At 69.7% G+C, this 57671-nt stretch carries 52 protein-coding genes and 1 tRNA gene (2 of these 53 running past the window's edge); 20 read left to right on the forward strand and 33 right to left on the reverse strand.

What is annotated here, in order from left to right; translation table 11 throughout:
• From IPL89_08055 to IPL89_08065, 3 genes are all read right to left on the reverse strand, one after another.
• Window positions 1-605 carry the 5' portion of a tetratricopeptide repeat protein gene (locus tag IPL89_08055; GenBank protein MBK9063133.1) on the reverse strand. 118 nt of this gene lie to the left of the window's left edge, so the window shows 605 of its 723 coding nt (coding positions 1-605); the start codon lies at window positions 603-605; its stop codon lies off the left edge, out of view.
• Window positions 602-1357 (reverse strand): hypothetical protein, encoded by a 756-nt coding sequence (locus IPL89_08060; protein ID MBK9063134.1) that lies wholly within the window; start codon window positions 1355-1357, stop codon window positions 602-604. The genes IPL89_08055 and IPL89_08060 overlap by 4 nt, the downstream gene beginning before the upstream one ends.
• A 70-nt stretch (window positions 1358-1427) precedes the next feature.
• On the reverse strand, window positions 1428-1952 hold the full coding sequence (locus IPL89_08065; protein MBK9063135.1) for a CarD family transcriptional regulator: 525 nt from the start codon (window positions 1950-1952) through the stop codon (window positions 1428-1430).
• 178 nt (window positions 1953-2130) lie between these two features.
• On the opposite strand from IPL89_08065, the gene IPL89_08070 reads away from it, so the two are divergent.
• A complete protein-coding gene (locus IPL89_08070) occupies window positions 2131-2697 on the forward strand; it encodes a dTDP-4-dehydrorhamnose 3,5-epimerase family protein (GenBank protein MBK9063136.1) in 567 nt (188 codons plus the stop codon).
• A gap of 146 nt (window positions 2698-2843) precedes the next feature.
• Here the strand turns inward: IPL89_08070 and IPL89_08075 are convergent, their stop codons facing one another.
• Window positions 2844-3830 carry a glycosyltransferase gene (locus IPL89_08075; protein ID MBK9063137.1) on the reverse strand — a complete coding sequence of 329 codons (987 nt, stop codon included), beginning with the start codon at window positions 3828-3830 and terminating at the stop codon, window positions 2844-2846.
• Between the two features lie 202 nt (window positions 3831-4032).
• Between IPL89_08075 and IPL89_08080 the strand changes: the two genes are divergently transcribed.
• Window positions 4033-4440: a hypothetical protein gene (locus IPL89_08080; protein ID MBK9063138.1), complete on the forward strand. Its 408-nt coding sequence runs from the start codon at window positions 4033-4035 to the stop codon at window positions 4438-4440.
• Window positions 4441-4569: 129 nt separating this feature from the next.
• On the opposite strand, the gene IPL89_08085 is transcribed toward IPL89_08080, so the two are convergent.
• The 3 genes from IPL89_08085 to IPL89_08095 form a co-directional block, all read right to left on the reverse strand.
• A tRNA-Leu gene (locus tag IPL89_08085) sits at window positions 4570-4656 on the reverse strand.
• A 31-nt stretch (window positions 4657-4687) separates the two neighbouring features.
• The gene (locus IPL89_08090; protein ID MBK9063139.1) at window positions 4688-5152 is read right to left on the reverse strand and encodes a VanZ family protein; all 465 of its coding nucleotides are present in this window, start codon (window positions 5150-5152) and stop codon (window positions 4688-4690) included.
• 1 nt (window position 5153) lies between these two features.
• Complete coding sequence (locus tag IPL89_08095; protein MBK9063140.1) at window positions 5154-6218, reverse strand: asparaginase; 1065 nt, start codon at window positions 6216-6218, stop codon at window positions 5154-5156.
• Window positions 6219-6278: 60 nt separating this feature from the next.
• Here IPL89_08095 and IPL89_08100 point away from each other — a divergent pair, with 60 nt between their 5' ends.
• The 3 genes from IPL89_08100 (at window position 6279) to IPL89_08110 (ending at window position 9621) form a co-directional block, all read left to right on the forward strand.
• Window positions 6279-7586, forward strand: a complete 1308-nt coding sequence (locus IPL89_08100; GenBank protein ID MBK9063141.1) for a magnesium transporter — start codon at window positions 6279-6281, stop codon at window positions 7584-7586.
• Window positions 7586-8869 carry an Nramp family divalent metal transporter gene (locus IPL89_08105; GenBank protein MBK9063142.1) on the forward strand — a complete coding sequence of 428 codons (1284 nt, stop codon included), beginning with the start codon at window positions 7586-7588 and terminating at the stop codon, window positions 8867-8869. Before IPL89_08100 ends, IPL89_08105 begins: the two co-directional genes overlap by 1 nt.
• A 116-nt stretch (window positions 8870-8985) precedes the next feature.
• Window positions 8986-9621, forward strand: coding sequence for an outer membrane beta-barrel protein (locus IPL89_08110; protein ID MBK9063143.1), 636 nt, complete (start codon window positions 8986-8988; stop codon window positions 9619-9621).
• On the opposite strand, the gene tsaE is transcribed toward IPL89_08110, so the two are convergent.
• From tsaE to IPL89_08130, 4 genes are read right to left on the reverse strand one after another with little or no spacing between them, the layout of a single operon-like run.
• Window positions 9618-10052 (reverse strand): tRNA (adenosine(37)-N6)-threonylcarbamoyltransferase complex ATPase subunit type 1 TsaE, encoded by a 435-nt coding sequence (gene tsaE / locus IPL89_08115; GenBank protein ID MBK9063144.1) that lies wholly within the window; start codon window positions 10050-10052, stop codon window positions 9618-9620. The genes IPL89_08110 and tsaE overlap by 4 nt on opposite strands.
• Window positions 10049-11551, reverse strand: coding sequence for an NAD(P)H-hydrate dehydratase (locus IPL89_08120; protein ID MBK9063145.1), 1503 nt, complete (start codon window positions 11549-11551; stop codon window positions 10049-10051). The genes tsaE and IPL89_08120 overlap by 4 nt, the downstream gene beginning before the upstream one ends.
• On the reverse strand, window positions 11548-12237 hold the full coding sequence (locus tag IPL89_08125; GenBank protein ID MBK9063146.1) for a TIGR04282 family arsenosugar biosynthesis glycosyltransferase: 690 nt from the start codon (window positions 12235-12237) through the stop codon (window positions 11548-11550). The genes IPL89_08120 and IPL89_08125 overlap by 4 nt, the downstream gene beginning before the upstream one ends.
• A gap of 4 nt (window positions 12238-12241) precedes the next feature.
• Window positions 12242-13957, reverse strand: coding sequence for a VWA domain-containing protein (locus IPL89_08130; protein ID MBK9063147.1), 1716 nt, complete (start codon window positions 13955-13957; stop codon window positions 12242-12244).
• 38 nt (window positions 13958-13995) lie between these two features.
• Here IPL89_08130 and IPL89_08135 point away from each other — a divergent pair, with 38 nt between their 5' ends.
• The 8 genes from IPL89_08135 to IPL89_08170 all read left to right on the forward strand — a co-directional run bounded on the left by IPL89_08135 (window position 13996) and on the right by IPL89_08170 (window position 22010).
• Window positions 13996-14574: a DUF502 domain-containing protein gene (locus IPL89_08135; protein ID MBK9063148.1), complete on the forward strand. Its 579-nt coding sequence runs from the start codon at window positions 13996-13998 to the stop codon at window positions 14572-14574.
• 71 nt (window positions 14575-14645) lie between these two features.
• Complete coding sequence (locus tag IPL89_08140) at window positions 14646-15539, forward strand: tetratricopeptide repeat protein (GenBank protein MBK9063149.1); 894 nt, start codon at window positions 14646-14648, stop codon at window positions 15537-15539.
• 16 nt (window positions 15540-15555) lie between these two features.
• Complete coding sequence (locus IPL89_08145; GenBank protein MBK9063150.1) at window positions 15556-16290, forward strand: energy transducer TonB; 735 nt, start codon at window positions 15556-15558, stop codon at window positions 16288-16290.
• A gap of 103 nt (window positions 16291-16393) precedes the next feature.
• Window positions 16394-17041, forward strand: a complete 648-nt coding sequence (locus IPL89_08150; GenBank protein MBK9063151.1) for a MotA/TolQ/ExbB proton channel family protein — start codon at window positions 16394-16396, stop codon at window positions 17039-17041.
• A 42-nt stretch (window positions 17042-17083) separates the two neighbouring features.
• On the forward strand, window positions 17084-17503 hold the full coding sequence (locus IPL89_08155) for a biopolymer transporter ExbD (protein ID MBK9063152.1): 420 nt from the start codon (window positions 17084-17086) through the stop codon (window positions 17501-17503).
• Between the two features lie 11 nt (window positions 17504-17514).
• Window positions 17515-17964, forward strand: coding sequence for a biopolymer transporter ExbD (locus tag IPL89_08160; protein MBK9063153.1), 450 nt, complete (start codon window positions 17515-17517; stop codon window positions 17962-17964).
• 95 nt (window positions 17965-18059) lie between these two features.
• Window positions 18060-20495 carry a sodium-translocating pyrophosphatase gene (locus IPL89_08165; protein ID MBK9063154.1) on the forward strand — a complete coding sequence of 812 codons (2436 nt, stop codon included), beginning with the start codon at window positions 18060-18062 and terminating at the stop codon, window positions 20493-20495.
• Window positions 20496-20597: 102 nt separating this feature from the next.
• Window positions 20598-22010, forward strand: coding sequence for an amino acid permease (locus IPL89_08170; GenBank protein ID MBK9063155.1), 1413 nt, complete (start codon window positions 20598-20600; stop codon window positions 22008-22010).
• Here the strand turns inward: IPL89_08170 and hemW are convergent.
• The 13 genes from hemW to IPL89_08235 all read right to left on the reverse strand — a co-directional run bounded on the left by hemW (window position 22007) and on the right by IPL89_08235 (window position 37040).
• Complete coding sequence (gene hemW, locus IPL89_08175; GenBank protein ID MBK9063156.1) at window positions 22007-23185, reverse strand: radical SAM family heme chaperone HemW; 1179 nt, start codon at window positions 23183-23185, stop codon at window positions 22007-22009. The two genes, IPL89_08170 and hemW, sit on opposite strands and share 4 nt — an antisense overlap.
• The gene (locus IPL89_08180) at window positions 23182-23838 is read right to left on the reverse strand and encodes a riboflavin synthase (protein ID MBK9063157.1); all 657 of its coding nucleotides are present in this window, start codon (window positions 23836-23838) and stop codon (window positions 23182-23184) included. The genes hemW and IPL89_08180 overlap by 4 nt, the downstream gene beginning before the upstream one ends.
• 9 nt (window positions 23839-23847) lie before the next feature.
• On the reverse strand, window positions 23848-24981 hold the full coding sequence (ribD, locus tag IPL89_08185; GenBank protein ID MBK9063158.1) for a bifunctional diaminohydroxyphosphoribosylaminopyrimidine deaminase/5-amino-6-(5-phosphoribosylamino)uracil reductase RibD: 1134 nt from the start codon (window positions 24979-24981) through the stop codon (window positions 23848-23850).
• Entirely contained in the window at window positions 24974-25915 is a 942-nt protein-coding gene (gene ftsY, locus IPL89_08190; protein MBK9063159.1) for a signal recognition particle-docking protein FtsY, read from the reverse strand. Before ftsY ends, ribD begins: the two co-directional genes overlap by 8 nt.
• Window positions 25916-25944: 29 nt before the next feature.
• Window positions 25945-26295: a roadblock/LC7 domain-containing protein gene (locus IPL89_08195; GenBank protein MBK9063160.1), complete on the reverse strand. Its 351-nt coding sequence runs from the start codon at window positions 26293-26295 to the stop codon at window positions 25945-25947.
• Entirely contained in the window at window positions 26292-27101 is an 810-nt protein-coding gene (locus IPL89_08200) for a tetratricopeptide repeat protein (protein ID MBK9063161.1), read from the reverse strand. The genes IPL89_08195 and IPL89_08200 overlap by 4 nt, the downstream gene beginning before the upstream one ends.
• Complete coding sequence (locus IPL89_08205; protein MBK9063162.1) at window positions 27098-28819, reverse strand: HD domain-containing protein; 1722 nt, start codon at window positions 28817-28819, stop codon at window positions 27098-27100. The genes IPL89_08200 and IPL89_08205 overlap by 4 nt, the downstream gene beginning before the upstream one ends.
• Before the next feature lie 6 nt (window positions 28820-28825).
• Window positions 28826-29914: a 3-dehydroquinate synthase gene (locus tag IPL89_08210; GenBank protein ID MBK9063163.1), complete on the reverse strand. Its 1089-nt coding sequence runs from the start codon at window positions 29912-29914 to the stop codon at window positions 28826-28828.
• A gap of 33 nt (window positions 29915-29947) precedes the next feature.
• A complete protein-coding gene (gene aspS / locus IPL89_08215) occupies window positions 29948-31711 on the reverse strand; it encodes an aspartate--tRNA ligase (GenBank protein ID MBK9063164.1) in 1764 nt (587 codons plus the stop codon).
• A 10-nt stretch (window positions 31712-31721) separates the two neighbouring features.
• The gene (locus IPL89_08220; protein MBK9063165.1) at window positions 31722-33041 is read right to left on the reverse strand and encodes a histidine--tRNA ligase; all 1320 of its coding nucleotides are present in this window, start codon (window positions 33039-33041) and stop codon (window positions 31722-31724) included.
• Window positions 32996-33505, reverse strand: a complete 510-nt coding sequence (locus IPL89_08225; protein ID MBK9063166.1) for a gamma carbonic anhydrase family protein — start codon at window positions 33503-33505, stop codon at window positions 32996-32998. Before IPL89_08225 ends, IPL89_08220 begins: the two co-directional genes overlap by 46 nt.
• A 244-nt stretch (window positions 33506-33749) precedes the next feature.
• A complete protein-coding gene (gene recN / locus IPL89_08230) occupies window positions 33750-35528 on the reverse strand; it encodes a DNA repair protein RecN (protein ID MBK9063167.1) in 1779 nt (592 codons plus the stop codon).
• Between the two features lie 3 nt (window positions 35529-35531).
• The gene (locus tag IPL89_08235; GenBank protein MBK9063168.1) at window positions 35532-37040 is read right to left on the reverse strand and encodes a leucyl aminopeptidase; all 1509 of its coding nucleotides are present in this window, start codon (window positions 37038-37040) and stop codon (window positions 35532-35534) included.
• 72 nt (window positions 37041-37112) lie between these two features.
• On the opposite strand from IPL89_08235, the gene IPL89_08240 reads away from it, so the two are divergent.
• Entirely contained in the window at window positions 37113-38009 is an 897-nt protein-coding gene (locus IPL89_08240) for a phosphoribosylaminoimidazolesuccinocarboxamide synthase (protein ID MBK9063169.1), read from the forward strand.
• Window positions 38010-38024: 15 nt separating this feature from the next.
• Here the strand turns inward: IPL89_08240 and IPL89_08245 are convergent, their stop codons facing one another.
• Complete coding sequence (locus tag IPL89_08245) at window positions 38025-38546, reverse strand: ferritin family protein (protein ID MBK9063170.1); 522 nt, start codon at window positions 38544-38546, stop codon at window positions 38025-38027.
• Window positions 38547-38658: 112 nt separating this feature from the next.
• Here IPL89_08245 and IPL89_08250 point away from each other — a divergent pair, with 112 nt between their 5' ends.
• Complete coding sequence (locus tag IPL89_08250; GenBank protein ID MBK9063171.1) at window positions 38659-38856, forward strand: hypothetical protein; 198 nt, start codon at window positions 38659-38661, stop codon at window positions 38854-38856.
• A 4-nt stretch (window positions 38857-38860) separates the two neighbouring features.
• Here the strand turns inward: IPL89_08250 and radA are convergent, their stop codons facing one another.
• The gene (radA, locus tag IPL89_08255) at window positions 38861-40213 is read right to left on the reverse strand and encodes a DNA repair protein RadA (protein MBK9063172.1); all 1353 of its coding nucleotides are present in this window, start codon (window positions 40211-40213) and stop codon (window positions 38861-38863) included.
• A gap of 103 nt (window positions 40214-40316) precedes the next feature.
• On the opposite strand from radA, the gene IPL89_08260 reads away from it, so the two are divergent.
• Window positions 40317-45974: a VCBS repeat-containing protein gene (locus IPL89_08260; protein ID MBK9063173.1), complete on the forward strand. Its 5658-nt coding sequence runs from the start codon at window positions 40317-40319 to the stop codon at window positions 45972-45974.
• Entirely contained in the window at window positions 45878-47047 is a 1170-nt protein-coding gene (locus IPL89_08265; protein ID MBK9063174.1) for a hypothetical protein, read from the forward strand. Before IPL89_08260 ends, IPL89_08265 begins: the two co-directional genes overlap by 97 nt.
• A gap of 18 nt (window positions 47048-47065) precedes the next feature.
• Here IPL89_08265 and IPL89_08270 read toward each other — a convergent pair whose 3' ends face one another.
• The 6 genes from IPL89_08270 to IPL89_08295 are packed head-to-tail and all read right to left on the reverse strand — an operon-like array spanning window position 47066 to window position 53618.
• Window positions 47066-48505, reverse strand: coding sequence for an MCE family protein (locus tag IPL89_08270; GenBank protein ID MBK9063175.1), 1440 nt, complete (start codon window positions 48503-48505; stop codon window positions 47066-47068).
• Between the two features lie 10 nt (window positions 48506-48515).
• The gene (locus tag IPL89_08275) at window positions 48516-49340 is read right to left on the reverse strand and encodes an ABC transporter ATP-binding protein (GenBank protein MBK9063176.1); all 825 of its coding nucleotides are present in this window, start codon (window positions 49338-49340) and stop codon (window positions 48516-48518) included.
• Window positions 49340-50110, reverse strand: coding sequence for an ABC transporter permease (locus IPL89_08280; protein MBK9063177.1), 771 nt, complete (start codon window positions 50108-50110; stop codon window positions 49340-49342). Before IPL89_08280 ends, IPL89_08275 begins: the two co-directional genes overlap by 1 nt.
• A complete protein-coding gene (gene alr, locus IPL89_08285) occupies window positions 50107-51345 on the reverse strand; it encodes an alanine racemase (GenBank protein MBK9063178.1) in 1239 nt (412 codons plus the stop codon). The genes IPL89_08280 and alr overlap by 4 nt, the downstream gene beginning before the upstream one ends.
• Window positions 51342-52697 (reverse strand): replicative DNA helicase, encoded by a 1356-nt coding sequence (gene dnaB / locus IPL89_08290; GenBank protein ID MBK9063179.1) that lies wholly within the window; start codon window positions 52695-52697, stop codon window positions 51342-51344. The genes alr and dnaB overlap by 4 nt, the downstream gene beginning before the upstream one ends.
• A gap of 48 nt (window positions 52698-52745) precedes the next feature.
• Complete coding sequence (locus IPL89_08295; GenBank protein ID MBK9063180.1) at window positions 52746-53618, reverse strand: PHP domain-containing protein; 873 nt, start codon at window positions 53616-53618, stop codon at window positions 52746-52748.
• A 115-nt stretch (window positions 53619-53733) separates the two neighbouring features.
• Between IPL89_08295 and IPL89_08300 the strand changes: the two genes are divergently transcribed.
• Window positions 53734-55356 carry an alkaline phosphatase family protein gene (locus IPL89_08300; protein MBK9063181.1) on the forward strand — a complete coding sequence of 541 codons (1623 nt, stop codon included), beginning with the start codon at window positions 53734-53736 and terminating at the stop codon, window positions 55354-55356.
• Here the strand turns inward: IPL89_08300 and pyk are convergent.
• A complete protein-coding gene (pyk, locus tag IPL89_08305) occupies window positions 55266-56804 on the reverse strand; it encodes a pyruvate kinase (protein MBK9063182.1) in 1539 nt (512 codons plus the stop codon). The two genes, IPL89_08300 and pyk, sit on opposite strands and share 91 nt — an antisense overlap.
• A 33-nt stretch (window positions 56805-56837) precedes the next feature.
• Between pyk and folE the strand changes: the two genes are divergently transcribed.
• Window positions 56838-57443: a GTP cyclohydrolase I FolE gene (gene folE / locus IPL89_08310; GenBank protein ID MBK9063183.1), complete on the forward strand. Its 606-nt coding sequence runs from the start codon at window positions 56838-56840 to the stop codon at window positions 57441-57443.
• A gap of 48 nt (window positions 57444-57491) precedes the next feature.
• On the forward strand, window positions 57492-57671 hold the 5' end (the start) of the coding sequence (locus tag IPL89_08315) for a DUF4097 family beta strand repeat protein (GenBank protein ID MBK9063184.1). It continues 720 nt past the right edge of the window; 180 of the gene's 900 nt are visible here — the first part of the coding sequence; its start codon is at window positions 57492-57494; its stop codon lies off the right edge, out of view.

The raw sequence follows: 57671 nt of genomic DNA on the forward strand, positions 1-57671 counted from the left end.
TAGACGATCGCCTGGTTGAACGCGGCGGGCCAGTGCGCCGGATCTTTCGCGAGGGCCTTGCCGAAGTATTCCAGCGCTTTCGTGCCGTTTCCGGTGTTCCGGTACGCGACGCCGAGGTCCGTCATGACGTTCGGGTCGCCGCCCTGGATCTTGAGCGCAGCCTCGTAAGCGTCCACGGCCTTCTGCCAGCTCTCGAGGTCGTACGCCGTGTTGCCGAGCTGGACGAGGAGGGCGTAGTTGCGCGGCTCCTTCGCCGCGGCGGACTCGAGGTCCGCGAGCTTGCGCTGGGCGACGGGGTCGGCCGCGAGCGAGGGCTGCCCGCCGCCGCTGCCGGGAAGGTCGCGCGTCGCGCCGGGGCCGACGCCGGGGACGCCCGCGTGCGGGTCGGCGGCCGCCGTCGTGTTGAGGGCGGGCGGGATCCGGTCGATGTAGAGATACGCCAGGGTGAACCCGGCCAGGAGGCCGATCGCGGAGAAGAGCAGCCGGTCGGCCCACGGCCCGAGGGCGCGGGGCTGAGCCGCCGCCGGAGCGGGCGCCGCCGCGCGCTTGCCCTTCTCGCGGGCGGGCGCGGGCGGCGGAAGGTGGTCGTCGTGTTCGGTCGTCATCGGGGTTCTCCTTCGTCCTCGCGTGCCGGCTGGGCGCTCCAGGTGCCGCCCGAGGGACCCGGCGCGGGAGCGATGACCGTTCCCTCCCAGGTTCCGCCGATGCGGCGCGCCGCGCCGACCGTCACGCGGCCATAGAACTTCGCGTCGAATCCGCGCTCGGCGTCGATCCGGTCGAGCGTGAGCTTGTCGGCCACGAACGTGCCCCGGACGGAGCCGCGGAAGCTGCCGTCGAGCACGTAGTCGCCCGAGACGATGGTCCCGTCGAGGGCGAGCCGCAGGGTTCCGCGGCGGTTGCCGGGGTTGATCGTGACGTCCCACCGCCCCGTCACCGGATCGGACGGCGCGCGCACGCCCTCGCGCCGCTTCGCGATCTCCTCGCGCAGGAACGCGGCCCGGCGGCCGTGGGACCCGAGGGAGTCGGCGATCACCCGGCGGCGTTCCTGCTGGACGAGCGCCCGCACGCGGGCATCCTCGATCGCGTCCGCCGCGGCCTCGAGCACCGCGCGGTCCGGGTTGCCGTCGCGCAGAAGGCGGGAGAGGCGCCCGACGGCGGTCGTGACGTCCGATTCGGCCCGGACGAGGCGCTCCGTCGCGCGCTCGAACTCCTCGGCGTCCTCAGCCGCGCCCTTCCTCTCCGCCTCGAGGGAGAGGAGAAGGAAGTCGAGGAGGACGTCGCCCGTGCGCGACGGGGGCGCGGGAGCCGCGGACGCGAGCATCGCGAACGACATCGCGGCAACCAGGGCTCGGCGCAATCCCCTCCCGACCATCCTGCCGACTATACGGAATTCCGACCCCCCGCATCGCGAATGCAGGGGAATCCGGTCAGTGGTCTCGTCCGGTCCCGCCGATGCGGCGCTTGACCATGGCCCGATCCAGGGCCTTTTCGACCTCGGTCGCGACCTCGCCTTCGGGCAGGCCGTTGATCTGGGCGATCTCCGAGACGATCAGGTAGCGCGCGCGCTCGTACATCTTCTTCTCGCGGAACGAGAGCGCCTTCTGCTTCTGGACCCAGCTGAGGTTCTTGAGCACGTCGGCGATGTCCGTGAGCGCTCCCGAGCGCATCTTGTCGAGGTTCTGCTTGTAACGGCCCTTCCAGTCGCCCGTCGGCGGCAGGATGCCGTTCTCGAGGACCCGGAAGACCCCGCCGACGTCCTTGCGGCGCGTGAGCGGGCGCAGGCCGATCCGGTCGGAGTTCCCGACGGGAACCATGACGCGCGAGTTGTTGCCCAGCAGGCGGAGCTGGTAGCAAGGCGCGGGCGAACCTTCCATGAGCGATTCCTGGATGGTCTCCACCACGCCGACACCGTGGTTCGGGTAGACGAGCTTATCGCCGATCTTGAACGCCACGGTGAACTCCTCCTTGGAAAGGGGAAAGAGAGACTACTCTCCCCCCCACCAGCAGGTCAACGAGTATGACAGGCATTCGCACTTCTGGCGTGTGTTGAACGATTTAGGAGCGCCACCGCGCCTGCGTCGCGCTCGCAGGGGCGCGTCGACGCGCCAAACCGCGCGATAGACTCCCTCCATGCCAGATCAACCGGTCGTTCCGTCGCCCGTGGCCGAGGTCCGCGTCGCTCTCGCCGGCACTCCGGATGCCAGCCGCACGGTCGAGCCCGACGAGGTGATGGCCCGAAACATCGCCGGAGTCCGGGTCGAGCGGCTGGCCGGCTATCACGACAACCGCGGCTCGCTCGTCCCCTTCATGGACTTCTCGAAGCCGTTCTGGAGCGAGCCGATCGTCCACGCGTACGAGTTCACGCTCCGCCCCGGACGCATCAAGGGCTGGGGCATGCACCGCCGCCAGGCTGACCGCTACTTCGTCCAGACGGGAGACCTGCGCATCGTCCTGTACGACGGGCGGGAGGGGTCCGCGACGCAGGGGAACTTCTGCCAGTTCTGGTTCGCCGGGAACGGCTGGCTGCTCCTCTACATCCCGCAGGGCGTGTGGCACGCGACCCAGAACTGGGGCACGACGCTCGGCCGCATCGTGAATTTCGGCACCGCACGATTCGACACTGCCGACCCGGACAAGGCCCGGATCGACCCCCACTCGTCCGTCATTCCGTTCGACTGGGCGCTGCGCGACGGCTGAAAACGGACGCGAGGGCGCGAAGAGGCCTCAGAACAGGCAGGAGACGCAGGTAGAGGCGCCACCAGAGGAGTCCTTCGGATCGCGCCCCGCGCCGCCGCGCGTCCTCGGCCGAAGGGCGGCCACGGCCGCTTCGGCCCGTCGGCCCTCTAGCGTCTCCCGGCACGCGTCACGCGCGGCCAGGACGCGGCCCACTCCCTTGACCGCGGGTCCTGCCGAGGGGCGCCGCTCCTCGCCGCCACTCCCTCTTCCTCCTTCAGGAGATCTCCTCCCGCGCCTAGGCAAGGCCACGCTCGCGGCGGGCCGTTCCTCCGCGCCCGCCGCGCCCGGTCGATGGACTCCGGCGATCCCCTTCCCAGGGCTCGTACCTCGAGAGCGTCTCCTTCCATTTCTCGACGAAACGCCGAACGGTTCCGGCCCGAGACCCACTCCCGGAAGTCGCGGCGCGAGCTCGCGCCGCGGCGATGGCGGTTTCGCGCCAGGGCGCGAAAAGGACGGACCATCCGGCCGCCGCAGGGACATCGCGAAGTCCGCGTCGACGAAATACGCAGGAAAATAACGCGGGTCGAGTCCCCCCGCCCCGTCCCACGCGGCCGCCCGGACGAGGAGCGCGTTCGAGGCGCAGAAGTCCGCGGGACGCGCGCCCCCGAACGCCTCCCGGCGGGAGGAGGCCCGGCCCACGGAGGGCGCGCGCCGCCCGGAACAGGGACGACGCCCGCGGACTGGGGCGTGCCGTCCGGGAACAGGACGAGGCCGCCGAACGCCCCGGCCTCGGGATGGGCCTCGGCCGCCGCGACGAGCGCCTCGAGCCAGCCCGCGTCGATCTCGGAGTCGTCGTGCAGGAGCGCAAGGAACTCGCCGCGCGCACGCCGCCGTCCGCGGTTCGCGGCGCGCGCGAGCCCGAGCCGGACGGACGACGACACGACGAGCGCCCCCGGCGCGGACCTCTCGATGCGCGCGGCCGCGCCCTCCGGCGCGCCGTCGAGGACGACGATCGTCTCCGTCGGAATCGAGGCGGGCAGGTGCCGCTCGAGCGAGCGCAGGCACGCGACGAGAAGCTCCGGCTTCGCGGCCGACGGGATCACGATCGACACGCGCGGCGCGTCGGAACGCGGGATGCGGATGACGTCTGGCACGGGCGGCCACGATGAGGGGGGGGGGCGGGGGGGGGGGGGAGGGGGGGGGGGGGGGGGGGGAGGGGGGGGGGGGGGGGGTGGGGGCGGGGGGGGGGGGGGGGCCCCGGGGGGGGGGGGGGGGGGCGGGGGGGGGGCGGCGCGGCGGTCGGGGGCGGGGCGGGCCTTCCGCCGCTGCGCTTGATATCGTTGGGCGCCATACACCATGGGGAAAGTGTCGTTCGAACGCGTCGTCTTTGGTCCGCTCGATCGCCTCGCGGACGCGCTTCATCCGTATCGCTGGCACTTTGTCCTCGTCGCGCTGTCCGCTACCGCCGCCTTCCTCGCGCTCGCGTATGCGGCGGAGGAGTACGGGCCCGAGCAATCGTCGCGCGTCCTGAAGTACGCGGCTCCGATCCTGGCGCACCTCGTGGCCTGGGGATGGGGAGCTCGCTTCCTCGTCGCGTGGTATGGGACGCGCCCGCGCGGGCCACGATTCCTGCGTCGCATCCCGCCGGAGCTTCTCGATCCCTTCGCTCCCGTCAAGCGCGTCTGGCACCTCTTCGTTCTCCTGACCTTCCTGCTTGTCCCGGTCCTCGTCTGGTTCGCGTGGTACGTGGTTTATGTGCGCTAGTCACCGCGCTGCGCCGCGCCGGACAGGTTCGAAACCTATCCCTTATGAAATAAGGCAGAATGCTCTCCTGTCCTTATTTTATTCGGAATCAGTGACTTAGGGGCACCGCCTCATATCGGAATCTTCAGGTGGTGCCGGAGGAGGGATTCGAACCCTCACGGCCTTGTGGGCCGGGGGATTTTGAGTCCCCTGCGTCTGCCATTCCGCCACTCCGGCAGGCCTTCGCAAACCCGATTCTACGGTCCCGTCACTCCCACTCGAAGCGCACGTTGCGATTGAGGTGCGCGAAGGCGCTCCCCGCGATCGTGCCGAGCACGTTCCAGAACACGTCGTTGATGTCCGCGGCGCGCGTCGGGAGGAAGAGCTGGACGCTCTCGATGCCGAGCGAGAAAAGGACGCCCACGAGGATGACGTCCACGTGGTTGCGCGCCGGCGTGCGGCCCGGTCCGTCGAGGAACTTCCAGAGCAGGAACGCCCAGAGCGCGAACATCGCGAGGTTTCCGACGATTCCGACGACGGCGTAGACGAACGCGTTCGAGAAGGCCCCGCCGTGGCCGGCGCGCACGAGGATGCGCGCGATGTCCTCGAACGGCGCGAGGTTCGTCCTCACGCCGCTCCCGCCCTTCAGGAGCAGCGTGACCGCGAGGAGCACGGCGGAATAGACGACGAGGAAGAGCCCTTCGGTCTTCTTTCCGATCCTCACGACGCGCACGTCAGGCGCTCCCGAGCCGGAACAGGGTGCGGAGGTCGCCCACGACGTCCCCGCGCACGTTGAGAACCGGCTTGAACGCGAGCCTCCTGAGGCGCGCGAGGCGCGCTCCCTTCGCGATCCCCAGCGCGGCGAGGACCTCGACGGTGACGGCGTCGCGCCCCCGCTCGGCGCCGTCCGCGATCTTCACGGCGATCCCGACGGCCTTCCCGCCACGCCGCGCGAGGGCCGCGGGCACGCCGACGGCGTAGACGCCTTCGGCGCCCTCCTTCGCGACGAGAGCGCCGCCGAACTCGCGCATGAGATCCGTCGTGAAGCGGCCGGTTCCGGCCACCATCCCGGGCGCCGCCGCCATCGCTCCCGCGATCCGGCGGCGCGCCGACGCTTGCGCCGGGCTCTCGCCGCGCGGCCCGTCTCCGACGAGGCGGGCGTAGGCGCGCGCGAGCGAGGCGAGCGGCACCCGGAAGACGGGCACCGAGCAGCCGTCGACGGCGCGCGCGATCCGCGCGGCGGGAACGCCCGTCATGCGGGCGACCGAGGCGAGGATCCGTCTCTGAAGCGGGTGCCCCTTCCTCCAGTACGCGGCGGAATCGAGGCCCATCAGGCGGCACGCGAGGAGCATGGCGGCGTGCTTGCCCGAGCAGTTGTTGTGGAGGGGCGTCGGGCTCTCTCCGGCCGCCCACACGGCGCGGGCCGACGGCTCGTGCATGGGCGGATGCGCGCCGCAATGCAGGTCGCTCTCCGTAAAGCCGCCCTTCGCGAGCATTGCGGCGGCGAGGCGCGTGTGGGCGGGCTCCCCGGAGTGCGACGCGGCTGCGAGCGCGATCTCTTCGGTCGAGAGGGCGAAGCGCTCTTCCCCGCCCGCGGCGAGGAACGGGGCGAGCTGAAACGGCTTGGCCGAGGAGCGCAGCCACACGGCCTGGCGCGGGTCGCCGAGAGAGGCGAGGAGCGTTCCGTCCTCCGAAACGACGGCGATGGAGCCGCGGTGCACGGATTCGACGCGTCCGCCGCGCGTCACGGCGACGGCCGGCACGCTTCGAGGGACGCCGCGCGCTCCGCGTTCCGCCATTTGGCGCGCGAGATTACCCGAATTCGTTGACGCGACGCGCGGCAGCCAAGACAATGTGTCGTGCCGCTCCCCGCGCCGCCTCCGACCCGCTCGACCGCCGTTCCGGCGCACGAAGGGTTCTTCGTGTCCGAGTTCCTCGGCGAGACCGTGCGCGACGTGGCGCGCCAGCCCGTCGGCAAGATCCGCGACCTCGCGGTCTCGACCGGCGTCCGGTCGCCGTTCCCGAAGATCACGGGCCTCCTCCTCCGCGACCGTTTCGACACGTTCGTCCTCCCGTGGGAGGACGTCGCGATCTTCCAGCGCGGGACCGTGCGCACGCGGCTCATGAAGGACGACCTTCTGCACCGGCCGCCCAGCGAGGACGAGATCTTTCTCGCCCGCCACCTCCTCGACAAGCAGATCGTCGACATCAACGGCGTGAAGGTCGTGCGGGTGAACGACCTCAAGCTCGACGTCGTGTCCGGCGACCTCGTCCTCACGGCGGCCGACGTCGGCGTGCGCGGCCTCGTGCGGCGCGTCTTCGGCGCGGGCATCACGCCGCGCGGCGGACGGCTCTCGGATCGCTCCCTCCCTTCGCGCCTCATCCCGTGGGACTCGATCCAGCCGCTCCATCCCCAGCTCGACCGCCTCGAGACGACGCTTCCCCAGGAGAGGCTCCAGCGCCTTCACCCGGCGGACATCGCCGACATCCTCAGCCAGGTCTCGGGGACGGAGCGCACCGGGATCTTCCGCAGGCTCGACGTCGAGACCGCCGCCGAGACGCTGCACGAGCTGGAGCCCGAGATGCAGGCCGAGATCCTCGAGGACCTGCCCGAGGAGCACGCCTCGGAGATCCTCGAGCAGATGCCCGCGGACGAGGCGGCCGACGTCCTCGGCGAGATCGAGGGCGAGCACGCGCGCGGCCTCGTCCAGCTGATGGAGAAGGAGGCCGCCGACGAGGTCACGGAGCTCCTCGTTCACGACGAGAACACGGCCGGCGGCCTCATGGGAACCGACTTCGTGACGTTTCCGCCGCATCTCAGCGTCAGGGAGACGCTCCTCAGGCTGCGCCCCATCGCACGCGACGCCGAGGTCCTGTTCTACTTCTACGTCGTCGACGAGCGCGAGATCCTCCTCGGCGCGCTTTCGGTCCGCGAGCTCCTCGCCGCGGACGACGACGTCACGCTCGAGAAGGTGATGACGACGCCCGTGAGGAGCGTGACGCCCGACGTCTCGGCCGACGACGTGGCCGAGACGATGTCGAAGTACGACCTTCTCGCGCTGCCCGTCACGGACCCCGAGGGCGTCCTGATGGGGATCATCACGATCGACGACGTGGTCGACCGCCTCCACGACATGCCGCGGCGCCACCGCCGGAGGCTGCGGTGATCGCCCCGGCCGCGGAATCGGCGCCGCGCCCGGAGGTCCGGAGCTGGCGCCGCCGCCTCACCGTCTTCCTCGCGATCCTCGGCCCCGGGTTCATCACCGCGAACGTCGACAACGACGCCGGCGGCATCGCGACATACTCGATCGCCGGCGCCCACTTCGGGTATTCGCTCCTCTGGACGCTCCTTCCGATCACGGTCGCCCTCATCGTCGTCCAGGAAATGTCCGCAAGGCTCGGCGCGATCACGGGCAAGGGCCTCGGCGAGCTCATCCGCGAGAACTACGGCCTGCGCACGACCTTCTACCTGATGGTCGCCCTCCTCGTCACGGACATCGGGAACACCGTCGCGGAGTTCGCGGGCTGGGCCGCGGCGCTCGAGATCTTCGGGATCCCGCGCTGGGTCTCCGTCCCGATCGGGGCCTTCGTCGTCTGGTGGCTCGTCGTGAAGGGCAATTACAAGACGGTCGAGAAGATCTTCCTGATCGCGTGCACCGTCTACCTCACGTACGTCGCCTCCGCGCTCTTTGCGAAGCCCGTCTGGACCGACGTTCTCAAGCAGACGTTCGAGCCGAAGATCGAGTCGAGCGCCGCATGGATCCTCATGATCATCGGCATCGTCGGGACGACGATCGCGCCCTGGATGCAGTTCTACCTGCAGTCCTCCATCGTCGAGAAGCGCATCGGGCCCGAGGAGTACCGGTACTCGCGCTGGGACGTCATCGTGGGCTGCGTCGTCGCGGCCGGCGTTGCGTTCTTCATCATCGTCGCCTGCGGCGCGACGCTCTTTCCGAAGGGAATCCGGATCGAAGGCGCCGAGCAGGCCGCGCTCGCGCTGAAGCCGCTCGCGGGCAAGTGGGCCGGCACCCTGTTCGCCTTCGGGCTCGCGAACGCTTCGCTCTTCGCGGCGTCGATCCTCCCCCTCGCCACGGCGTACTCCATCTGCGAGGCCCTCGGCTTCGAGGCCGGCGTCAACAAGTCGTGGGCCGAGGCGCCCCAGTTCAACACGCTCTACACGTCCATGATCGTGATCGGGGCGGGCGTCATCCTGATCCCCGGCGTCCCGCTCTTCCCCGTCCTCTTCCTGTCCCAGGTCCTGAACGGCCTGCTCCTCCCGTTCGTGCTCTTCTTCGTCGTCCTCCTCGTGAACCGGGTCGACCTGATGGGGACGTACGTGAACGGCCGCGTCTGGAACTGGATCGCGTGGGGGACCGTCGGCGTCATGGTCCTGCTGACGCTCGTCCTCCTCGTGGCGACGATCTGGCCCGGTTTGTTCCCCGCGGCGTAGCATCCCGGAACGGGGGTTGCTTAAGACTCCCGTGGGACGGCCTGCGTCTCCCCCGGCGGACGCTCCGGGGGCGCCGGCCGCCCGCAACATGTCGGTTTTTTCCAGGAGGTTCGACCATGCGATTCCGTCTTCTCGCCCTCGCCGGGTGTCTTGCAATCGCCGCGGCCGCGGGCACGGCCGCCGCACAGGACCGCAGCGGCACGTTCGAGATCTCGCCGTTCGGCGGCGGCTACTTCGGCGGGACCCTCTACGACTCGGGAAAAGGCACCGTGGACGTCGGCTCCGACTGGGCTTACGGCGGCCGCTTCGCTTACAACGTGAACCGCGTGTTCGGCATCGAGTTCGACTGGACGCACGCGGCGTCGGACCTCGAAGGCTACGGCCACTCGTCGTCCGGCAGGGTCGGGCGCCTCACTCAGGACGTCTACGAGGCGAACGCGATCTTCACTTGGGGTTCGCGCCGCGCGCTCGGGTACTTCGGGGTGGGAGGCGGAGTCGCCGTCCTCAAGACCGAGTTCAACAACTCGGCCTCCACGAGCGACACGCGGTTCACGGGCAACATGTCGCTCGGCTTCAAGGGCTTCGTGACGCCGCGCTTCGGCTTCCGGATCGACGGCCGGTGGCGCTTCACGGACACCCCGTACACGACGAACACCGGGACCACCTGCGACTACTACGGCTACTGCTACCACTACCACACGACGTGGTACTACAGCGGCGAGCTCACCGCCGGCCTGGTCTTCGCCTTCTAGAGCGCGCGGCCTTCGGGTGGCGCGACGTCGATCCGGCGCGCGCCGCCCTCCGCGAGGTCGATCCTCACGCGCCACGCGTCGAGGCCGGTGAGCGGCGGGCGCGGCCACTCGACGGCGAGGATCGCGCCGCCGCGCGCTTCGAGCCCGAGGTCCTCCAGGCCTCCACCCGCGCCGGGCAGCCGGTAGAGGTCGGCATGCACCAGGACCGGAGGCCTCCCGGCTGGGCCGTACTCGTGCACGAGCGCGAAGCTCGGCGAGGAGACCTCGTCGGGGTCGAGTCCGAGGCCCTCGGCGAGGCCCTTCACGAAGACCGTCTTTCCCGCACCGAGGTCCCCTGCGATCAGCACCGCGTCGCCCGGCTGGAGCCGCTTCGCGAGGTCCGCCCCGGCCCGGCGCGTTTCCTCTTCGCTCCCGCTCGGGATCGGCGTCATCCGCCCGCGGCCTCGCGCGCGAGCAGGAACGCGTCCGGCAGCGCCTCGACCACGTCGGAAGCCGTGACGGACTCCTCCCCCTTTGCCTCGCGCAGGAGGTCGCCGGCGGTCCCGTGCAGCCACGCCGCGGCACACGCCGCGTCCCACGCGGAAAGGCCGCGCGCGAGAAGGGCCCCGACCACGCCCGTGAGGACGTCGCCCGTGCCGCCCGAGGCGAGAGCGGCATTGCCCGCGAGAACGGGAGCCGCGCGGCCCGACGGGTCCGCGACGATCGGGCGGAAACCCTTCAGCACGACCACCGCGTCCGCCGCGCGGGCGATCCGCACCGCTGCCGCCTCGCGGTCGGCGTTGACGTCCTCGACGGGGATCCCGAGCAGGCGGCCCGCCTCGCCGGGATGAGGCGTGAGAACCGTCGGGACCCGGCGCCCGGCGAAAAACGCGGCGCCGCCCGCGAGGTTGAGGGCGTCGGCGTCGAACACCGCGGGGACCGGTTCGGCGACGGCCCGCGCGAGCGTCTCGCGCGCCGTCGATCCCTCGCCCCACCCCGGCCCGACGGCGATCGCGGAGTACCGCGCGAAGTCGGCATCTCCTCCGACCGACGTCGTCTCCGGCGTCAGCATGTGGAGGATCGCGCGCACGTCGTCGGGGACGGCCGCCGTCACGAGACCCGCTCCGGCTCGGTGAGCCGCGCGGCACGCGAGCGCGGGCGCGCCGGCCATCCCGCGGGAGCCGCCCACGACGAGAAGGCGCCCGTACGTGCCCTTGTGCGACTCGGCGGCCCGGCGCGGGAAGAGGGCGGCCACGTCGCGGACCGCGACGGCCTCGCGCACGGCGGGCTCGGCGGGCTCGACGAAGCCGAGATCCGCCACGGCGATGCGTCCGCAGCGCGCGGCCGGCCGGCGCTCCACGTGGCAGGGTTTCGGCCAGCCGAACGTCACGGTGAGATCGGCCCGCACGGACGGAACCCACGCATCGGCTTCGTCGGCCGAGAGGCCCGAAGGCAGGTCGATCGAAACGACGAAGGCGGGGCCCGACGAGGCGAGCGCGATCGCGCGCGCCGGCAGGCCGTCGGGCGCGACGCGGCGCTTGAGCCCCGTCCCGAACAGCGCGTCGACGACGAGCGTCGCGACCGCCAGCGGCTCGAGCTCGCGCGCGTCGTTCACCTCGCGGATCGCACCCCCGACCTGCTCGAGGCGGTGGTACGTCTTCCGCGCGTCCGGCGTGAGGTGCAGCGGGTTGCCGAGGAGAATCGTCTCGACGCTCGACGCGAGCCGGCCCGCCATGAGGAGGCGCGCGACCTCGAAGCCGTCTCCGCCGTTGTTGCCCGGGCCCGCGAGGACGACGACGCGCGCGGCGAGGGACGGGCGGCGCCCGAGGACGCCCGCGATCTCCCGCACGGCCGCGTTCGCGGCGCGCTTCATGAGGACGATCCCGGGCGTCCCGGCCGCGATCGTCCGCACGTCGAGGGCGCGCGACTCGTCGGCCGAGACGACTCTCACGGCCGCCCCGCGCCGCCGAGCAGACCGAGCGCCCGCCGCGTCGCCGGCGCGAGATTCGGGTCTGCCGAAAACCAGGGAGAAAGGGCCACGAGGTCCTTCAGTTCATCGACGTCCGGAACCGTCGCGAGGAGGGCCACGCGCGCCCCCTTCGCTTCCGCCGAGCGACGCGAGTCGTCGAGGGCGTGCGCCGTGGACCATCGCACTCCTTCGAAGAAATCCTTGAAGTCCCAGCTGCCCGCGAGGCCCACGAGAGAGTAGCCCCCGTCCGGCGCCGGCGCGAAGACGACGTCGGCTTTTTCCTCGAGCGCCGCGAACGCCGCCACGAGGTCGTCGCGTCCCAGCGTCGGCGCGTCGCTGCCCGCGATCACGACGTCGCGGCGCCCCTCCATGCGCGAGCGCACGACGGCCCGCGCCATCCGCTCGCCGAGCGAGCCGTCCCCCTGCGGAAGCAGGTCCCATGGGCCACGAAACGTCCCGACGAGAAACGGGCCGGGCTCGAACTCGGCGTGCGCGAGGACCGAGTCCCAGCGCGCCGGGTCGGGCAGCGCCGCGGCGAGGTCCTGCAGGAATGCCCCGTAGAGCGACGCCGCGGGCCCGGCGCCGATCTCGCGCGCGAGGCGCGTCTTGACCTGCCCCGCCACGGGCTCGCGGGCGAAGAGGATGACGCGCCGGACGGGTCCGATCATTGCGTCACGGCTTGGCCGGGCGCTCCCCCGCGAACGCCGAGACGAAAATCGCCTTCTGCAGGTAGCTCGTCGTGTTCGTGATGTCGTCGCGGATCGCGAGCGAGAGCTTCTGGCCGCCCGGGATCATCACGAGCTTCACGTCGTAGAGAAAGTCACGCTTGCTCTGGGCAGCGAGCGTCTTCGCGTCGAGCTCCACCATCACGGGCTGGGAGGTGAGCTCCGACTGCTTGCCCTCGGAGTCCACCACGACGAAGTAGAAGACGAGCCGGCCGCGAGCCTTGGCCCCCTCGGGCAGCATCGCGATGCGCGAGAACGGCACCTTGATCAGAATCGGGACGATGAAGTTGCCGCGGTCCGGGACGGGATCGCCCACGGTCAGGGCCGCGCCGAGCGGATTGTCGTCGCGGGAGAAGAAGAGGGCCGACGTGACGGCCTCGCGGACCTTCGTGTCGAAGCCCTTCTCGACGTAGCTCCGGCGGGCGAGGATCGTCAGGCCCTTCTTGGCCTTCAGCTTCACGTCGACCTTGTGCGGCCGGTCCAGGCCCGAGCGCACGCTGCGGTACCCGAGAGAGTAGTAGGACGTGTAGTCCTTCTCCATGTCCTTGAGAGCGATCAGCACGTCGTTGCGGTTGATGATCGCGCGCCCGCCCGTCTCCTCGGCCATCAGGAGAAGCATGTTCTGGAGGTTGTTTTTCTCGATGAAGGTGTCGATCCTCTGGGACGTCGTCCGATTCTCGGCCGTCACGTTCGAGTCGACCGAGAGCCCCGCGGCGTCGATCGCGTACATCGAGACGCCCGCGGAGTTCGCGGCCTGGATGATCCCGAGGTAGCTCGTGGTCTTGTCGAACTCGAACTGTCCCATCGAGTAGGACGTCGAGTTCGGATACCGGGCCTGGACGTAGGACCACAGCTCGAGGCCGGGCGACTGTGGCAGCCCGCCCGACACGTGGACGAGGATCTTGCGGCCCTCCACACCCGAGAGCTGATTGATCGTGGTCTTCATCGCGTCGAACGTGAACTTGAGGTCGTTCTCGAGCGACTGCACGTACTGACGCACGCGCCCGACGGCCTGGTCGGCCGTGGTCGAGTCGTCGATCGCCTTGATGATGTCGCGGCGCTCGGAGTCGGTCTGCGACCCGAGGGCCGACTCCTCCTCGATCTGCTTGAGGATGTCCGAGAGGTCGCGTCCGTCGTTCGTGAACTTCCGCCGGACCTTGAGCGTCCGGTTGAAGGTCACGATCATCCCTTCGACGTCGCCCTTGATGGCGTCGCGGACGAAGGTCTCGACGTTGCGCAGCACCCGGTTCCGGTCGAACGGCGTGATGTGGACGTTGTCGATGAAGATGACGATGCGCGTCTTGGGGGCGGGCAGCGGCGCCGCGACGGGGGTGGGCGCAGCCTCGGGCGCCGCCAGGGCCGCCGGCTCCTCGGGCGGGAGGAGGAAACGGCCCTGCTCGATCGCCGTGAAATTCGAGACCGGCAGCTCGACCCCGTCCTCGACGACGATGAAATCCTCTTTCTTCAGGCCCGTGATCCGGTTGCCCTTGCCGTCGGTCACGACGACGTCGAGGTTCGTCACCGAGACGCCCTCCCGGGCGATGAACGGCGCCGAGCCGGCGCCCGGTTTTTCCTGGGCGGCGAGGCGCGGCGCCGCGGCCCAGCCGGCAAGGACGGCGGCAAGGACGGCGAGGGCGGACGCAGGAGGAGCAGTTCGCATCATTTTCGGGATTGTACGGCCCGCATAGAATGCGCCTCCCGATGACGCTCCACGTGCGCCGGCACCTCACGGCCGGCATCCTCCTGATCGTCCCCATCGCCGCGACGGCCGCCGTCCTCCGGGTCCTGTTCGGCTTCTTCGACGACTGGATGCAGCCGCTCGCGCGGGAGATCTTCGGGCGCCCGATCCCGGGCCTGGGACTCCTTCTCACCGTCCTTCTCGTGTGGATTGCGGGCGTTTTGTCGACGAACTTCGCCGGGAAGAAACTCCTTGAACTTTTCGACCGCCTCTTGGAAAATCTCCCCCTCGTCAGGACGGTCTACACGGCCTCGAAGCAGCTCGTGGATGCCTTCTCGCCGGGCGGGCGCCGCGCATTCCGCAAAGTGGTGCTTGTCGAATTTCCGAAGAAGGGAACCTTCGCGTTGGGTTTCGTCACAGGCGACGGTCTCGCCCCCCTCCCGGGCGACATGATTTCCATCTACGTGCCGACGGCTCTGAACCCGACGAGCGGATTTCTGGTGTTTGCCCGGGAAAGCGATATTCTCGACCCTCGCCTCTCGGTGGAAGAGGGGATCAAGCTCGTCGTTTCGGGCGGCGTGGTGAGGCCGCCCGGGAACTGACGACGCGCGGGCCGGGTCCAACTCGGGGCCGGCACGGGCGGCTCGGTGTTTTGGAAAGGAGTGAACGGGTCATGACGACGAATCGGACCGGCGGAAGGAAGGGGCAGCGGCTCGCAGCGGCGGCGCTCGTCCTCCTCTCTTTCGCGGCGGCCGGCTGCGACAAGTTCAAGAGCAAGCAGCTCATTCGGGAAGGGAACGCGTACTTCAAGGAGCAGCTCTACGAGGACGCCCTGAAGAAGTACGAGCAGGCCCAGGCCCTCGACCCCGGCGAAGTGCGCCTCGACAAGTTCGTGGCGATGGGGAACATGGCCCTCTACAACCCGGGCTCGACGCATCCCAAGGACGTCGCGGCCCTCACGAAGTCGATCGAGCACTTCAAGAAGTACCTCGCGGCGCGCCCCGACGACGACAAGGCCGCGAAGTTCCTCGTCACGACGTACATGAACGCCCAGAAGTACGACGAGGCGATCGGGTACTTCAAGGACTTCATCGCGAGCCACCCGAAGGACGCTCAGGCCGTCCAGACCGTCGCGATGCTCTACGCGAAGAAGGGCGACTACGAGAACTCGATCGACTGGCAGAAGAAGCGCGCAGTCCTCGAGCCGACGAACGCCGACGTCTTCTACACGATGGGCGTCACGGCGTGGCAGAAATCCTACGACTCTCCGGGTAACGACGTCTCCCCCGAGCACGGCCTCACGCCGGAGAAGCGCAAGGAAATCCTCGACTTCGGCATGGGCTCGCTGGACAAGGCGATCGAGCTCAACCCCGACTACTTCGAGGCGATGCTTTACAAGAACCTGGTCTATCGCCAGTACGCCCGGATCGAGGGCGACCCGGCCAAGGTCGCCGAGCTCACGGCGAAGGCCACCGAGTGGCAGACGAAGGCGCTCGAAATCCGCAAGAAGGTCCAGGACAAGCTGAAGCTCGAGCAGGCGAACAAAAACCCGCTCGAGGCGATGTAGGGACACCGGAGGACGAATGTTCGAAACTGCCCTCATCGAATCCCGGAAGCAGCCCGGCGGCTCGAAGCGCTGGTACACGCTCCCGCTCTCGATCCTGATCCACGTGGTCGTCATCGGGTCGGCCGTCGGACTCTCGATGTGGTACATCGAGGAGATCCCGGAGCCGCCGATCCCCGTGCAGTTCTACTCCCAGGCCGCTCCGCCCCCGCCTCCCCCGCCGCCGCCCCCGAAGGCTGCGCCGGCGAAGCAGCAGGCCAAGGTGGAGCCGACGAAGCCGACCTCGGTCATGTCCCCGGTGGTCGTGCCCGACACCCTTCCCCCTCCGACGTCCGCGCCTGAGCCCGCCGATGCCGGCGTCGAGGGCGGCGTCGAAGGCGGCGTCGAAGGCGGCGTCGCGGGCGGCGTGATGGGCGGCGTCCTCGGCGGCGTCAAGGGCGGCGTCATCGGCGGCAACGTCGAAGAGCCCCTGCGCGTCGGCGGCGAGGTCAAGGAACCGGTCGAGATCAACCGCGTCAAGCCGCAGTACCCCGAGGCGGCCCGCAAGGCGCGCATGCAGGGCGTCTGCATCCTCGAGGCCATCATCACGAAGACGGGAGACGTCGAGTCCGTGCGCGTTCTGCGCGGCCTCAACCCGCTTCTCGACAACGCCGCGATTCGCGCGGTCCAGCAATGGAAGTACAAGCCGGCGACCTTCAACGGGCGCCCGGTCCCGGTCTACCTGACGGTCACGGTCACGTTCACGCTCCAGTGACCGCCACACGAATGACAGAACACCACGACGTAGAATCAAATTCGGCGAAACGTTAAGGAGGACGAATCACATGGACATGAGCATGATGGGCCTTTGGAACTCGATGGGGCCCATGGCGAAGGGCGTCTTCATCCTGCTCTGCATTCTTTCGGTCTACTCTCTCGCGGTCTCGGTCGAGAGGTGGATGACGTTCCAGAAGGCGAAGCAGCAGTCGGTCAAGTTCGCCCTCGAGGTCGGCCAGCTCCTCAAGCAGGACAAGCTGAAGGAAGCCATCGACCTCGCGAAGAAGTACAAGAACAGCCACGTCGCGAAGGTCGTCTCGGCGGGACTCCTTGAGTTCGCTTACGAGGCCCACGGAGCCGCGGCGGCAGGTCACGACAGCGTCGCGGCCGCCGAGCGCGCGATCGAGCGGGCCACGATGATGACGACGGCCGACATGAAGAAGGGCCTCGGCGGCCTCGCGACGATCGCGACGACCGCGCCGTTCATCGGCCTCTTCGGCACCGTCATCGGCATCATCAACGCGTTCCGCGGCATGGCGCAGTCCGGCGCCGGCGGCCTCGGCTCGGTGTCCGCGGGTATTTCCGAGGCCCTCGTCACGACGGCGCTCGGACTCTTCGTCGCCATCCCGGCCGTGTGGCTCTACAACCTCTTCCTCAACAAGATCGAGCGCTTCCAGGTGGAAATGTCGAACTCGGCCTCCGAGCTCGTCGACTACTTCATGAAGCGCCAGGCCGCGAAGGCCGCCTGAGGAATTCCGGGTCCGTCCACAGGAAACGAAGGAGCGAGTTCGATGGGAATGGATAGCTTCGGCGGCCGACAGGACATGAAGAGCGACATCAATGTGACGCCGCTCGTCGACGTGTGCCTCGTGCTCCTCATCATCTTCATGGTCGTCACGCCGATGCTGCAGAAGGGCAAGCCCGTCATGCTTCCGCAGACGGAGCGCCCGGACAAGAAGCCGGAATCCGACAAGGAGCTCCTGATCTCCATCCAGGCGGACAAGACCATCTTCATCGACACGAAGTGGTTCCCCGACAAGGATTTCGCAGCCAAGATGAAGGAGATCGGGGAGCGTTCCGCGAACAAGGACGTGCTCGTCAAGGCCGACCAGCGCCTGACCTACGGCGACGTGAAGAACGTCATGCGCATGATCAAGGACGGCGGATTCGAGCGCGTCGGACTCATCACCGAGAAGAAGGGCGATAAGTAAGGAGTCAACCCATGAGCATGGGAGTCGGAAGCGGGGACGGCCCGAAGTCGGAGATCAACGTCACTCCGCTCGTCGACGTCGTTCTCGTCCTCCTGATCATTTTCATGGTCGTCCAGCCGCTCCTCCAGCGCGGCTACGACGTCCAGGTTCCACCGAACGCGCCGGCGACGCCTCCGAACACGCCGCCGCCGACGGACCAGATCATCGTGTCGATCACGGCGAACAAGGAGTACTACCTCAACAAGGAGAAGGTCGAAGCCGCGAACATCGCGGTCCGTCTCCAGGAGGTCCTCCGGAACCGCGCGTCGAAGATCGTCTTCTTCTCAGCCGAGGACACCGTCAAGTACGCGGACGTGATGACCCTCATGGACATCGTCCGCAACTCCGGGTCCGGCGACAAGAAGGTCAACATCGGCATCGTGATGGACTGGGTGAACCCCGCCGCGTCCGCGACGCCGTGACGCGTACGACCCCGCAAGGACCGCTCCCGCTCGCGTCCCCGGCTCACCCCCGGGGACGTTGTTCGTTTGCCCGCTGCAAGAAAGGATTTGAACCGATGACCACCTCCACCCGCCTGGTCCGCACGGCACGCGCCGCATGGGGGCGCGCCGCCGCGTTTCTGCTCGCTCTGGGCGTGCTCCTCGCCGACGGCGTCGCGCGCGCCGACGAGTCGGAGCTCCTGCTTCCCGACCTGGGCTCGGTGACCTTCCTCGGGATGAACGGCCGCACGCTCCTCATGGGCGGCATCCTCGTGTGCCTCGCCGGTCTCGTCTTCGGCCTCGTCATGTACGGGAAGCTCAAGAACCTCCCCGTCCACAAGTCGATGCTCGAGGTCTCGGAGCTCATCTACGAGACGTGCAAGACCTACCTCGTCACGCAGGGCAAGTTCATCCTGGTCCTCGAGGTCTTCATCGGGACGATCATCGCCGTCTACTACGGCGTGCTCCGCCACATGGAGCTCTACAAGGTCGTCGTCATCCTCGCCGCCAGCCTCGTCGGCATCGCGGGGAGCTACGGCGTGGCGTGGTTCGGCATCCGGATCAACACGTTCGCGAACTCGCGGACCGCGTTCGCGAGCCTCAGGGGAAAGCCCTTCCCCTGCTACGCGATCCCCCTCGCGGCGGGCATGTCGATCGGCACGATGCTCATCTCGACCGAGCTCATCCTCATGCTCGGGATCCTCCTCTTCATCCCGGGCCATCTCGCGGGCCCCTGCTTCATCGGGTTCGCCATCGGCGAGTCCCTCGGCGCCTCGGCCCTCCGCATCGCGGGCGGCATCTTCACGAAGATCGCCGACATCGGCTCGGACCTCATGAAGATCGTCTTCAAGATCAAGGAAGACGACGCGCGCAACCCCGGCGTCATCGCCGACTGCACGGGCGACAACGCGGGCGACTCCGTCGGGCCGACGGCCGACGGCTTCGAGACGTACGGCGTGACCGGCGTCGCGCTCATCTCCTTCATCCTCCTCGCCGTTCCGGACGCGCCGACGCAGGTCAAGCTCCTCGTCTGGCTCTTCGCGATGCGCATCATGATGATCGTCGCGAGCGTCTGCTCCTACTGGATCAACGACGCGATCGCACGGGCGAAGTACGCGAACGCCGACAAGATGGACTTCGAGGCGCCCCTGACCTCGCTCGTCTGGATCACGTCGATCGTCTCGGTCGTCATCACGTTCGTCGTCTCGTACCTCCTGATCCCGGAGCTGGGCGACGGGACACTCTGGTGGAAGCTCGGCGCGATCATCACGTGCGGCACGCTCGCCGGCGCGATCATCCCGGAGCTCGTCAAGGTGTTCACGTCCACGAAGTCGGGGCACGTGAAGGAGGTCGTCACGGCCTCGCGTGAGGGCGGCGCCTCCCTGAACGTCCTCGCCGGCCTCACGGCCGGAAACTTCTCGGCCTACTGGATGGGCCTCGCGATCGCGGTCCTCATGGGCATCGGCTACGCGATCTCCACGGCCTTCCCGGCGGGGATCATGCTCGCGCCGGCCACGTTCGCCTTCGGCCTGGTCGCGTTCGGCTTCCTCGGCATGGGCCCCGTGACGATCGCGGTCGACTCCTACGGCCCCGTCACGGACAACGCCCAGTCGGTCTACGAACTCTCCGTCATCGAGAACATCCCGAACGTCAAGGCCGAGGTCAAGCGCGACTTCGGCTTCGACCTCAGCTTCGACAAGGCAAAGCACTTCCTCGAGGAGAACGACGGCGCCGGCAACACGTTCAAGGCCACGGCCAAGCCCGTCCTGATCGGCACGGCCGTCGTCGGCGCCACCACGATGATCTTCTCGATCATCATGCTCCTCACCCACGGCCTCAAGAGCGACCTCGACAAGCTCTCGATCCTGCACTCGCCGTTCCTTCTCGGCCTCGTCATGGGAGGCGCGGTCATCTACTGGTTCACGGGCGCGTCCACGCAGGCCGTCTCGACCGGCGCCTACCGCGCCGTCGAGTTCATCAAGAAGAACATCAAGCTCGACGCCTCCGTCGAGAAGGCCTCCGTCGAGGACAGCAAGGCCGTCGTCGCCATCTGCACGAAGTACGCGCAGAAGGGCATGTTCAACATCTTCCTGACGATCTTCTTCTCGACGCTCGCCTTCGCGTGCCTCGAGCCGTTCTTCTTCATCGGCTACCTCATCTCGATCGCGCTCTTCGGCCTCTACCAGGCGATCTTCATGGCGAACGCCGGCGGCGCCTGGGACAACGCGAAGAAGCTCGTCGAGGTCGACCTGAAGGAAAAGGGCACCGAGCTGCACGCGGCGACCGTCGTCGGCGACACGGTCGGCGACCCCTTCAAGGACACGTCGTCCGTGGCCATGAACCCGGTCATCAAGTTCACGACGCTCTTCGGCCTCCTCGCCGTCGAGCTCGCAATCGGCCTTTCGCGCGGCACGAGCGCCACGCTCGCGGCGATCTTCTTCGCGGTCTCGCTCGTTTTCGTCTACCGATCCTTCTACGGGATGCGGATCGAGAGCTCGCCCGTCGCGTCCTGACGCTCCAAAACCTCCGTTCCGTCGAGGGCCGCCTTCGGGCGGCCCTTTTTCCTTCCGGGCTGGTTAGAATCCCCGCCAACCCAAGGAGGGTCGATGGGAACGATGACCAAGTCCGGCACGACGCAGCCGGCCTATCCACGGACGCTTCCCCGCCGGCTCGGGCTCCTGGACGCGACGACGATCGTCGCCGGCTCGATGATCGGCTCGGGCATCTTCATCACGTCCGCGGACATCTCCCGCCAGGTGCGGAGCGGGTCCCTCCTCGTCCTCGTGTGGGTCTTCACCGCCCTCGTCACCGTCGCCGGCGCCTGGAGCTACGGGAAGCTCGCGATGGCGTTCCCGAAGGCGGGCGGCCAGTACGTCTACCTCCGCGAGGCGTGGGGCGACCTCGGGGGGTTCCTGTTCGGCTGGGCCATGCTCCTCGTCATCCAGACGGGCACGATCGCCGCCGTGGCGGTCGCCTTCGCGAAGTACCTCGGCGTCCTGGTCCCGGCCGTCTCGAGCAAGCACGTGTTCTTCAAGGCCCGCTTCCTGAGCGTGACGCCCCTCGAGATCGTCGCGATCGCGCTCATCGTCCTCCTCACCTGGTGGAACACGACGAGCGTCGAGAACGGCGCCCGGCTCCAGAACGTATTCACGGCGGCGAAGGTCCTCTCCCTCGTCGGGCTCCTCGCCGTCTGCTTCACGGCCGGGAGCGGCCTCGCGACCACGAACTGGGCCTTCCCCGCGGCGGCCGACCTCAAGATGCCGCTGATCTGGGCGTTCGCCGTCGCGACGGTGGGCTCCCTCTTCTCCGCCGACGCATGGAACAACGTGACCTTCCTCGGCGAGGAGGTCCGCGACGCCGAGCGCAACGTGCCGCGCGCGCTCATCTACGGCACCGGCCTCGTGACGACGCTCTACGTTCTCGCGAACATCGGCTACCTGAACGCGCTCCCCCTTTCGGGAATCGCCTCGGCTCCCGAGGACCGCGTCGCGACGGCGGCCATCGGCGCCGTCACGGGCAGCGCCGAATCGGGAACCCCGGCGCTCATCATGGCGGTCGTCATCCTCGTGTCGACGTTCGGCTGCCTGAACGGACTCATCCTGTCGGGCTCGCGCGTCCTCTACGCCATGTCGCGCGACGGGCTCTTCCTGAAGTCGCTCGCCAGGGTCGCGCCCAGGACGATGATCCCGGTCAACGCGCTCGGCGCGCAGGCGCTCTGGGCTTCCCTCCTCTGCCTCTCGGGCAAGTACGGCGACCTCCTCGACTACGTCATCGCGACGGTCCTGATCTTCTACATCGCGACGATCGTCGGCCGCTGGAAGCTCGCCCGGGAAATGCCCGCGCTCGCGCCGAAGACGTGGGCCGACAGGGTCGTGCCGGCCCTCTACGTCGCCGCGACGCTCTACGTCACGATTGCCCTCGCGATCTACAAGCCGGCCTACACCGTGCCCGGCCTCGTGATCGTCGCCCTCGGCATCCCGGCGTTCTACTTCTTCAAGTCGCGGCAGACGCCGGCCCCGCAGGCCTAGACGAGGGCCGAGAAGACCTCGTTCGACAGCAGCACGCCTTTTCGCGTCAGGCGGACCCGGGGAGGGGAAGAGGTTTCTTCGAGTAATTCGGCCAAAAAAGCATCTTCGAGCCGCTGAGCCGAAGCGACGGGAAGCGTCCTTCGGATTTCTTTGAAGGTGGAAGAGGGGACGCCGCCCGCGAGGCGCAGGCGCAGCATCAGCCCCTCTTTCACTCTAAGAAAATCCGAATCTTCGGTCTCTTCGGACGTGGCGGTGGGCGATTTCCCCTCCCGGGTTCGCTTCAGATACTCGGCGAGCATTCCTGTATTTGCATAACGCTTTTTCCCGTCGAACGAGTGCGCGGCGACGCCGAAGCCGAGGACCGGGACGAGCGTCCAGTACTTGAGGTTGTGGCGGCTCTCGAAGCCTCTCTTCGCCCAGTTCGACAGCTCGTAGCGCGGGAGGCCGGCCCTCTCGAGCCTCTCGTCCACCTCCAGCCAGCGGTCGGCCATCTCGTCGTCGTCGGCGAAAATCTCAGGCTGCGCCTTCTTCAGCGCCACGAGCCGGGGCGCCTTCTCGATCTCCAGGATGTAGACGGAGAGGTGGGCGACGCCGGCCTCCAGGAGGCCGTCCAGGCTCGCCCGGAGACTTTCCCGGGTCTGTCCCGGGATGCCGATCATGAGGTCCGCGGAGACGTTCCCGAAGGCCGCCACGGCCTCCCGGACGGCCTTCCGGGCGGCCGACGCGTCGTGCCGGCGCTCCAGGGGGACGAGCTCGGCGTCGACGAGGGACTGGACGCCGACGGACAGGCGGTTGACGCCCAGGACCCGCAGCTCGGAGATCTTTCCCGGAGTCAGATCGTCTGGATTCGCCTCGGCCGTGATCTCGACGTCCGAAGAGAGACCGAAGACGTCTTTGAAGGTCCCGAGCAGGCGGCCGAGGCGGCGCGCGTCGACATACGATGGGGTTCCCCCTCCGAAATAGACGGTGTCGAAGCCCGTCAGGCCACCCGCCGCCTCTCCCCCCCTCGCGCGAACTTCCCTCTCCACACCTTCAAAGAAATCTTCTTCTTCTCTCTTTCCTTCCAAAGCTACAAAAGAACAGTACGTACAGCGGTGAGCGCAGAAGGGCACGTGGACGTACGCGCCGGGCGCGGACGTCGCACCCGGTGGGAGCCCGTCCGATTCCTGCGTCACGCGTTTTCGGCCAGGAGCTGCCTGAGGCGCTCGTCGCGCGCGGGGGCGTCCGCGTCGCCGAGCCGAGCCGCGAGCAGGCGCTCGACGTACTTGCCGAGGACGTCGACCTCGAGATTCACGCGGTCGCCCGCCCTGCGGTCGCCGAGCGTCGTCTGGGCGAACGTGTGCGGGATGACGGCGACGTCGAACGAGCCTTCGCCGAGCGCCGCGATCGTGAGCGAGATGCCGTCGACGGCAATGGAGCCTTTCTCGACCGCGTAGCGCGCAAGAGCAGGCGGGAGGCCGAACGTGAACGTCCACGAGTCGCCGGCCGTCACCACCGAGACCACTTCCGAGGTCCCGTCGACGTGCCCCGCGACCACGTGCCCGCCCAGGCGGTCCGTCGGCAGGAGGGCCCTCTCGAGGTTCACCCGCGCGCCCGGCGCGAGGCCGCCGAGCGTCGTGCGGGCCAGGGTCTCGGGTGACACGTCGAACGTGAGCGTCTTCGGGTCGAGCGGCGGGACCACCGTCAGGCACACGCCCGACACCGCGATGCTCTCGCCGAGCGCCGCATCCGCATACCCGGACGGCCGCTCGACGGAGAGGACCGCGCCGCCCGGGGACGTGCGGCGCGCGGTTACTTTCGCCGACGCGGAGACGAGGCCCGTGAACACGCCCCGATCCTACGCCACGGGCCGCCGGCGGGCCGACAGGCGGACGTCGCCGCCGATCCGCACGACCTCCAGGTCCGAAAGCGCGATCGCGTCGAGGATGGTCCAGGCGCCCTCACCGGCGACCGGGACGCGCGCGCCGACGCCGCCGAGGATCTTGGGGGCGATGTAGGCCGTCACGCGGTCCGCGAGACCCGCGGCAAGGAAGGACGCGGCGGTGACGCCGCCGCCCTCGACGAGAAGCGACCGAGCCTCGGCCGCGTAGAGGTCCGCGAGGAGCGCCGGGAGGTCGACGCCTCCGGACGGAGCCGGTTTCGAGACCACGTGGACGCCGCGGTCGCGGAAGGCCGCGAGGCGCGGGTCCCGCTCCGGAACGGCGGTTACGAGCCAGACTTCGCCGCCGGCCGCCGAGAAGACGCGAGCGGACGCCGAGACGCGGAGGGCGCCGTCGAGGACGAGCCTGCGGTGGGGCACGATCGCGGTGGACAGGGCGAGCCGCCGCGTCAGGAGCGGGTCGTCCGCCAGAACGGTGGACGCTCCGACGAGAATGGCGTCGTGCTCCTCCCGCAGGAGGAGCGCGTCGCGCCGGGCCGACTCGCCCGAGATCCACTGCGACTCGCCCGTCCGGGTGCCCGTCTTCCCGTCGAGGGACGCGGCCCACTTGAGGTGGACGAAAGGCCGGCGCTCGCGCGCGGACGTGAGGAACGGCTCGTTGACGCGTTCGGCCTCGGCGGCGAAAGCCCCGACGAGGACCTCGACGCCCTTGTCCCGGAGCCTCCGGACGCCGCGCCCCGAGATCCGCGGATCCGGATCCTCGACGGAGCAGACCACGCGCGCGATCCCCGCGGCGAGGATCGCCTCCGTGCACGGCGCGGTGCGGCCGAAGTGCGAGCAGGGCTCGAGATTCACGAGGAGCGTGGCGCCGCGCGCCTTCTCCCCCGCCATGGCGAGCGCGGTGGCCTCGGCGTGCGCGCCGCCGGCCCGCTCGTGCCAGCCCTCGCCGACCACGGTGCCGCCCGGGTCCACGATGACGCAGCCGACCCGCGGATTCGGGGACACGGAGAACCGCCCGCGGGCGGCGAGCTCGAGGACGCGCCTCCAGAGGAAGTCGAGACCGGTCGGGGAGGTCGGCGCCGAGTCAGTCATCGACGAGCGCGGACGCGAACGCGTCGGGATCGAAATCGAGGAGGTCGTCGGCCGTCTCGCCGACGCCGACGTACTTCACGGGCAGGCCGAGCTCCCGGACGATCGCGAGGATGACGCCGCCTTTGGCCGTCCCGTCCATCTTCGTGAGGACGAGGCCCGTCACGCCGGCCGACTTCGTGAACTCGCGGGCCTGGGAGATGCCGTTCATGCCCGTCACGGCGTCGAGGACGAGGAGGACCTCGTGGGGCGCACCGGGGACGAGGCGCGCCGCGACGCGCCGCATCTTCGAGAGCTCCTCCATGAGGTTGTGCTTCGTGTGGAGGCGCCCCGCCGTGTCGACGAAGAGGACGTCGGCCTTCTTGGCCACGGCCGCGGCGCACGCATCGTGGACGACGGCGGCCGGATCGGCGCCGGACTTGAGCTTCACGAGCGGGATGCCGATACGGTCGGCCCAGATCTGGAGCTGCTCGAGGGCGGCGGCGCGGAACGTGTCGGCGGCCGCGAGGATCACGGACTTCCCGTCCGCGACGGCGCGCGCGGCGAGCTTCGCCGCCGTCGTGGTCTTGCCGGTTCCGTTCACGCCGACCATGAAGACGACGTGCGGACTCCCGGCCGCGACCTCGGGCCCTGCGACGGTGAGGCGCCGCGCGATTTCGGCCTTGAGGACGCGGCGCACGACGTCGGCTTCGCCCGCGTCGCGGCGCCCGGCTTCCTCCCGGACGGCGGCGACCAGCTCGGCGGCCGTCGCCGGCCCGACGTCGGCCGACAGGAGAGCGTCCTCGAGGGCTTCCAGCGCCCGCGGGTCGGGCTCGAACTTCGCCTTGATCGCCCCGCCCACCTTCGCGATGAGCTCGGTGTGCGTCATGAACAGCCCGCGCTTCAGGCGGGCGAACACGGAGGGAGAGGGCTTTCCGGGGGTCTCGTCAGAGGCCATGGGCCCGCGAGACTAGCAGGCCGGAGGCGTCAGGAGACTTCGGAGGCGAGGCGCTCGCGGGCCGCGTCCATGCCGGCCTTCACGACCGACGGGCGGCCGTCCGGCGAGAGGACGACGAGCAGGAAAAAGCCGGCCTTCACGGGCGCGCTGAGGACTTTTCTTCCGTCGAATTCCAGCGCGAGCCCCGAGACCGGCCCGAGGCCCGCCCGGTCCGCGGCCCTTCCGAGCTCGGCCAGCCAGACCGATTGGTAAGCGCCCAGGACCTCGGTCGCGGCCTGGTCGCCCGCCCGCGCGATGACTTCGCCCTGAGGATCGAGAAACGCGGCGCCGAGGGCGCCCGGCGACTCGAGGATGCTCGACAGGATCGTTTCGAAACTCACGACTTCCCCTCCGACGGCCGGGGCTCGTTGTCGAGCCAGCGTTTCGCCTTACGGCCTTCATCGCTCTCGGGCGAAGCCTCCACCGCCCGCTGCATGAACTTGCGGGCGAGGTCCCGCCGGTCGCTCGCGAGCAGGCAGATCGCCGCCTGGTAGTTCGCCACGGGGTCCTTCGGCTCGTCCTTCAGGACGACGAGGAAGTCCTCGAGCGCGTTCGACGTCTGCTCGAGCTTCATCCGAGCGAGCCCGCGCGCGCGGTAGGCCCGGGTGTTGTCCGGCGAGTCCGCGATCGCGAGGGAATACTCGCGCTCGGCGTCGCGGTGCCGCCCCCGCTTGTCCTGGAGCAGGCCGAGGTTGTAGTGGGCGTTCACCTTCTCGGGAGTCGGGGGCCCGTCGAGGACGGCCTGGAAGTCGGTCTCCGCGTCGTCCCACTTGCCGGCCTGGAAGTACGCGACGCCGCGGTTGTTCCGGGCCTCCACGAAGGTGTCGTCGAGCGAGAGCGCATCCGAAAAGGACCGCAGGGCACCCGGATAGTCCTTCTTGTAGAGGAGCGCGAGGCCCATGGCATTCGGCACGTGCGGGTCCCGCGGCGCGCTCTGCCTCGCCCGCTGCAACAGCGCGATCGCCTCGTCCGCGCGCCCCTCGCGCAGCATCGTCAGGGCGCTGCGGTAGTCCACGAGGTCCGCGAGGACGGGATTCTCCTTGGGGGGCGCGGCCAGCTGCGGGGCGCAGCCGGAAGCCGCAAGGCTGGCGAGCAGGAGGACGGCCCCGGCCGAGGCCGCCCGACGGGCCGGAGGGCCGCCCGTCACGCGGACGCCTTCAGCGGGACTTCCTCGCCGAGGAACTCGAAGTCGCCCGAAGACCAGGCCTTGTCGAGGGCGGCGATCACGGCCGGGTCGAACGACTTTCCCGCGAAGGACTTGATCTGGCGAATGACGTAGTCGAGCGGCATGGCCTTCTGGTAGGGCCGCGTCGTCGTCATGGCGTCGAACGTGTCGGCGACCGCGACGACCCGGGCGACGAGCGGGATCCCCTCCCCCTTGAGGCCGTCCGGATATCCGCCGCCCGACCACTTCTCGTGGTGGTGCTTGATGCCCGGGATGACCTCCTTGAGCTGCGGGATCTGACCCATGATGAGCGCGCCCTTGATCGGGTGCGTCTTCATCACCTCGAACTCCTCGTTCGTGAGCGCCGTGGGCTTCCGGAGGATGCGGTCGTCGATCCCGATCTTGCCGACGTCGTGGAGGAGAGCCGAGATCCTCACGATCCGGACCTCCTCGGCCGAGAGACCCATGTTCTTCGCGAGGACGACGGCGTAGCGCGCGACGCGCTCGGAGTGACCCCGCGTGTACGGATCCTTCGCGTCGATCGCGGCCGCGAGCGTCCGGACCGAGTTCATGAACAGTTCCTGGTTCTCCTTCGCGGCGAGCTTGAGCTTCTCGATGGACTTCTCGAGGGAGTCCGACATCGAGTTGAACGTCTCCGAGAGCTCCGCGAGCTCGCGGACGCCGCGCACGGACACGCGCTGGCGGAAGTCGCCACCCGCGATCGACCGGACTTTTTCGACGAGCTCCTCGAGCGGGTGCGCGAGCATCCGGGCCGCGAAGAGCGCGACGAGCGCGGCGAACGCGAGAGAGAAGACGGCGAGAAGGAGCGACGCCTTCTGCGTCTGCGCGACGGACGCGTAGGCCTGCGCCTCGTCCTTTTCGACGACGACGCCCCAGTCGGGCGTCGACATGGCGGCGAGCGTTCCGAGAACGCGGCGGCCCCCGCGGGTGTAGGACTTCGTCATCCGGACCGGGTGCGCGATGAACTCGCTCACGAGGTCCATCTGGTGGATGTCCCGCGAGGGGAAAGCGGCCGGGTCGCTCGCGAGGATGAGAGTGCCCGAGCGGTCCACGACGTAGGCGAGGACGCCCGTGGACCTCCCCTCCTCCTCGAGCTTCGCCCGCAGCGGCGCGAGGGAAAGCAGCGCCTCGACGGCCCCGATCGGCTCCTGTCCGTCGGCCGGGCGGACCGGCACCGCGAGGACGATGCCGCCCTCGGGAAGCACGCCCGTGAACAGAGGCTCGCCGACGTACGTTTCGCCCCGGACCGCGGCGGCATAGGCCTGGCGGAGGGCGCGCTGGATGTCGAGGTCGAGAGAGCGGGACTCGGCGACTGCGCCGACGCCGTCACGGTCGAGGGCCCTGAGGACGAGGAAGCTCGCGTCCGCGTCCGCGTACTCGCGCAGAAGCTCCTTCTTCGACAGGTAGTAGAAGGGGTCCGGCGACATCGAGCTCGCGAGCCGCAGGCCGTCGGCGATCTTGCGCAGCTGCGCCTGGGCGTTCGTTATGGCCGTCTCGAACTTCTCCGCGAGGCCCACGGAGCTGTTCTTCAGGTACTTCTTTTCCGCCGTTTCGAGCGCGTCACGGTTGATCCGCGTCACGTTCAGCGTCAGAAGGACGAGCGGGACGATGGACACCACGACGAGCGCGGCGAGCAAAGCCGTCACGATCCGCAGCCGCGGAACCCGCGATACACCCATCCAGAATCAATTGTACCGCGCCAGGGCCTCCTCGAGAGCGGCGGCCACGTCGGCCCGGGCGGCCCTTACGAGGCGGACGGAGCCCGGCCGCTCGAGCAGGACGACGACGAGCCCGCGCCGGTCGGCCTTCTTGTCCGCGCCCAGCAGCCGCGGCGCCGCGCGCACCTCTGCGGGACGCGGACGGGGCGGCCGCGCGAGGGCGAGGACGCGCGCCGCGAGGGCGTCCGCGGCGGCGGGCGCGAGGCCCGCGCGCGCGACGGAGAGGCGAAGCGCCGCGAGGAGGCCCCACGCCACGGCCTCGCCGTGCTGGAGGCGGTGGCCCGACGCCGTTTCCAGCGCATGGCCGGCCGTGTGCCCGAGGTTCAGCGCCGCGCGGACGCCGGTCGTCTCGAAGGGGTCCGCGGCAACGACGGCCGCCTTCACGCGCAGGCTCCGGAACACGGCTTCCGCGACGGCGGCGCTCTGGCGCGCCGCCAGCGGAGCCTCGAGCCGCGCCATCGCGCGGTGGAAGCGCGCGTCGAGGAAGGACGTCTTCACGACCTCGGCGAGGCCGGAGCGGAACGCCCGCTCGGGCAGCGTCTCGAGGACGGCGGTGTCGGCGAGGACGAGGCGCGGCGCGTGGAACGCGCCGGCGAGGTTCTTGCCCTGCGGCAGGTCGACGGCCGTCTTGCCGCCGAGCGCGCTGTCGCAGGCCGCGAGTAGCGTCGTCGGCGCCTGAACGACGGGCACGCCCCGCAGCGCGAGTGCGGCGGCGAGGCCGCCGACGTCCCCCACCGTTCCGCCGCCGAGACAAACGACTCCCCCGTCGCGGCGCAGGCCACGGCGGACGAGCTGTTCGATGAGGCGGCCGAGGACGGCCCAGGTCTTGGCCTTCTCTCCATCGGGGACGAAGAGAGGATCTTTGCTTAGGACCCTCTCAACGCCTCCAGCAAAGAGCGAAGGGCCATGGAGTTGGAAGATCTTCTTAGAGGTAATGAGAAACCAGCGGCCCGGCGCGATGGCAGGCAGGCGCGCGCCGAGCGAGGCGAGCGTGCCCGGCCCGACGACGACGTCGGTTCGAGCCCCGGCCGCGACGAAAGAGAATTTCCTCTTCACCTTCTAAGAAATCTTCTCTCTTCTCTTCTTCTCTTAGCCAGGCGTCCTCGGCGGCTTCGCGAGCGCGATGTGGAGCTCGGCGAGCTGCTCGGGCGCGACGGGATTCGGGCAGTCCGTCATGAGGTCGGTGCCGGAGGCCGTCTTCGGGAACGCGATCACGTCGCGAATGGACGTCGAGCCCGTGAGGATCATGAGCAGCCGGTCGAGGCCGAGCGCGATGCCGCCGTGCGGCGGCGCGCCGAAGCGGAACGCGTCGAGCAGGAACCCGAACTTCGCGCGCGCCTCCTCCGGCCCGATGCCGAGCCTCGCGAAGATGCGCGACTGGACCTCGGAGCGGTGGATCCGGATGGACCCGCCCCCGAGTTCCATGCCGTTCAGGACGACGTCGTAGGCGCGCGCCTTCACGCGCCTCGGCTCGCTCTCGAGGAACGGCAGGTCCTCCTCGCGCGGCGCGGTGAACGGGTGGTGCGTCGCGTACCAGCGCGCGTCCTCCTCGTGCCACTCGAGCAGCGGGAAGTCCGTCACCCACAGGAAGTCGTAGCGGCCCTCGGGGATCAGCTTCTCCTCGCGGGCAATCTGGAGGCGGAGCGTGCCGAGGAAGTCGAATACCGACTTCGATTTCCCGGCGGCAAGAAAGACGAGGTCGCTTTCGCCCGCACCGAACGAGGCGCGCATGCGCTCGATCGCAGCGTCGTCGAAGAACTTCTTAGAGTTGGAATTCCAGCTGCCGGGACCGGCCGTCTTCACCCAGAAGAACCACTCGACCCCCGCCGCCCGCGCCCCCTTCTCGATGTCATCGAGGCGCTTGCGGGAAAACGAGCTTCCCCCGGGCACGCACAGGCCCTTGACTCTTTCAACCTTCGAAGAAATCTTCTCTTCAAATCCCGGGAAATTTCCGAGCTCCAGCCCGAACCGCGTGTCCGGACGGTCGATCCCGAAGCGCTCCATGGCCTCGTCGTACGTCATGCGCCGGAACGGCGCCTCGCACGCGACTCCCCACTTCGGGAAGACGCGCGTGAAGACCTTCTCGATGAGGCCGTAGACGTCCTCTTCGGTCGGGAAGGACATCTCGACGTCGACCTGCGTGAACTCGAGCTGCCGGTCGGCGCGCAGGTCCTCGTCTCGGAAGCAGCGCGCGATCTGGTAGTAGCGCTCCATACCCGACACCATGAGGAGCTGCTTGAAGAGCTGCGGCGACTGCGGCAGCGCGTAGAACTCGCCCTCGTGGATGCGCGACGGGACGAGGAAGTCGCGCGCGCCCTCCGGCGTCGACTTCGTGAGGATGGGCGTCTCGACGTCGAGGAAGCCCTCCTCGTGGAGAACCTCGCGGATCGCCATCGTGACGGCGCTCCGGGCGACGAAGCGCTGCGTCATCTCCGGACGGCGCAGGTCGAGGTACCGGTACTTCAGGCGCAGGTCCTCGGCGGCCTTGATCCCGTCCTCGATCGGGAACGGCGGCGTGTCCGCGCGGTTCAGGATCACGAGGGCGGTCGCGCGCACCTCGATCCCTCCGGTCGGGAGGTCCGCGTTCACGGCGTCGGCGCCCCGGGCCATGACGGCCCCCGTGACGTCGACGACGAACTCGCTCCGGAGCTCCTTGGCGAGGGCGAGGACGGCGGCGTCGGGCAGGAACTCGGCGTCGAAGACGACCTGCGCGAGGCCGGAGCGGTCGCGGAGGTCGATGAAGACGAGCTCGCCGTGGTCGCGGCGGCGGTTGACCCAGCCCTGAAGACGCACGATTTGTCCGACGTGCGAAGGACGGAGAGTTCCGGCGGGCGTGCGAGAGAGAGCGGACATGGCCGGGATCTTACAGACGGGCCCGCAGCGTCTCCACGACCGAGCCGCGCGGCAGCTCTTCCTGAGAACGCGTCGCGAGGATCTTGAGGAGGACGGTGCCGGCGGCGCGTTCCTTTTCTCCGAGGAGCAGAGCGAATGCCGCGCCCGTGCGCTCGGCGACCTTGAGACCGGGGCCGGGCCCCTTGGCGGCCGTCACGAGGTCCACGGCGATCCCCGCGCGCCGCAGCTCGCCCGCGAGGGCGAGGGCGTCCGCGAGATCGCCCTTGTCGAGCGGGACGAGCGTCACCCCGCGCACGGCGGCGACGGCCGCCTTCCGGAATTCCTCGGGCAGCACGTCCACGAGCCGGTCCTCGCCGATCGCGAAGCCGATTCCCGGCGTCTTCGGCCCGCCGAGGTCGGAGACGAGCTTGTCGTACCGCCCGCCGCCGAGGAGCGCGTTCTGCGCGCCGAGGCCGGCGGCGGTGACCTCGAAGACGGTGCGGGTGTAGTAGTCAAGACCCCGGACGAGGAGGGGATTTTCTTCGAAAGGTATATGGGCGGCGCGCAGGTGCGCGACGAGCTCGCGGTGGTGCGCATCCGAGGCCGGATCGAGCGTTGCAAGGAGGTCGGTCATCCGCGGGAACTGGGACGAAGAGATGAGCTTCTGAACGGCCGGGTCCTTCGAATCGAGGACCCTCAGCGGGTTCTCGGCGAGGCGCCGCCGGTCGTCTTCGCCGAGCGCCTGCACATTCTCATTCGAAGAAAAAAACGTCCGAATGGCCTCGACGTACGCTGGCCGCGTGGCGTCGGTCCCGACCGAATTGAGCGAAACCGAGAGGCCGGTGAACCCGAGCCGCCCGAGGAAGTCGAAGAGCATCACGAGGACTTCGGCGTCCGTCGCCGCGTCCGCGGGCCCGAGAACCTCCGCGCCGATCTGCCGGAACTCGCGGTAGCGGCCCTTCTGCGGGCGCTCGTACCGGAACTGCGGCCCGATGTAAAAGAGCTTCCAGGGGCGCCCGGCCTGTGCGAGCGAGTGCTCGACGTACGCGCGGGCGACGCCCGCCGTGTTCTCCGGCCTCATGGTCACGGAGCGGTCGCCGCGGTCCGTGAACGTGTACATCTCCTTGTGGACGATGTCCGTCCCTTCCCCGACGCTGCGCACGAAGAGCTCCGTCGACTCGAGGACCGGCGTGCGGATCTCGTCGTAGCCGTAGAGCCCGAAGACCTCGCGGGCGACGGCCTCGACGCGGTTCCAGACACGGGTCTCGGGCGGGAGGATGTCCCGCGTTCCCTTCACGCTCCCGATCACGGCTTGAGGTACTCCGCCTTGTAGACGAGGTAGTTCTTCCAGTACGTCTCGAGTCCCGCGACCTCTTCGGCCGTGAGGTCCCGCTTCTTCTTCGCGGGGCTGCCGGCCCAGAGCGTCGCGGGCGGGATCACCGTGCGCGGGAGGACCACGGCTCCGGCCGCGACGAGGGCGCTCCGCCCGACGTCGGCGTCGTCGAGGACCGTCGCGTTCATCCCGATCAGGGCGCCGCGCCGGATCGTGCACGCGTGAACGACCGCGTTGTGCCCGAGCGTGACCTCTTCCTCGATCACGAGGGGGCCCGTGTCGCGCGTGACGTGGAGCGTGCAGTTGTCCTGCACGTTCGCCCGCGGGCCGATGCGGATGTGGCAGCAGTCGCCGCGCACGACCGCGGAGTACCAGATCGAAACGTCGTCCCCGAGAAACACGTCTCCGATGACGGCGGCGGTCTCCGCGATGAAGACCCGCTCGCCGAGTTTCGGGGTGTGGCCGAGATAGCTACGCAGCAGCATTTCGCCGGTCACCATACCAAACGGAGGGCGGGGAAACGCGCGCTGCACAGACCTCTGTGCGAGGCGGATAAAACCGTGTGAAGCTGCGGGGTTGAGGCCTTTTTCGCGCCTCAATGCACAGGCTTTTGCACAGAATCGGTCTAATACTCCAAGCCGCTTTTCTACAGATACTTACGCTGCCCGGATCGCGAATATGGGCCGAGTTGTCGACCGGCCGTTTTCGGGCAGCTGTGCGCAGCCCTCAGCGGGTCTTCGAGACGCCGCGGGGGGCCCCGTCCAGGAGCTGCCGGGCCTGGGCGCGGGCCGGCTCGCCGACCGAGGCGCCGGCCAGCAGGGCCGCGACGGCCTCGACCCTTCCCTTCGCGTCCAGGGCGGTCACCCGCGTCCGCGTGCGGCCCGCCGCGGCCACCTTCTCGACGGCGAGGTGGTGCGTGCCGGAGGCGGCGACCTGAGGCAGATGCGTCACGACGAGAATCTGCTCCCGGCCCGCCAGGGCGCGCAGTTTCCGGCCGACGGCCTCCGCGGTGGCGCCCGAGACGCCGGCGTCCACCTCGTCGAAGACGAACGTCCGGACCGGCCCTCCCCGGCGGGCGCCGCCGCCGGCACGGGCTCCGGACTCTTCCTCGGCGAGCGCGGCCGCGAGGGCGAGCTGGACGCGGGAGAGCTCGCCGCCGGACGCGATCTTCGGCAGCGGCCGAGGCGGCTCGCCGGGATTCGGAGCGAAGGCGAACGACACCGTATCCACGCCGTGGGGGCCGAAGGCGACGCTCTCGCCGCCGGCCGTGAAGGCGCTCGCCGGATCGGGCTTCCGTGCGACCTCGACGGCGAACGAGGCCCGGCGCAGCGCGAGGTCCGTGAGATGGGCCTCCACCGCCTTCCCGAGTCGGGGCGCGGCGGCGGCCCGCCCCTGGGAAAGCTCGAGCGCCGCCTTCCGGAAGGCCGCGAACGCTTTCTGGACGGCCGCTTCGGCTTTCTTCACCGCGCCTTCCAGGTCGGCCAGCTCCTCGCGCTCCTTTCCGAGGGCCGCGCGGCGCTCGATCACCTCGGCCAGCGTCGCGCCGTACTTGCGCTTGAGCTTCGCGAGGGCGTCGAGACGCTCGGCAATGAACGCAAGGCGCGCGGGATCCGCTTCCAGCTGCGCGAGATCGCGGGAAGTCTCGAACCCGACCTCCCGAAGCCTCTCGATCGCCTCCGCGAGCATCGTGGCTCGTGCGGCGTACGAAGGGGAGATTTCTTCGAGTGAAAGAAGGGCAGCGCGCGCCGCGCCGGCCGCGCGAAGGGCGCCCGACTCGTCGTCCTCCAGCGCCGCGACGGCCTGCGCGAGCAGCTGGCCCGTCTTCTCGACGCTCCCCAATCTCTTCCTTTCAGAAGAAATCTCCTCGTCTTCTCCCTCTTTCGGGTCAACCTTGTCGATCTCCGCGATCTGGAACTCGAGGAGCTCGAGGCGCTGGACGCGGTCCTTGCCCGCCTCGGCGAGCCGCGCGAGGTCGCGCTGGCGGGCCACGAGCTCGCGGTGGAGGGCCGCAACGCCTGCGGCCGTCTCCTCGAGCGCCGCAAAGCGGTCGAGGAGCTCGCGCGGAGCGGCGGGGTCGAGCAGCTCACGCGCCTCGGCCTGGCCGTAGAGGACGAGGAGGCGCGCCGCGGCCTCCTGAAGCAACTTGAGGGGCGCGGGGGACCCGTTCACGAGGAGGCGGCCCTTGGCGGCCCCGCCGGCTGCCGCAACCTCCCGGCGCACGACGACCTCGAACGACCCCTTCCCGTCTTCAACGAGCCCGGCCTCGGCGAGGGTCGCGCGGACCTCCGCGTCGTCGCAGTCGAAAACCGCTTCCACGACGAGGCGCTCGGCCCCCGCGCGCACGAGCGCCGGGTCGGCCCTGCCGCCCGCGAGGAGGAGCAGCGCGTCCACGACGAGGGACTTGCCGGCGCCAGTCTCCCCCGTCAGGACCGTCAGCCCCTCGCCGAACGCGACCTCGACGTCCTCGAGGACGGCGAGGTCGCGGACGCGGAGGGACGTCAGCACGCTCTAGCGGGCCCGGCGGGCGCCGCGCGCCCCGGCGGCACGGTCCCGCATCCAGCGCAGCGCGAGGCCCACCCCGAACGCGGTCGCGCCGACCGGGTAGCCGGCGTACTCGCGGTCGACGTTCGCCGTCGCCGCGATGTCGAGGTGCGCCCACGGGGTCTTCGCGTCGACGAACTCCTTGAGGAACATCGCCCCGTTGATCGACCCGCCGAAGCGGCCGCCCGTGTTCTTCATGTCGGCCCAGTCGGAGCGGATGTTCTCCTTGTACTCCTCCCACAACGGAAGGCGCCAGATGCGCTCGTCCGTCCGCTCGCCCGCCGAGACCAGCGCGCGGGAGAGATCGTCGTGGTCGGTGAACACGATCGCGGCCTCGAGGCCGAGCGCGATGAGCGCGGCGCCCGTGAGCGTCGCGAAGTCGAGGATGGCGGCGGGCTTCCAGTCGGCGGCGTAGTCGAGCGCGTCGGCCAGGACCACGCGCCCCTCGGCGTCCGTGTTGTCGATCTCGGCCGTCTTCCCGTTTCGGAAACGGACGATGTCGCCCGGCTTGTAGGCCGTCCCGGACGGCATGTTCTCCGTGAGGGCGGCGATCCCGACGACGTTGACGGGCAGCTTGAGGTCCGCCGCGGCGAGGACGATGCCCATCGCGGTGGCGGCGCCCATCATGTCCCACTTCATGTCGCCCATCTTCTCGGCGGGCTTGAGAGAGATGCCGCCCGAGTCGAACGTCACGCCCTTGCCGACGAACGCGAGCGGCGGGTCGCCCTTCTTGCCGCCCTTCCACTCGAGGACGACGACGCGCGGCTCCTCGGCCGACCCGCGGTTCACGGCGAGAAGACCGCCCATCTTTTCGCGGCGGATCGCCTTCTTGTCGAGGACCTTCGCCTTGAGGCCGCGCGCGCGGGCTTCCTCGGCGACGCGACGGGCGAAGTCGCGGGGCACCATGTCGTTCGAGGGCGTGTTCCCGAGGTCGCGCACGAAGGCGGCGACCTCGGCGAGCGCCGCGGCGTCGCGCGCCTCGGCGGCGGTGGCCCCCGCAAACGCGCCGGCCGCCTGGACGGCCACGGACGCGAGGGTCTTCTTCTCGCGGTCCTTCGTCTTGTAGACGGGGAACGAATAGTCCGCGAGCGCGAGCGCGCGGAGCAGAAACTCGCGCGTCTCGGCGGCGTCCATCCGCTTGAGCGTGTACGGGAAGTCGAGGATCGCCGATTTCTCGCCGCTCCGGTTCAGGGTCTTTGCGACGTTGCGCAGGAGCGCCCGCGCCTTGCGCGCGCTGATCTCGGCGCTCTTGCCACCGCCGAACACGTAGAGCCGCCCGGCCGGCGCTCCACCGAGCGGCGCCGTGAACACGCCGCCCTCGGCCGCCGGCTGCGCCGGCGCGGCCGCGGCGGCCTTCGCGCGCACGGCGGCGGGCAGCGCCGCGAGCGCCTCCTTCGGGGTCGCGCCGACCGCAAACGCCACGAAGGCGTCCGCACGCGCGCCGCCCTTCCGGCTTCGAATCGCAATCTTCAGCAAGGTGTCCTCCTGGTCCCCTGGGGGAGACAAAGTCTAGCGCGCCCCCCGGATCTCCGACCTAGAATCCGGCGCATGCCTGAAGCCGTGCTCGAGACTTCCCTGCCGGGGCTTCCGCCGCCGCGCCGCGGAAAGGTGCGCGACGTCTACGACCTCGGCGACCGCCTCCTCCTCGTCGCGACCGACCGCATCTCCGCCTTCGACTGCGTCCTCTCCCCGGGAATCCCCGACAAGGGAAAGATCCTCACGCAGCTCTCGAACTTCTGGTTCCGCCGGTTCGCCGACGTCGTCCCGAACCACCTGATCGAGACGGACGCCTCGCTGTTCCCCGAGCCCGCCGCCGCGCACGCGGCGCTCCTCTCGGGCCGCAGCGTCCTCGCGAAGAAGTGCGCCGTCGTCCCGTTCGAGTGCGTGGCCCGCGGCTATCTGGCGGGCTCGGGCTGGAAGGAATACCGCGAATCGGGCGCCGTCTGCGGCATCCCGCTGCCGAAGGGGCTGCGCGAAGCGGACCGCCTTCCCGAGGCCATCTTCACCCCCGCCACGAAGGCCGAGTCCGGGCACGACATCAACGTCTCGTTCGAGGCCATGGCCTCTGCGGCCGGGGCGGAGCTCGCGACGCGCCTCAAGAGCCTCACGCTCGAGCTCTACTCCCGCGCGGCCGCCTACGCGGCCGGGCGCGGGATCGTCCTCGCGGACACGAAATTCGAGTTCGGCCTCGATCCGTCGGGGGCCGCCGTCTGGATCGACGAGGTGCTCACGCCCGACTCCTCCCGGTTCTGGCCGGCGGACACGTGGCGCCCGGGCGGCTCGCCGCCGTCCTTCGACAAGCAGTTCGTGCGCGACTTCCTCGAGAAGACCGGCTGGAACAAGACGCCGCCGGCGCCCGTCCTGCCGCCGGACGTCGTCGCGGGCACACGCGCGCGCTACGCCGAGGCGTACGAGCGCCTGACCGGGATGCCGTTCCGGGCGTAAGGGGTCTTCCCGCGCCTACTGCGAGACCGGCTCGTCCGCGAACTCTTCCGGGGGCGCCGCCTCGTCGGGCGGGAGCTTCGCGATCTCGCGGCCGACGAGCTCCTGGTGGTGGACCTCTTCCTCCTGCAGCTCGAGGAAGAGCTTCCGGACCGGGTCGGCCATCGGGAGCTTGAGGGCATCCGTAAAGAACCAGTGGGCCTTCACCTCGGCCGCCATCGCGACGGTCAGGGCCTCGTGGAGCGTCATGAACGCGTGGACGTTCTCGTATTCGGGGGCTTCGATCTCCCAGACCATCGAGCGGTCCACCCGGCGGGGCGCGTCGCCGAAGAGCTCCTTGCGGCGGGCGGTGAGCTCCTCGCCGTGCTTCGCCTCGTTCTTCGACATGAAGTGGAAGAACACGGCGGCGTCGGCGGTGTGGTGCGTCTCCATCTGCGCGGCAAGCTCGTCGTAGCGCTCCTTGGCTTCGTCCTCCACGAGGATGGCGAGGTCGAGGGCGTCCTGAAGGTCGAGCTTGGAGAGGTCGAGAGTCTTCGTCATGAGGTTCTCCGGAGGCTACGCTCGCACGGAAGCCGCCGGGCGCAAAATGATGCAACCGGATCAACCGGAAAACCCCCGGCGGGCGGGTCCGTATCAGGAGTCGGAGGCCCCGATGGCGAAGTTCCTGCTCTGGCTCATCCTCTTCGTCCTGTGCTGGCCGCTGGCGGTCTTCGCGCTCGTCGCCTTCCCGTTCGTCTGGCTGATCCTGCTCCCCTTCAAGGCGGTCGGGATCGCCGTCGGCGGAGTCCTCGCGTTCCTCAAGGCGCTCCTGTTCCTCCCGGCCCGCCTGCTCGGCGGACGGCCGGTCTGAGCGCTCAGGTCCGCGCCAGAAGCTCCTCGACGCTCCGGAGGGGGACGACCGAGAGGTCCGGGAACGCGGCGGCCTCCCCCGCGTTCCCTGCGGGGACGAGCGCGATCTTCAGGCCCAGCGAGACGGCTTCCTTGAGGCGCAGCACCGCGTCGGAGACGGCGCGCACCTCGCCGAGGAGGCCGACCTCCCCGAATGCGAACGTCCCGGGCGCGAGGGCGCGGGCGCGCAGGCTGCCCGCGACCGCGGCGCAGACCGCGAGGTCCGCCGCGGGTTCCACGCTCTCGGCCCCGCCCGCCACGTTCAGGAAGACGTCGTGCGACGCGAGCTTCAGCCCGCCGTGGCGCTCGAGGACCGCGAGAAGGAGCGCGAGACGCGTCCCGTCGAACCCGATCGCCGTCCGCCGCGGTGAGCCGTACTTCGCTTCGACCGTGAGCGCCTGGACTTCCAGGAGCAACGGACGCGTTCCCTCCACTCCCGCTAGGACGACGGAGCCCGGCCGCGAGCCCGCGCCCGTCCCGAGGTAGAGCGCGGACGGGTTCGCGACCTCCACGAGACCGGCGCCCGTCATCTCGAAGACACCGAGCTCGTGTGCGGGGCCGAAGCGGTTCTTGAGCGCCCTCACGACGCGCTGCGCGTGGAAGCGCTCGCCCTCGAACGAGAGGACCGCGTCCACGAGGTGCTCGAGAGTCTTGGGTCCGGCCAGCGTCCCGTCCTTCGTGACGTGCCCGATCAGGAACACGGGAACGCCCGTCGTCTTTGCAAAAACCTGCAGGCGGCTCGCGCACTCGCGCACTTGCGTCACCGAGCCCGCCGCCGCCTGCGCGGCGGGCGAGGCGATCGTCTGGATCGAGTCCACGACGACCGCCGCGTACCGGCCGGCTCGCGCCGCTTCGAGGATCGCGTCGAGGTTCGTCTCGGCGAGGAGGAAAAGGCCCGGCGCCGCCACTCCGAGGCGGACGGCGCGCATCCGGATCTGCTGCGCGGACTCCTCCGCACTGACGTACAGAACCTCGCCCATCCGTTCGGCGAGACGGGACGCCACCTGCAGGAGCAGCGTCGATTTGCCGATCCCCGGCTCTCCGCCGAGAAGGACGATCGAGCCCGGCACGAGGCCGCCGCCGAGGACGCGGTCCACGTCGGCCATGCCGGTCGGAATGCGCGGGACCTCCGCGGCGGCGACGTCCGACAGGCGAACCGCCGTGGACGCGACGCCGGCACCGGCCGCCGCGGCACGCGGCGCCTCGCGTTCCTCGGCCAGCGTGTTCCACCCGCCGCATTCGGGGCAGCGCCCGATCCACTGCGGGCTCTGGGCTCCGCACGCGGAGCAGGCGAAAACGGTTGCGGGTTTGCGTGCCATTGGTGTGTTTCGCGCAGCGAACGGAACTGATTCCATTGAATCATGAATCCACGCCGGACGCGGGGGCACATAATCCAACGCTTCCGGTCTCGGAGGTCTAGTTTTGCTGAACGCGCCCAGGCCCCGTGTCGGGGCCCGCCACGCGCGGGCACTGCGCCGGCTTACGTTCCCGATCGCGCTTCTCGCCGGCCTCTTCGCCTCGAGTCCGGCGGCCGAGGCGGCATGCACGGGCTGTGCGAAGCCGAGCTTCGGGCCCAACGCGCTCGCTTTCCCCACCGACGGGGTCAGGGCTGCCGGCGACTTCAATGGCGACGGGATTTCGGACGTGGCGACGGCCCGGTTCGGCCAGTGGGCAAATACCTTGGGGACGATCCGAGTGTCGCTCGGGAGCGCGGGGGGAACGATGCTGCTTGCGTCGAGCACGGACGTGCCCGACACCTACGACCTCGCGATCGCAACTGGCGATTTCGATGGGGACGGCAGGCTCGATCTCGTCGTCGTCAAGCGGCAGGTCGACGGGCAGAACCTGACCGGCCACGTTCTCTTCCTTCGCGGCGATGGCGCCGGCGGATTCGCGCCGGCCCTTTCGGTCGCGAGCGGATTCATCCCCGGTCCGTTCGCCGTCCTCGACGTCGACGGGGACGGAAGGCTCGACCTCGCGGTCGGCTCACTGGACGAGGTTCTCGTCTTCCGCGGACGGGGCGACGGGACCTTCCAGGCGCCGACGGCCATTCCGTATTCCGGGTGGATCGCCGCCATCGTGGTGGGCGATGTCGACTCGGACGGCCGGCCGGATCTCGTCGTCTCGAACACGACGCGCATGTCGGTCCTGCGCAACACCCCGGGTGGACTCGTGACGAGTTTCGAATCGTTCGACGCTCCCACTTCGTCCCGCGAGTTCGCGCTCGCGGACGTCGATGGTGACGGCGCGCTCGACCTCGTCATCGGCGTCCGCGGGCTCGGCGTGCTCTACGGTCTCGGGGACGGCACATTCGAGTCGCCGGTCTGGACCGGTTCTGGTTCCGGTGTCACCGGGATCACGGCGGGGGATTTCAACGCCGACGCGCGCACGGATGTCGTGGCGTCCGGCGGAACGACTTCGGCGGTATTCCTGTCCGACGCTTTCGGTTTCCTGCAGGAAGCCGAGCCCATCCGACCCGTCGGAGCGGACACCGTAGGAGATTTCGACGGGGACGGCAGGCTGGACCTTGCAGGTCCCGGAGTTCTCTACCTCGGAAACGGGGACGGCACGTTCACGACCGCGCGGTACCTGCCGACCGGATATGCAGCGGCGCTCACGGTCGTCGACGTGAACAAGGACGGCAAGCCGGACCTCGCGTGGATGAGCCCGAACACGGCGTTCGGGACGATGCTCGGCGACGGATCCGGCGGATTCGGAACCGCCGTGATGACCTCGTTCCCTGTCCCGTACTTCAACGGCGTGTTCGCCGACGTCACGGGAGACGGCATCCCGGACGCCGTCGTGACGGCGAGCGCCGTCCCGCCCACGGCGCTCTACGTCCTGCCGGGCGACGGCAGCGGGAAGTTCGGCGCATCCATCGTCACGACATTCGGGTCCTTTCAGCAGATTCGGCCTCCCGTCGTCGCGGACTTCGACGGGGACGGGCATCCGGACGTCGCGTTCGTGCTGGACGGAGGGCTCGTCGTCCTGTTCGGCGACGGCACCGGGCATTTCCCACGGTCGCAACCGCCGAGAATCGTGCCGTTCGGAGACCTCAGCGTCTCGGATCTGAACGGCGACGGCAAGCCAGACCTCGTCATCGCGAGCCCGGGCGGCGACGTCGGCGACCGCCTCATGACGCTCATAAATGACGGCACGGGCCGGTTCTCGACGGTCGTCGACCTCGCCCTCTCGCCCTCGGTTTACGCTCCCTCAATCCGATTGATCGACGCAGACGGGGACGGGAAACCCGACCTCCTCGCGACGTCGTACGGCGTCGTGACCTTCCGGAAGGGAGATGGGGCGGGCGGATTCGGTCCGGCGGTCGACACGCCGGTGCCCGAGGCGTGGTCGCTCGTCGCGGCCGATTTCGACGGAGACGGCGTTCTCGATCTTCTGACCGGCTTCGATTCCATGAGAATTCTCAAGGGCAGGGGCGACGGCACCTACGATGTCGTCGGGAGCATCCCATTCCCCGCCGGAGCGCGTCTGGCCTCGGACGTGACCGGCGACGGGAGACCCGACGTCATCGGGATGGACTACAACAACACTTGGCTGGTCCCCAACACCACGTGCGTGCCGCGCCGCCTCCAACTCGACGCGTCACCGCTTTCGTGCGGCTCGGCGGGCGTCCCGTTCCCAACACAGCCGACGATCCGGGTCTTCGACGACGCCGGGAACCCGCTTCTCTGCGAAACGGGAACCGTCGTCGCGTCGCTCGCGCCGGGTGGAACGGCCGGCGCGAATCTCGGTGGAACGACGTCCGTTCCCCTGGTTTCCGGCGTCGCGCAATTCACGGACCTCGCGATCGACAAAGCGGGCGGCGGGTACCGCGTGCGCTTCGACCTCGCCGCAACCCGACCCACGGCGACGCCGCTCTTTTCCCAGTCCCTTCCGGCCCCCTCGATCTCGGGGCCGACTCAAACCTGTTCGGGCTCAACCGCTCGGTTCGAAGGTCCCGCGGCGGATGGGTGGACGTGGTCTCTCGACGGCGCCGTCGTCGGGACGGCCCGGATTCTCACGCTTCCGGCGATCCCGACCGGTGCGCACGCGCTTGCCCTCGCGATCCGCGCCGCGGCCTGTTCTTCGTCGGCATCCGCCGCTCTGACCGTGTCCGCGGCGCTCTCGGCGCCGTCCGCCTCGAGTAATTCTCCCGTGCCGTTCGGCGGCACGCTTCAACTCAACGCAACGGCGATTCCAGGGGCCACGTACCGTTGGGCGGGCCCGAACGGGTTCTCGTCGACGGCCCGGAACCCAGCCATCACGTTCGCAAAGGACGTGAACGGCGGTCGATACACGGTTGTCGCGACGGTCGGGACGTGCGACTCCGCACCTGCCACGACGGACGTCGTCGTCGTGCCCCCGGCGTGTACGGGCTGTCCGCGGCCCTCCTTCTCGCCGGCGGTGCGGGCGGTGCCGGTGCCGGCCGGATTCCAGGGCCTGGCCCTGGCCGATTTCGACGGCGACGGGATCGTGGACGTCGTTGCCGCGACCAGCGGCTCGAACGGTACCGTTTCCTTCCTGAAGGGAGACGGACGCGGAGCCTTCGCGAGTGCCCTGACTTCCCAGACGCAGGCCGGCGACGCCTCCCTGCTCGCCGCCGCGGATCTCGACGGCAACGGGCTCCCCGACCTCGTGACGGGGTCCGACGGAATCTGGGTCTCCCTCCAGACCTCGCCCGGACATTTCGGCAAGGCGGAGCGTTTTCCGATCGGGTATCCCGTCACGGCCCTGGCGATCGCGGACGTCAACGACGACGGCTTCCCGGACATCCTGGCCACCCAGAGCGGCGGAGGCGGATTCGGGATGCCGTACAACCCCGGCCGCGTGGCCGTCCTCATCGGCAATGGCGTCGGCGGTTTCGGGTCGCCGTCGTATCTGCCGGTCGAGATCCAGCCTTCCGCACTCGTCGTGCGCGACCTGAACGGCGACGGGAAGGCGGACCTCATCGTCGCGAACCAGCTCTCGGAGACGATCTCCGTCTTTTTCGGCGACGGCGCCGGGGGCTTCACGCTTCAGACGACCCTGGCCGTTTCGGGTCCCCCGGTCGCGCTCGCGATGGGAGACGTGACGGGCGACGCGATCGCCGACCTCGTGGTGGGGCTCGGGAGCCCGAGCCCGGCCGCCGTGATCTTCCAGGCCGCCGCATCCGGGTCGCTCGCGTTCGTCCGCTCCCTCCCGGTCGCCCTCGACACGAAGCTCGCCCTCGCGGACCTGAACGGCGACGGACGCGAAGACCTGCTGACCCTCGCGGGCGGGATCGTTCATGTCCGGCTCGGGCAGGGCTCGGCCCTCTTCTCGGCTCCCGAGTCGTATCCGGCGGCAGGCACGGCCACCAGTTTCCTCGTCGCCGATTTCAACGGAGACGGACGCGCCGACGTCGTGGTCGGGACCGGCTTGCGCGTCCTGCTCCTCGCGGGAGACGGCAATGGCGGTCTGCCGCTCCTTCCGTCGCTCGGACCGTTCGCCGGCGCGCCGACCGGGCTCAAGGCCATCGACCTGAACGCCGATGGCCGGCCGGATCTGGTCGTCGCCGTCCCATGGCCCTACCCGCCCGCTCTCGGGGTCTACCTCGCGGGCGCCGCAGGCTTCACGCTCGCGGCCACCCTTCGCCCGCCCGGGTCGTATCTCATGGACTCCTTCTCGACGGGAGACGTGGACGGCGACGGGATCCCCGACGTGATCGAGCTCGACCGGACGGGCTCCTTCTTCGTCTTCCGGGGGCTCGGGAACGGGCTCTTCGCCGCGCCGGTCCGGACCGACGTCGGCCGCGGTTTCAGGTTCCTCGGCGCCGGGGACATCGACGGCGACGGCCGAACCGATCTCCTCATCGGGCCCGACTACACGTTCGGCGGGGCGACGACCGCGTGGTTCGGAAACGGAGCCTCGGGTTTCGGATCGCCGGTCGACCTCCCGACGGCGATCTGGAACACGACCGTCGCGATCGGAGATCTCAATGGCGACGGGAAAGGCGACGTCATCGCGCGTGACGACAACTCGCAGGCGCTCCTCGTCTATCTCTGGAACGGGACGTCGTTCGACGCCGCGATCAAGACGCCGATCGACGCGACGCCGGTCTCTCTTGCCGTCGGTGACTTCGACGGCGACGGGAAGAAAGACCTCGTCGTCGCCATCTCGCCGCAGTACGCCGGATCGTCGCCGGGCCTGAGGTTCCTGTCCGGCGACGGCGCGGGCCACTTCGCGGCGCCCGTCACGTTCGGCGCGCGCGACGTCTTCTCGAACCTCGTCGTGTCGGACTTCAACGGCGACGGTGCGCTCGACGCGGCGGCGATCTCGAATGCGGGCACGGTCGCCGTGTACATGGGCGACGGCCACGGGGCCTTCTCGAATTCGGGCGACTTCACGGGAGGCGGCGTCGGGTTCGGCCTCGCGGCCGCGGACCTCGACGGCGACGGGAAGCAGGACCTCGCGTTCCTTCGGACGAACCCTTCGGACGTCGCCTTCCTCTTCAATACGAACTGCGTGCCCAGCCGGCTGGGCGTCACGTCGAACCCCGCGTGCGCCCTCGCCGGGCAGACCTTCTCGCTCGACGTCGGGGTCTTCGACGACGGCGGCAACGTCGTTTCGTGCGGCGCCGCCGACGTCGGCGCACGTCTCGTCGCGGGGACCGGCGCGGCGGGAGCGATCCTGTCCGGCACCGCGACCGTGACGGCCGCGTCCGGGCTCGCGCACTTCGGCGACCTCGCAGTCGATCGCGACGGTCGCCGCTACCGGATCGAGCTCTCGCACCCGCTCGCCGCGAGCGCTCGCACCGCGCCGTTTTCCGTCGGAGCCGTGCCGTCTCCGACGATCACGGGCCCGCCGCAGCTCTGTGCGGGAACGTCCGTGTGGACGGCACCTTCCGGTTACGACACCTACGCCTGGACCGTCGACGGGGCGCCCGTATCCTCGGCCCGCCGCGTGACGCCCTCGTTCCTGTCGGCGGGAAACCACACCCTCGGCCTGACCGCGACGAGGGACCGGTGTCCGGCCCAGGCGAACGTCGTGATCTCGACGCACCGCCCGCGCTCACGGCTCTCTCCCCGAACCACGGCGACTCGCAGGGCGGCACGTTCGTGACGCTGACGGCGGGCTGCGTCGCGCCCGGCGCGTCGGTCACTTTCGGAAGCGCCGTCGCGGATCCGTGGGTTTCCCCCGAGCAGCCCCCGTTGCAGGTGTTCACGGGCGGGCACGCCCCGGGCGCCGTGGACGCGGCCGTGACGAACCCGGACGGTCAGGCGGCCGTCCTCGCCGGCGGATACACGTACGAATGCGACACCCGGGCTCCGGCCGCCTCGAACAACGGCCCGATTTGCGCCGGATCGAGCCTCGTTCTAGGCGCGCCGTACTTCGCGGGAGCAACGTACGCGTGGACGGGCCCGAACGGCTTCTCGGCGAACACACGATTCGTGACGATCTCGTCCGCCACGGTGGCGCAGTCGGGCCCTTACACGGTGACGATCGGAGACGTGTTCGGCTGCACGCTCCCGCCCGCGACGACGACGGCCGTCGTGAACCCACGCCCGTCCGCGGCGATCTCGGCACCTTCCTCGGTCTTCGCGAGGTCCACCGGAAATGTCGCGTCCGTCCCGGACGGCGGTCCGGGCGCCTTTTACAACTGGGCGATCACGAATGCGGGCGGGACCATCACGTCCCCAAACACTGCGCGGTCCATCACATTCGATGCAGGGGCGTCGGGAGACATCGCCGTGAACGTGTACGTCTCGTCGGGCAACTGCTCGAACTCATCCGCGGCCACGATTCCGATCACGCCGAGGCCGACGCTTCTCCAGGTCGTGACTCCCTGCCGGCTCGTCGATACGCGCCTCCCGGCCGGCCCGGGCGGCGGGCCCGCGCTCGCCGCCGGCGTCATCCGGAACTTCCCGCTCGCCGGGCGCTGCGGCGTCCCGGCGGACGCGACCGCCGTCGCGGTCAACGCGACCGTGACCCTTCCCTCGTCTGCAGGTTCGCTGCGGGTCTATCCCGGCGGAACGCCAACGCCCGGGACCACGAACCTGAGCTTCGGCGTGGGCCAGACGCGCGCGGGGAGCAGCATCGTGGGACTGGGGCCCGACGGGAGCGTCGACGTTGTCTCGACGCAAGCCGCCGGCACCGTCCACGTCATCCTGGACGTGAGCGGATACTTCAAATAGCGCCCCCGCCCGCCGGCGCTATTTCGGGATCGGGATCGAGCCGATGAGCCCCTTGAGGTCCTCGTCCTTCCACCGGATCCCGCCGCCGATGAACGCGGAGCGAAGGCCGGGGTTCAGGAGGTCGTCCACGCCACCCGTGGCGTAGAGGTTCGGGCTCGCGTTCCAGCGCCCGTAGAGCTTCACGTGCCCGCGGTAGTTGTCGCGCGAGAAGTCCCAGACCTCGCCCGCGAGCCGGTACTTGTCGGCCTTGAACGTCTGCTCGATTGCGGCGCCGCCGCGCGACTCGATCAGGCCGGCCCGGAGGATGGTGTCCTTGAGGCGGTAGCCGAGCTGGAGCGAGAGGAGGAGCTGGTCGACGTACCGCTCGCCCGTCGTGTGGATCGTCTGCTCGCTCCCGTTCGGGAACGTGACGGTCGTCGTCTCGTCGATGTTCTGCCGCATGCCCTTCGGCGTCGCCCCGATCTCGAGGCGATAGAACTTGTTGTCGCGCGGGATCGCGTCCAGCGTGAACCAGTACTTGCCGTCGCCCGCGCGGCTCGTGTACTCGGCGCGGAACCCGAGGTCGAGCTGGATCCGGTTCATCCGCGACAGGGTCTGGTTCAGCGACTCGACGCCGGTCTTGACGGAGGTGAGCGCGTCGTTGAGGTTCTTGTGCGTCTCGTCGTCGTTCAGGAGCTTGCCGATCGTGCCCTGCCCGGTGTCGATCTTCCCGGTGATCGAGTTCAGGTTGTCGGCCGTGGTCTTGAGCTTCCCGGAGATCTCGTCCGCGTTCGACATCGTGGACTTGAAGGTGGCCCGGTTCTCGTCGAGGATCCGGTCCATCCGCGCGAGCGTCTCGCGCATCTGGCCCGAGAACTCCTTGAGGTTCGCGAGCGTCACGTCGACGTTGTTCCGGTTGTGTTCGACGAGGTCCTTGAGCGCCTCGGCGAGCGCGCCGATGTTGTCCACGATCCGGTTGATCTTCTCCTCGCCCTGCTTGCCCCCCATGGACCCCGCGAGCGCCGAGGACAGCTCCTTGAGGTCCTTGCCGATGTCCGTCGCCATCTTCGTGAGGTCGTCGAAGCCCGTCGAGGAGACGCCTTCGAGGAGAGCGCCCTGGGCGAGGCGCGGGGCGCCCGGCGTTCCCGGCTGCAGCTCGACGTACTTGTCCCCGAGCATCCCGAGGCTCCGGATCTGGGCCGAGGCGCCCTCGCGCAGCTCGACGCCCGGGTCGAGAGCGAGGTGGATGACCGCGGTGCCGTCGGGACGCAGCGTGATCCCGTCCACTTTGCCGATCAGCACGCCGGCGATGCGAACCGCGGACTTGTCGTCCAGGCCGGCGACGTCCTTGAAGTGCGCGTCGACCGTGTTCGTGCGCGCCTTCTTTCCGAAGTGCAGGTCCTCGATCTTGAGGATCAGGACGCCGAGCGCGAGCAGAACGGCGACGAAGAAGGCTCCGATCTTCGCGGTGGTCGTCATGCGGTCTCCATCATACGGGGGGCGCGGCCGCGGGAGAGACCCCCGGCCGCCGCTCCGGCTCGAGCTCCGGCGGCGAGAGCTCGCTGTCGCCCTTGACGAACGCCGCGACGCGCGGGTCGGCCGAAGCCTCGAATTCCTTCGGGGGAAGGTCGATTGCGATCTTGCCGTGCGCGAGGAGGCCCACGCGATCCGCGATCGCGAACGCGACCTTCAGGTCGTGCGTGATCGTGATCGCGGTCGGGTTCATGCGCTTCCTCATCTCCTCGATGACGCGCACGAGGACGTCCGTCGTGATCGGGTCGAGCCCGGTGGTGGGCTCGTCGAAGAGGAGGATCTGCGGCTGGAGCGCGATCGCGCGGGCAAAGCCCACGCGGCGCCGCATGCCGCCGGACAGCTCCGACGGGCGCTTGTCCTCGGTGCCGGGCAGGCGGACGAGATCGAGGCACTCCGCGACGCGGTCCGCGATCTCCTTCTTCGTCTGCTTCGTGTGGCGGACGAGCGGGAACGCGATGTTCTCGCCCACGCTCATGGAGTCGAAGAGCGCGCCCTCCTGGAACGACATCCCGAACTTCCGCCTGAGGACGTCGCGCTCGCGCGCCGAGACCGCCCAGAGGTCCTCGCCGTCGATCTCGACCGACCCCGCGTCCGGCTTCAGGAGGCCGACGACGTGCTTCAGGAGGACGCTTTTCCCGATGCCCGACTGCCCGAGGAGAACGAGGGACTCCCCTTTCTCGACCGCAAGGTCGAGGTGGTCGAGGACGACCTTCGGCCCGAACGCCTTCGTGACCCCGCGCAGGCGGATCGAGGGGACGCCGGAGGGCGCGGGCGCCGCCATCAGAACAGCACCTTCGTGAGGAAGAAGTCCGCGATCAGGATCGCGAGCGAGCCGAGGACGACGGCCGACGTCGTCGACGTGCCGACGCCCTCCGCCCCGCCCTTCGTGTCGTAACCGGTCTGGCACCCGATCATCGAGAAGAGAAGCCCGAAGACGGCCGCCTTGATGAGCCCGGACGTCATGTCTTCCATGTCCAGGTACTGGAACGTGTTGTTCAGGTACACGACCGGGTTCGCGCCGAGGTACTGGACCGCGACGACGTAGCCGCCGAGGATGCCCGTCACGTCCGCGAGGACGACGAGCATCGGGGCGACGATGATCGAGGCGAGGACGCGCGGCACGAAGAGGTACTGAACCGGGTCCGTCGCGAGGGAGACGAGCGCGTCGATCTGCTCCGTGACGCGCATCGAGCCGAGCTCGGCCGCCATCGCGCTCCCCGCGCGGCCCGTCACCATGAGCCCCGTGAGGACGGGCCCGAGCTCGCGCAGCATCGAGAGGGCGACGACCGAGCCGATGTAGCCCTCGGCGTGGAAGCGCTGGAACCCCTTGAACGTCTGGAGCGCGAGGACGCCCCCGGTGAAGAGCGCCGTCAGGAAGACGACGGGGACCGAGTCGACCCCGACGCGCACGACCTGTTTGGCCGTCATCGAGATCTGGTACGGGGGCAGGAAGAAGCCGCGGATCGTCTGTCCGAGAAGCTCGAAGAAGCGCCCGACTCCCTCGAGCAGACGCAGAACCGGGCGCCCGATGGCTTCGAGGACGTTCTTCACGGGAACTTCGACACTTGAGCCACGGTGCGGCCGCCTTCGATGATGATACGCGGCACGCGCGGCCCGATACCGCACAGGACCTCCCACGCGACGGTGTCGGCCGCGGCGGCGAGCTCGTCCACGCCCAGTCGAGAGCCGGATTGCGCGCCGAAGAAGACGACCTCGTCCCCCCGGGCCGGCGGCGACGGCAGGTCGGTCACGTCGACCTCCGTGAGATCCATCGAGATGCGCCCCGCGATCGGGCAGCGCTTCCCGCCGACGAGGACCTGTCCCCTGTTCGAGAGCGACCGCCGAACCCCGTCCGCGTAACCCGCCACGACGACCGCGAGCGTCGTCGTCCGCGCGCAGACGAACGTGCCGGCGTATCCGACGCGAGTCCCAGCTGGGACGGTCTTGACCTGGTCGACGACGGAAACGAACGACATGACGTCTCGGAGAGAGTCATTTGCTTCGGATCGGAAATCGGGGACCTTCACGTAGAGGGCCAGTCCGGGGCGGACGTGGGTGACGGCCGAAGAGGAAGAGGAAGAAGAGGAAGACGAAGAGGAAGATTTCTTAGAAGGTGAAGAGGCCAGACGCGAAAGCGTTCCACCCGAGTTGTCCATGTGGATCATGGACGGCCGATGACCCGCCGCGCGGACCCTCTCTAAACCTTCTAAGAAAATCTTCGACTGGTCTGCGTTCTGCTCCGACGTCACGTCGTACGCAGTGGCAAAATTCTGGAATACACCTTCTAAGAAAATCTTCTTCCCGATCCCCTCGATGATCGCGAGGGCCCGGGGCAGGTCCTCGGGGCGCAGGCCGAGCCGCGTCATGCCGGTGTCGAGCTTGAGATGCGCGGGAAGGGGCGCGTGCGACGCTTCTCTCCCCTCTTCACCTTCTAAGAAAATCTTCATCTCCTCGGCCTGTTCGACCGAATGGATGTTCGGAGTGAGCCCGCCCGCGACGAGCGCGGGCAGCTGGTCTTTCCCGATCCACCCCATGACGAGGATCGGCTGCGTGATTCCCGCCCGCCGGAGCTCGAGGCCCTCCTCCACGGCGGCGACCGCGAAGGCGGTCGCCCCCTCCTTCGCGAGGCGCCGGGCGACGTGCACGGCGCCGTGCCCGTAGGCGTCCGCTTTCACGACCGGCAGAACCTTGCAGCCGGGCGGCAGGCCGGCGCCGAGCACGCGGAAGTTCGACGCCACCGCGTCGAGGTCGACGACGGCCCGCGTCGGGCGGAGCGCCGGGGTCACAGCCCGGGGCCTTCGCTCATCATCGCGAGGTCGGAGAAGCGCGTGTACTCGCCCGACCACCCGAGCGTAAAGCGGTCCGTCGGGCCGTTCCGCTGCTTGGCGATGATGACGTCGCAGATGTTCTTCTGCTCCGTGTCCTTGTCGTAGTACTCGGGGCGCGAGAGGAAGAGAACGACGTCGGCGTCCTGCTCGATGGCGCCCGACTCGCGCAGGTCGCTGAGCACCGGCTCCTTCTCGGCCCCGCGCTGCTCCGTGCGGCGCGACAGCTGCGAGAGGGCGATGACCGGCACGTCGAGCTCCTTGGCGAGCGCCTTGAGGCCGCGCGAGAACGCGCTGACCTCCTGCGTGCGGTTCTCCACCTTGCCGCGCGTTCCCATGATCTGGAGGTAGTCCACGAACAGGGCGTGGAGGCCGTGCCGCTGCTTGAGCTGCAGGGCGCGCGCGCGCATCTCGAGGAGCGTGATCGCGGGCGTGTCGTCCACGAAGAGATTCGCCTCGCGCATCTGCTGCGTCGAGAAGAACAATGCCTTCTTCTCTTCCTTGCTCAGGCGCCCCTCGCGCAGCCGCTGGAGGTTCACGCGCGCCTCGGAGCACTGGATGCGGAAGCCGAGCTGCTGGGCCGACATCTCGAGCGAGAAGAAGCCGACGACGTGCTTCTCGCGGATCGTGAGCGTCGCCGCGATGTTCAGCGCGAAGGCCGTCTTGCCCATGCCGGGACGGGCCGCGACGACGATGAGGTCGGTCTTCTGGAGGCCCTGCGTGAGCGCGTTCAGGCGCGTGAAGCCGGACGGCAGGCCCGTGAGCATCCCGCCGCGGCCGTGGAGGTTCTGGATCTCCTCCTCGTTCTTCTCCGCGATCCGCGAGAGCTTCACGAAGCCGCCCCTGATCGAGCCCTTCGCGATCTCGACGAGCTCGCGCTGGGCGTTCTCGAGAACGGTCTCGGCGTCCGGGGCGGACACGGCCTCGCGGATCGCGCGGCGCGACTGGAGGATCACGAGGCGCCGGAGCGAGGCCTCGCGGACGAGCCGGGCGTAGCCCTCGACGTTCTCGACGTCCGGGACGACGTCCACGAGGGACGAGAGGTAGGCCGGGCCGCCGGCCCGCTCCAGCCGCCCCGTCTTCTCGAGCTCGCCCTGGACCATGACGAGGTCGATGCCCTCGCGCCGGTCCGCGAGCGCGAGCGCGGCCTCGTAGATCACGCGGTGCGGCTCTGCCGCGAAGTCGTCCGGGGCGAGGAACTCCATCACCCGGGAGAGAAGCGCCCCGTCGATCAGGACGGCGCCCAGGAGGCTCCGCTCGGCGTCGGGCCTCGACGGCAGGGTGTCAGCGGTTACCGGAGCGAGGGCGGACATCGGGACCGCGGAGAATATCGCGCGCGGGCCTCGCCCGGAAAAGGGTCGTCAGCGCGGCGAAAGGTCGAGGGGCGGCCGGCCGGACTCCGCCCGGCGCGCCTCAGCCGCCTCGACCATACGCTCCCAGCCGGCGGCGTCGAGGCGGCACGCTCCGACGCGCCGCTTCCCCTCCGCGGGACCGTGGTAGTCGGAGCCCGCAGACTTCAGGAGACCGTGGCGCTCGGCGAGCTTGCCGAACTCGTTCTCCTTGCCCGCCTGGTCGAGGTGGTAGACCTCGAGGCCGTCCAGTCCGGCGGCGACGCCGATCGCGACGACCTGCTCGGCGTCCTTGTACCAGATGGGGTGCGCGATGACGGAGAGCCCCCCCGCCGTCCGGATCGCGGCGATGGCTTCCTCGAGCGTCCACTTCGGCTTCGGGACGTAGCCGGGTTTTCCATGAGCCAGCCACTTGTCGAAGGCCTCGTCGAACGTCTTCACGTAGCCCTTCGCGAGCATGGCGCGGGCGATGTGGGGACGCCCGAAAGCGCCCCCGCCGACCACCTCGCGGATCGCCGCGAGGTCGAGCGGCATGCCGAGGGCGGTGAGCTTCTCCACCATCGCCTCGCCCCGCGTGTCGCGGTCCACGCGGAAACGCTCCAGCTGGGCCTTCATCGCGGGCTCCTCGGGGTCGAGGAAAAGGCCGAGGACGTGCACGTCGTCGCCGTTGCAGCGCGTCGAAAGCTCGCTCGCCGCCACGGTCACGAGGCCCGTCCCCTTCGCCGCGGCCTCGAACTCGGGGAGGCCGTGCACCGCGTCGTGATCGGACAGGGCGAGGACGGACAGGCCCGCCTCGACCGCGTGGCCGACGAGGCGCGCGGGCGCGTCGACGCCGTCGGAGAACGTCGAATGGCAGTGCAGGTCGGCGCCGCGGAACGGAGGCATCCGGGCATGGTAGCGCGGGAACCGGCCCGGTCCTCTCCTGTACCCTTCGGGAGTGCGTCCGGCCCCCCGTCTCGTCTGCGCGGCAGCTCTCGCCGCGACCCTCGCCGGGTGCTCCGTGCGCGCGCGCGTCCAGAGCGCCGCGGAAGCCGCCGGGGCGAAGGACCGCGCCTCGGTCTGCGTCCTCTTCGTCGACGGGCTGTCGAAGGAGGCCTTCGACCACCTCCTCGCCGAGGGCGCGCTCCCGAACATCCGCCGGGAGATCGTCGACCGCGCGCTTGTCGTCGACAACGCGGTCGCATCCGTCCCGAGCGAGACGTACCCGAACCTCGGCGCGATGCTGACGGGCCTCTTCCCGGGCCACCACGGGATCCCCGCGAACGTCTGGCTCGACCGGCGCCTGCGCCTGCGGGAGGCCCACACGAACGTCTTCCGCACCTACGCGGCAGGCGACTTTCTGACGCCGGCTGCGCGCACGTTGTACGAGCGTCTGCCCGCCGACACGGTCGCCGTCACGACTCCCATCGCGCGCGGCGCGGCCGTGTACGTGAAGAACACGGTCGCCGTCATGGCGGCGTACGCCCGCTACGACTGGCCGTTCCTCGACCGCAAGACCCTCGACGACATGGGCGACGCGTACGCGGGCGCGGCCGCCTCCGGCCGACTGCCCAGCCTCGTGTGGGGCCACATCCTCGGGCCGGACGAGGTCGCGCACGCCGAGGGACCCGGCAGCGCCGAGTTTCACGCCACCCTCGTCTCGATCGACAAGGCGTTCGGCCGGCTCGTGAAGCGGCTGAAGAAGCTGAAGGCCGACGACCGCGTGCTGTTCGTCCTCGTCGGCGACCACGGCAACCGCACGTACCAGAAGTTCGTCGACGCGAGCGAGCTCGTGAACCGCGTGCTGCGCGCGAATCCGACCGAGGCCGACTGCACGAAGGGGGACTGCGTCCTCGTGCCCGCGCCCCGCAAGGACAAGGTATACGACGTCGGCGAGGCCATGATCGCCGTGGGAGCCTACCGCGGCGCCATGATCTGGCTCCCCTCCGATCACGCGGGCGAGGAGATCCCCGGAGCGTTCCGGACACGCAAGCAGAAACGTCCGAAAGGGCCGCCCGCGCCGCGCCTGAGGATGCCGCCCGTCTCGGCGTTCGCCGCCACGCTCGCCCGCGCCCCCGAGGTGCGGCTCGTCGTGACGCGCGGCCCCGCCGCCGGGCGGGTCGTCGTGTACGGGCCCGCGGGCCGCTCGGAGATCGCGCGCGTCGACGGCGACGAGTCCCCCGCCCGCTACTCCTATCGCGTCCTCGAGGGCGAGGACCCGCTCGGCTACGCCGCCGACCCCGCAGTCCGGGGCCTCCTCGGCGCAGCGCGCAACGCGGACGACTGGCTCGACGCGACGGCGGCCGGGCCGTACCCTGATCTCGTCGTCCAGCTGCCCGAGTTCTTCGACTCGCCGCGGTCTCCCGACGTCTACCTGTCTCCCGCCGAGGGCTACGGGTTCGTGTCCGGCAAGGCCGCCGGACACGGCTCTCTCAGCCGCAGCGAGACCGTGGTCCCGCTGCTTTTCGCGGGCCCCGGCGTGCCGCCCGGCCACCGCCGCGCGGCTCGCACCGTCGACCTCGCGCCGACGCTCCTGTCGTACCTCGGCGTCCCCTACGACGCCGAGGAGATGGACGGCGACGACCTCGAGATCGCCCCCGCGGGAGCGCCCGCGATGAAGCCGCTCGCGCCCGCGCCGGAGTGACCCTCAGGGCAGCCGGCGGAGCCGCACGACATTCGTCGCGCCCGCGGTGGGCGACGCGCCGGACACCTCGACGATCGTCGCGCCCGCGAGGCGGGGACCTTCGCGAGCAGCGCGTCCGCGGCGCGGATGCGCTCCTCGACGGTCCGGGTCTTCGGCACGCGGAACGACACGACGTCCCGGAGAAGCGTCAGCTTCCGGCGCACGGCCTCGCGGGGCGTGAAGACCACGATCGGGAGCGAGACCGTGTTCTTGGACGCGAGTCGCGCCGTCCGGCCCGACTCGGTGTGGACGACGAGGACCGAAGCGCCTCCGAGCCGCGCGGCCTCGGCCGCGGCGCGGGCCATGACGGCCGTGAAGTCGCCCGGGGGCGGCGCCGGGAGCGCGGCGGGCACGCTCCCCGCGTCGGGCACCTCGGCGGCGCGGGCGATCTCGCCCATCGCCCGGACCGCCTCGACGGGATAAGCGCCGATCGCCGTCTCGCCCGAGAGCATCACGGCGTCGGCGCCGTCGTGCACGGCGAGTGCGACGTCGGACACTTCCGCCCGCGTCGGGACGGGGCATTCGATCATGGACTCGAGCATCTGCGTCGCGACGATGACGGGTACCGCGTGCCGCCGGCCCGCCGCGAGGATCTCGCGCTGGGCGGCCGGGACGCGGGCGAGGCCGATCTCCACGCCGAGGTCGCCGCGCGCCACCATGAGGGCGTCGGAGGCGGCGGCGATCCGGTCGAGGTCCATGAGCGCCTCGGGACGCTCGATCTTCGCGACGATCCAGGGGCGGCGGTCCTCGGCGACCCGCTCGAACAGGCGCCGGAGCTGCGCGACGTGCGCCGCGCTGCGCACGAACGAGAGCCCGACGAAGTCCACGCCCGCGTCGAGCGCCTCGACGAGGTCGCGGCGGTCCTTCGGCGTGAGCGCCGGAGCCGTGAGCGTCGAATCCGGGAAGTTCACGCCGGCCCCGCTCTTGACGCGGCCGCCCGTGCGCACGACGGCGCGCAGCGCCCCGCGCCGACGCCCCGTCACCTCGAGGCGGACCCTGCCGTCGTCGATGCGGATCTCGGCGCCGGGCTTCACGTCTTTGAGGAGGGCCGGATACGTGACCGCGAGGCGCACGAGACCGCCTCGTTCGCCTCCCTCGGACGCGGTGCCGGCGACGATCTCGACGGACCGGCCGGTCAGGAGCGACACCGAGCCGCCCGGCAGCGCGCCGAGGCGGATCTTCGGGCCGCCGAGATCGAGAAGGACGCCGACGGGCCTCCCGCGCCGCGCCGAGACGCGCCTCACGAGAGCCGTCCGCCGGGCGATGTCGCCGGGCTTCGCGTGAGCCCCGTTCAGGCGGACGACGTCCACCCCCGCGGCGAGAAGCGCGTCGAGCGCGCCCGGCTTCTCCGCGTTGCCCGCGATCGTCGCGACGATCTTCGTCGCCCCCTCTCCGGTCTTTCCCGACATCCATCCTCCCCTGTCGCGCCGTATGATGCTCCGATGGCTCCCTCCTCGATCTTCGAACCCCCCGTCGCCGCCGACCCCCGCATCGACAAGCTGGCCGAGCACGTCCGGGAAATGATCAAGATCCTCGGCCTCGACCCCGAAAGAGATCCGAACCTCGTCGACACGGACCAGCGTGTCGCGAAGATGTACCTCGAGATCTTCTCGGGCCTCGATTCGGGCAACCGCCCGAAGCTCACGACGTTCCCGAACGACGAGAAGTACAGCGCGATGGTCATGGAGAAGGACATCCCCTTCTACTCCATGTGCGCCCACCACTTCGTGCCGTTCTACGGGCACGGGCACATCGCGTACATCCCGAACGAGCGAATCGTCGGGCTGTCGAAGCTGCCGCGCCTCCTCGAGTTCTACGCCCGCAGGCCGCAGCTCCAGGAGCGCCTCACGGAGCAGGTCGCGTCGACCCTGGAGGAGGAGCTCAAGCCGCAGGGCGTCATGGTCGTCATCGAGGCGCGCCACCTCTGCGTGGAGATGCGGGGCGTCAAGAAGCCCGGCGCTCTCACCGTCACGTCCTCGATCCGCGGAATCTTCGCGTCCAAGGCCGTGCGCGAGGAGTTCCTCGACCTCCTGAACCGCCGCGGCTGAGTAACCTTCTCCGGCGGCCGGCGTCCCCCTGAGAACAGGAGGACCCCCATGAGCCGTGCCGCCGCCGTCCCGACCATCCTCGCCGCGCTCGCACTCTCTCTCCCCGCCGCCGCCGATCACCGCCACTCGATGGACGTCACGATCGAGGAGCGCGACGCGAAGGGCTGCGCCGGCGTTCACGTCCGCTTCGGCGACCGCGCGACGGCCCGGGGCGAGGAGACCGTGACG

Source organism: Acidobacteriota bacterium (genome assembly GCA_016716715.1).
Classification (GTDB): Bacteria; Acidobacteriota; Thermoanaerobaculia; order UBA5066; family UBA5066; genus Fen-183.

Excerpts from the sequence above, each read along its gene's own strand:
- IPL89_08110 (MBK9063143.1), top strand. The coding sequence starts at position 8,986 with ATGCGATTCCGTCTTCTCGCCCTCGCCGGGTGTCTTGCAATCGCCGCG.
- IPL89_08135 (MBK9063148.1), top strand. The coding sequence starts at position 13,996 with ATGACGCTCCACGTGCGCCGGCACCTCACGGCCGGCATCCTCCTGATC.
- IPL89_08150 (MBK9063151.1), top strand. The coding sequence starts at position 16,394 with ATGGGGCCCATGGCGAAGGGCGTCTTCATCCTGCTCTGCATTCTTTCG.
- pyk (MBK9063182.1), bottom strand. The coding sequence starts at position 56,804 with ATGTCGGGAAAGACCGGAGAGGGGGCGACGAAGATCGTCGCGACGATC.
- folE (MBK9063183.1), top strand. The coding sequence starts at position 56,838 with ATGGCTCCCTCCTCGATCTTCGAACCCCCCGTCGCCGCCGACCCCCGC.
- IPL89_08080 (MBK9063138.1), top strand. The coding sequence starts at position 4,033 with ATGGGGAAAGTGTCGTTCGAACGCGTCGTCTTTGGTCCGCTCGATCGC.
- IPL89_08250 (MBK9063171.1), top strand. The coding sequence starts at position 38,659 with ATGGCGAAGTTCCTGCTCTGGCTCATCCTCTTCGTCCTGTGCTGGCCG.
- IPL89_08245 (MBK9063170.1), bottom strand. The coding sequence starts at position 38,546 with ATGACGAAGACTCTCGACCTCTCCAAGCTCGACCTTCAGGACGCCCTC.
- aspS (MBK9063164.1), bottom strand. The coding sequence starts at position 31,711 with ATGTCCGCTCTCTCTCGCACGCCCGCCGGAACTCTCCGTCCTTCGCAC.
- ftsY (MBK9063159.1), bottom strand. The coding sequence starts at position 25,915 with ATGGCCTCTGACGAGACCCCCGGAAAGCCCTCTCCCTCCGTGTTCGCC.
- IPL89_08270 (MBK9063175.1), bottom strand. The coding sequence starts at position 48,505 with ATGACGACCACCGCGAAGATCGGAGCCTTCTTCGTCGCCGTTCTGCTC.
- IPL89_08130 (MBK9063147.1), bottom strand. The coding sequence starts at position 13,957 with ATGATGCGAACTGCTCCTCCTGCGTCCGCCCTCGCCGTCCTTGCCGCC.
- dnaB (MBK9063179.1), bottom strand. The coding sequence starts at position 52,697 with ATGTCCGCCCTCGCTCCGGTAACCGCTGACACCCTGCCGTCGAGGCCC.
- IPL89_08160 (MBK9063153.1), top strand. The coding sequence starts at position 17,515 with ATGAGCATGGGAGTCGGAAGCGGGGACGGCCCGAAGTCGGAGATCAAC.
- IPL89_08275 (MBK9063176.1), bottom strand. The coding sequence starts at position 49,340 with ATGGCGGCGCCCGCGCCCTCCGGCGTCCCCTCGATCCGCCTGCGCGGG.
- IPL89_08070 (MBK9063136.1), top strand. The coding sequence starts at position 2,131 with ATGCCAGATCAACCGGTCGTTCCGTCGCCCGTGGCCGAGGTCCGCGTC.
- radA (MBK9063172.1), bottom strand. The coding sequence starts at position 40,213 with ATGGCACGCAAACCCGCAACCGTTTTCGCCTGCTCCGCGTGCGGAGCC.
- IPL89_08155 (MBK9063152.1), top strand. The coding sequence starts at position 17,084 with ATGGGAATGGATAGCTTCGGCGGCCGACAGGACATGAAGAGCGACATC.
- IPL89_08145 (MBK9063150.1), top strand. The coding sequence starts at position 15,556 with ATGTTCGAAACTGCCCTCATCGAATCCCGGAAGCAGCCCGGCGGCTCG.
- IPL89_08140 (MBK9063149.1), top strand. The coding sequence starts at position 14,646 with ATGACGACGAATCGGACCGGCGGAAGGAAGGGGCAGCGGCTCGCAGCG.
- IPL89_08170 (MBK9063155.1), top strand. The coding sequence starts at position 20,598 with ATGACCAAGTCCGGCACGACGCAGCCGGCCTATCCACGGACGCTTCCC.
- IPL89_08205 (MBK9063162.1), bottom strand. The coding sequence starts at position 28,819 with ATGGGTGTATCGCGGGTTCCGCGGCTGCGGATCGTGACGGCTTTGCTC.
- IPL89_08295 (MBK9063180.1), bottom strand. The coding sequence starts at position 53,618 with ATGCCTCCGTTCCGCGGCGCCGACCTGCACTGCCATTCGACGTTCTCC.
- ribD (MBK9063158.1), bottom strand. The coding sequence starts at position 24,981 with ATGACTGACTCGGCGCCGACCTCCCCGACCGGTCTCGACTTCCTCTGG.
- IPL89_08125 (MBK9063146.1), bottom strand. The coding sequence starts at position 12,237 with ATGATCGGACCCGTCCGGCGCGTCATCCTCTTCGCCCGCGAGCCCGTG.
- IPL89_08165 (MBK9063154.1), top strand. The coding sequence starts at position 18,060 with ATGACCACCTCCACCCGCCTGGTCCGCACGGCACGCGCCGCATGGGGG.
- IPL89_08240 (MBK9063169.1), top strand. The coding sequence starts at position 37,113 with ATGCCTGAAGCCGTGCTCGAGACTTCCCTGCCGGGGCTTCCGCCGCCG.
- IPL89_08095 (MBK9063140.1), bottom strand. The coding sequence starts at position 6,218 with ATGGCGGAACGCGGAGCGCGCGGCGTCCCTCGAAGCGTGCCGGCCGTC.
- tsaE (MBK9063144.1), bottom strand. The coding sequence starts at position 10,052 with ATGACGCCGATCCCGAGCGGGAGCGAAGAGGAAACGCGCCGGGCCGGG.